At 61.8% G+C, this 55,039-nt stretch carries 53 protein-coding genes (1 of these 53 cut by a window edge); 24 read left to right on the top strand and 29 right to left on the bottom strand.

The genetic code is table 11. The features are described 5' to 3' along the window. Window positions 1-1,752, top strand: partial view of a molybdopterin oxidoreductase family protein gene (locus tag CF161_RS20795; RefSeq protein WP_020298578.1) — the 3' portion only. It extends 357 nt beyond the left edge of the window; only the last 1,752 of its 2,109 coding nucleotides appear in the window; its start codon lies beyond the left edge, outside the window; the stop codon is at window positions 1,750-1,752. A gap of 96 nt (window positions 1,753-1,848) precedes the next feature. Then, window positions 1,849-2,190: a Grx4 family monothiol glutaredoxin gene (gene grxD, locus CF161_RS20800; RefSeq protein WP_020298579.1), complete on the top strand. Its 342-nt coding sequence runs from the start codon at window positions 1,849-1,851 to the stop codon at window positions 2,188-2,190. Window positions 2,191-2,418: 228 nt separating this feature from the next. Here grxD and bfr read toward each other — a convergent pair whose 3' ends face one another. Both bfr and CF161_RS20810 read right to left on the bottom strand, forming a co-directional pair. Next, window positions 2,419-2,889 (bottom strand): bacterioferritin, encoded by a 471-nt coding sequence (gene bfr / locus CF161_RS20805; RefSeq protein WP_020298580.1) that lies wholly within the window; start codon window positions 2,887-2,889, stop codon window positions 2,419-2,421. A 200-nt stretch (window positions 2,890-3,089) separates the two neighbouring features. Then, entirely contained in the window at window positions 3,090-3,308 is a 219-nt protein-coding gene (locus CF161_RS20810; protein ID WP_020298581.1) for a bacterioferritin-associated ferredoxin, read from the bottom strand. Window positions 3,309-3,633: 325 nt separating this feature from the next. Here CF161_RS20810 and CF161_RS20815 point away from each other — a divergent pair, with 325 nt between their 5' ends. Further along, window positions 3,634-4,236, top strand: a complete 603-nt coding sequence (locus tag CF161_RS20815; RefSeq protein ID WP_020298582.1) for a peroxiredoxin — start codon at window positions 3,634-3,636, stop codon at window positions 4,234-4,236. A gap of 69 nt (window positions 4,237-4,305) precedes the next feature. Here CF161_RS20815 and rnt read toward each other — a convergent pair whose 3' ends face one another. Then, window positions 4,306-4,983, bottom strand: coding sequence for a ribonuclease T (gene rnt / locus CF161_RS20820; RefSeq protein ID WP_020298583.1), 678 nt, complete (start codon window positions 4,981-4,983; stop codon window positions 4,306-4,308). Beyond that, the gene (gene pyrC, locus CF161_RS20825) at window positions 4,980-6,026 is read right to left on the bottom strand and encodes a dihydroorotase (RefSeq protein WP_020298584.1); all 1,047 of its coding nucleotides are present in this window, start codon (window positions 6,024-6,026) and stop codon (window positions 4,980-4,982) included. Before pyrC ends, rnt begins: the two co-directional genes overlap by 4 nt. Window positions 6,027-6,181: 155 nt before the next feature. Here pyrC and CF161_RS20830 point away from each other — a divergent pair, with 155 nt between their 5' ends. The 3 genes from CF161_RS20830 (at window position 6,182) to CF161_RS20840 (ending at window position 9,416) form a co-directional block, all read left to right on the top strand. After that, window positions 6,182-7,090 carry an OmpA family protein gene (locus CF161_RS20830; protein ID WP_020298585.1) on the top strand — a complete coding sequence of 303 codons (909 nt, stop codon included), beginning with the start codon at window positions 6,182-6,184 and terminating at the stop codon, window positions 7,088-7,090. Window positions 7,091-7,219: 129 nt separating this feature from the next. Further along, window positions 7,220-8,437 carry an argininosuccinate synthase gene (locus CF161_RS20835; protein ID WP_020298586.1) on the top strand — a complete coding sequence of 406 codons (1,218 nt, stop codon included), beginning with the start codon at window positions 7,220-7,222 and terminating at the stop codon, window positions 8,435-8,437. A gap of 352 nt (window positions 8,438-8,789) precedes the next feature. Further along, window positions 8,790-9,416, top strand: coding sequence for a response regulator transcription factor (locus tag CF161_RS20840; protein ID WP_020298587.1), 627 nt, complete (start codon window positions 8,790-8,792; stop codon window positions 9,414-9,416). A 110-nt stretch (window positions 9,417-9,526) separates the two neighbouring features. Here CF161_RS20840 and CF161_RS20845 read toward each other — a convergent pair whose 3' ends face one another. From CF161_RS20845 to metG, 8 genes are all read right to left on the bottom strand, one after another. Next, a complete protein-coding gene (locus tag CF161_RS20845) occupies window positions 9,527-9,706 on the bottom strand; it encodes a PA3496 family putative envelope integrity protein (RefSeq protein WP_020298588.1) in 180 nt (59 codons plus the stop codon). Window positions 9,707-9,813: 107 nt separating this feature from the next. Next, a complete protein-coding gene (gene nth / locus CF161_RS20850; RefSeq protein WP_020298589.1) occupies window positions 9,814-10,452 on the bottom strand; it encodes an endonuclease III in 639 nt (212 codons plus the stop codon). 7 nt (window positions 10,453-10,459) lie between these two features. Then, complete coding sequence (locus tag CF161_RS20855; protein WP_043229939.1) at window positions 10,460-11,053, bottom strand: Rnf-Nqr domain containing protein; 594 nt, start codon at window positions 11,051-11,053, stop codon at window positions 10,460-10,462. Beyond that, window positions 11,046-11,657, bottom strand: a complete 612-nt coding sequence (locus tag CF161_RS20860) for an RnfABCDGE type electron transport complex subunit G (protein ID WP_020298591.1) — start codon at window positions 11,655-11,657, stop codon at window positions 11,046-11,048. Before CF161_RS20860 ends, CF161_RS20855 begins: the two co-directional genes overlap by 8 nt. After that, window positions 11,654-12,655, bottom strand: coding sequence for an RnfABCDGE type electron transport complex subunit D (locus CF161_RS20865; RefSeq protein WP_020298592.1), 1,002 nt, complete (start codon window positions 12,653-12,655; stop codon window positions 11,654-11,656). Before CF161_RS20865 ends, CF161_RS20860 begins: the two co-directional genes overlap by 4 nt. Next, on the bottom strand, window positions 12,642-13,856 hold the full coding sequence (rsxB, locus tag CF161_RS20870) for an electron transport complex subunit RsxB (RefSeq protein WP_020298593.1): 1,215 nt from the start codon (window positions 13,854-13,856) through the stop codon (window positions 12,642-12,644). Before rsxB ends, CF161_RS20865 begins: the two co-directional genes overlap by 14 nt. Then, entirely contained in the window at window positions 13,853-14,440 is a 588-nt protein-coding gene (locus tag CF161_RS20875) for an Rnf-Nqr domain containing protein (RefSeq protein ID WP_020298594.1), read from the bottom strand. Before CF161_RS20875 ends, rsxB begins: the two co-directional genes overlap by 4 nt. 132 nt (window positions 14,441-14,572) lie before the next feature. Next, window positions 14,573-16,624 carry a methionine--tRNA ligase gene (metG, locus tag CF161_RS20880; protein WP_020298595.1) on the bottom strand — a complete coding sequence of 684 codons (2,052 nt, stop codon included), beginning with the start codon at window positions 16,622-16,624 and terminating at the stop codon, window positions 14,573-14,575. Between the two features lie 291 nt (window positions 16,625-16,915). On the opposite strand from metG, the gene apbC reads away from it, so the two are divergent. Beyond that, window positions 16,916-18,010, top strand: a complete 1,095-nt coding sequence (apbC, locus tag CF161_RS20885) for an iron-sulfur cluster carrier protein ApbC (RefSeq protein ID WP_020298596.1) — start codon at window positions 16,916-16,918, stop codon at window positions 18,008-18,010. Window positions 18,011-18,067: 57 nt separating this feature from the next. Here apbC and CF161_RS20890 read toward each other — a convergent pair whose 3' ends face one another. Then, the gene (locus CF161_RS20890; protein WP_020298597.1) at window positions 18,068-18,826 is read right to left on the bottom strand and encodes an SDR family oxidoreductase; all 759 of its coding nucleotides are present in this window, start codon (window positions 18,824-18,826) and stop codon (window positions 18,068-18,070) included. 157 nt (window positions 18,827-18,983) lie between these two features. Between CF161_RS20890 and CF161_RS20895 the strand changes: the two genes are divergently transcribed. The 4 genes from CF161_RS20895 to groL all read left to right on the top strand — a co-directional run bounded on the left by CF161_RS20895 (window position 18,984) and on the right by groL (window position 22,499). Continuing rightward, entirely contained in the window at window positions 18,984-19,715 is a 732-nt protein-coding gene (locus tag CF161_RS20895) for a HugZ family protein (protein ID WP_020298598.1), read from the top strand. Between the two features lie 66 nt (window positions 19,716-19,781). Then, a complete protein-coding gene (locus tag CF161_RS20900; RefSeq protein WP_020298599.1) occupies window positions 19,782-20,258 on the top strand; it encodes an FxsA family protein in 477 nt (158 codons plus the stop codon). 254 nt (window positions 20,259-20,512) lie between these two features. Further along, window positions 20,513-20,806, top strand: a complete 294-nt coding sequence (locus CF161_RS20905; RefSeq protein WP_019827816.1) for a co-chaperone GroES — start codon at window positions 20,513-20,515, stop codon at window positions 20,804-20,806. Between the two features lie 49 nt (window positions 20,807-20,855). Next, window positions 20,856-22,499, top strand: coding sequence for a chaperonin GroEL (gene groL, locus CF161_RS20910; protein ID WP_020298600.1), 1,644 nt, complete (start codon window positions 20,856-20,858; stop codon window positions 22,497-22,499). 259 nt (window positions 22,500-22,758) lie between these two features. Here the strand turns inward: groL and CF161_RS20915 are convergent, their stop codons facing one another. Next, window positions 22,759-24,708, bottom strand: a complete 1,950-nt coding sequence (locus tag CF161_RS20915) for an LTA synthase family protein (RefSeq protein WP_020298601.1) — start codon at window positions 24,706-24,708, stop codon at window positions 22,759-22,761. 205 nt (window positions 24,709-24,913) lie between these two features. Between CF161_RS20915 and colR the strand changes: the two genes are divergently transcribed. From colR to CF161_RS20940, 5 genes are all read left to right on the top strand, one after another. Continuing rightward, window positions 24,914-25,597, top strand: a complete 684-nt coding sequence (gene colR / locus CF161_RS20920; protein WP_020298602.1) for a two-component system response regulator ColR — start codon at window positions 24,914-24,916, stop codon at window positions 25,595-25,597. After that, on the top strand, window positions 25,587-26,867 hold the full coding sequence (locus CF161_RS20925; RefSeq protein WP_020298603.1) for a HAMP domain-containing sensor histidine kinase: 1,281 nt from the start codon (window positions 25,587-25,589) through the stop codon (window positions 26,865-26,867). Before colR ends, CF161_RS20925 begins: the two co-directional genes overlap by 11 nt. A gap of 199 nt (window positions 26,868-27,066) precedes the next feature. Then, on the top strand, window positions 27,067-27,747 hold the full coding sequence (locus CF161_RS20930; protein WP_020298604.1) for a class I SAM-dependent methyltransferase: 681 nt from the start codon (window positions 27,067-27,069) through the stop codon (window positions 27,745-27,747). Window positions 27,748-27,751: 4 nt separating this feature from the next. Beyond that, on the top strand, window positions 27,752-28,465 hold the full coding sequence (locus CF161_RS20935; RefSeq protein ID WP_043229943.1) for a lipopolysaccharide kinase InaA family protein: 714 nt from the start codon (window positions 27,752-27,754) through the stop codon (window positions 28,463-28,465). Window positions 28,466-28,467: 2 nt separating this feature from the next. Further along, entirely contained in the window at window positions 28,468-28,695 is a 228-nt protein-coding gene (locus tag CF161_RS20940; protein WP_020298606.1) for a hypothetical protein, read from the top strand. 58 nt (window positions 28,696-28,753) lie between these two features. Here the strand turns inward: CF161_RS20940 and CF161_RS20945 are convergent, their stop codons facing one another. The 10 genes from CF161_RS20945 to CF161_RS20990 all read right to left on the bottom strand — a co-directional run bounded on the left by CF161_RS20945 (window position 28,754) and on the right by CF161_RS20990 (window position 42,525). After that, complete coding sequence (locus CF161_RS20945) at window positions 28,754-31,777, bottom strand: multidrug efflux RND transporter permease subunit (RefSeq protein WP_020298607.1); 3,024 nt, start codon at window positions 31,775-31,777, stop codon at window positions 28,754-28,756. Between the two features lie 13 nt (window positions 31,778-31,790). Further along, entirely contained in the window at window positions 31,791-32,942 is a 1,152-nt protein-coding gene (locus CF161_RS20950; RefSeq protein WP_020298608.1) for an efflux RND transporter periplasmic adaptor subunit, read from the bottom strand. 137 nt (window positions 32,943-33,079) lie between these two features. Continuing rightward, window positions 33,080-34,177, bottom strand: a complete 1,098-nt coding sequence (locus CF161_RS20955) for a DUF1513 domain-containing protein (protein WP_020298609.1) — start codon at window positions 34,175-34,177, stop codon at window positions 33,080-33,082. A gap of 2 nt (window positions 34,178-34,179) precedes the next feature. Then, window positions 34,180-35,244 carry an imelysin family protein gene (locus CF161_RS20960; RefSeq protein ID WP_020298610.1) on the bottom strand — a complete coding sequence of 355 codons (1,065 nt, stop codon included), beginning with the start codon at window positions 35,242-35,244 and terminating at the stop codon, window positions 34,180-34,182. 31 nt (window positions 35,245-35,275) lie between these two features. After that, on the bottom strand, window positions 35,276-36,703 hold the full coding sequence (locus CF161_RS20965) for a di-heme oxidoredictase family protein (protein WP_020298611.1): 1,428 nt from the start codon (window positions 36,701-36,703) through the stop codon (window positions 35,276-35,278). Between the two features lie 178 nt (window positions 36,704-36,881). Then, window positions 36,882-38,225, bottom strand: coding sequence for an imelysin family protein (locus tag CF161_RS20970; protein WP_020298612.1), 1,344 nt, complete (start codon window positions 38,223-38,225; stop codon window positions 36,882-36,884). Window positions 38,226-38,386: 161 nt separating this feature from the next. After that, entirely contained in the window at window positions 38,387-40,438 is a 2,052-nt protein-coding gene (locus tag CF161_RS20975; RefSeq protein ID WP_020298613.1) for a bifunctional diguanylate cyclase/phosphodiesterase, read from the bottom strand. Between the two features lie 304 nt (window positions 40,439-40,742). Next, window positions 40,743-41,339: a superoxide dismutase gene (locus CF161_RS20980; RefSeq protein WP_020298614.1), complete on the bottom strand. Its 597-nt coding sequence runs from the start codon at window positions 41,337-41,339 to the stop codon at window positions 40,743-40,745. Between the two features lie 176 nt (window positions 41,340-41,515). Continuing rightward, on the bottom strand, window positions 41,516-42,118 hold the full coding sequence (locus CF161_RS20985; RefSeq protein WP_020298615.1) for a LysE/ArgO family amino acid transporter: 603 nt from the start codon (window positions 42,116-42,118) through the stop codon (window positions 41,516-41,518). A 5-nt stretch (window positions 42,119-42,123) separates the two neighbouring features. After that, on the bottom strand, window positions 42,124-42,525 hold the full coding sequence (locus CF161_RS20990) for an ACT domain-containing protein (protein WP_020298616.1): 402 nt from the start codon (window positions 42,523-42,525) through the stop codon (window positions 42,124-42,126). Between the two features lie 96 nt (window positions 42,526-42,621). On the opposite strand from CF161_RS20990, the gene CF161_RS20995 reads away from it, so the two are divergent. The 4 genes from CF161_RS20995 to CF161_RS21010 all read left to right on the top strand — a co-directional run bounded on the left by CF161_RS20995 (window position 42,622) and on the right by CF161_RS21010 (window position 46,522). Beyond that, window positions 42,622-43,521 (top strand): LysR family transcriptional regulator ArgP, encoded by a 900-nt coding sequence (locus tag CF161_RS20995; protein ID WP_020298617.1) that lies wholly within the window; start codon window positions 42,622-42,624, stop codon window positions 43,519-43,521. Window positions 43,522-43,614: 93 nt separating this feature from the next. Then, the gene (locus CF161_RS21000) at window positions 43,615-44,607 is read left to right on the top strand and encodes an NAD(P)-dependent oxidoreductase (RefSeq protein ID WP_020298618.1); all 993 of its coding nucleotides are present in this window, start codon (window positions 43,615-43,617) and stop codon (window positions 44,605-44,607) included. Window positions 44,608-44,712: 105 nt separating this feature from the next. Then, a complete protein-coding gene (locus CF161_RS21005; RefSeq protein WP_020298619.1) occupies window positions 44,713-45,552 on the top strand; it encodes a hypothetical protein in 840 nt (279 codons plus the stop codon). A 166-nt stretch (window positions 45,553-45,718) separates the two neighbouring features. Continuing rightward, window positions 45,719-46,522: a cache domain-containing protein gene (locus CF161_RS21010; RefSeq protein WP_256206464.1), complete on the top strand. Its 804-nt coding sequence runs from the start codon at window positions 45,719-45,721 to the stop codon at window positions 46,520-46,522. 21 nt (window positions 46,523-46,543) lie between these two features. On the opposite strand, the gene CF161_RS21015 is transcribed toward CF161_RS21010, so the two are convergent. Together CF161_RS21015 and pobA are read right to left on the bottom strand one after the other, a co-directional pair. Next, entirely contained in the window at window positions 46,544-47,998 is a 1,455-nt protein-coding gene (locus CF161_RS21015; protein ID WP_371106535.1) for an MDR family MFS transporter, read from the bottom strand. A gap of 141 nt (window positions 47,999-48,139) precedes the next feature. After that, complete coding sequence (pobA, locus tag CF161_RS21020) at window positions 48,140-49,324, bottom strand: 4-hydroxybenzoate 3-monooxygenase (protein WP_371106536.1); 1,185 nt, start codon at window positions 49,322-49,324, stop codon at window positions 48,140-48,142. 189 nt (window positions 49,325-49,513) lie between these two features. Between pobA and CF161_RS21025 the strand changes: the two genes are divergently transcribed. Then, the gene (locus tag CF161_RS21025; RefSeq protein ID WP_020298623.1) at window positions 49,514-50,410 is read left to right on the top strand and encodes a helix-turn-helix domain-containing protein; all 897 of its coding nucleotides are present in this window, start codon (window positions 49,514-49,516) and stop codon (window positions 50,408-50,410) included. Window positions 50,411-50,418: 8 nt separating this feature from the next. On the opposite strand, the gene CF161_RS33195 is transcribed toward CF161_RS21025, so the two are convergent. Beyond that, window positions 50,419-50,595, bottom strand: coding sequence for a hypothetical protein (locus CF161_RS33195; protein ID WP_020298624.1), 177 nt, complete (start codon window positions 50,593-50,595; stop codon window positions 50,419-50,421). A gap of 140 nt (window positions 50,596-50,735) precedes the next feature. Further along, window positions 50,736-51,641 (bottom strand): LysR family transcriptional regulator, encoded by a 906-nt coding sequence (locus tag CF161_RS21030; RefSeq protein WP_020298625.1) that lies wholly within the window; start codon window positions 51,639-51,641, stop codon window positions 50,736-50,738. A gap of 113 nt (window positions 51,642-51,754) precedes the next feature. On the opposite strand from CF161_RS21030, the gene CF161_RS21035 reads away from it, so the two are divergent. Together CF161_RS21035 and CF161_RS21040 are read left to right on the top strand one after the other, a co-directional pair. After that, entirely contained in the window at window positions 51,755-52,639 is an 885-nt protein-coding gene (locus CF161_RS21035) for an MBL fold metallo-hydrolase (RefSeq protein WP_020298626.1), read from the top strand. A 73-nt stretch (window positions 52,640-52,712) separates the two neighbouring features. Beyond that, the gene (locus CF161_RS21040) at window positions 52,713-53,327 is read left to right on the top strand and encodes an NAD(P)-dependent oxidoreductase (RefSeq protein WP_020298627.1); all 615 of its coding nucleotides are present in this window, start codon (window positions 52,713-52,715) and stop codon (window positions 53,325-53,327) included. 63 nt (window positions 53,328-53,390) lie between these two features. On the opposite strand, the gene CF161_RS21045 is transcribed toward CF161_RS21040, so the two are convergent. Further along, on the bottom strand, window positions 53,391-54,272 hold the full coding sequence (locus tag CF161_RS21045; RefSeq protein ID WP_020298628.1) for a LysR substrate-binding domain-containing protein: 882 nt from the start codon (window positions 54,270-54,272) through the stop codon (window positions 53,391-53,393). 159 nt (window positions 54,273-54,431) lie between these two features. On the opposite strand from CF161_RS21045, the gene CF161_RS21050 reads away from it, so the two are divergent. Then, window positions 54,432-55,039 (top strand): thiamine pyrophosphate-binding protein (locus tag CF161_RS21050; protein WP_020298629.1); only part of this gene is annotated, 608 nt, incomplete at its 3' end.

Below are 55,039 nucleotides of genomic sequence, written 5' to 3' on the forward strand. Positions count from 1 at the left end.
ATGACCCACAGCAACTACTTTCTCGGCCTGCTGAAAACCCGTAACCGTTTTTCCGCGACCTCGGTCGACCAACTGCCCCATCACCTGAGCAGTTACCTGATGTATGGCCACGGCCTGTTGCTGCCGATTCCGGACATCGACCACACCGACTTCATGTTGATCCTGGGCGGCAACCCGCTGGCCTCCAACGGCAGCATCATGACCGTGCCGGATGTGGAGAAGCGCCTGAAGGCGATCCAGGCCCGAGGCGGCAAAGTGGTGGTGGTCGATCCGCGGCGCAGCGAAACTGCCGCCATCGCCGATCAGCACCTGTTCGTGCGTCCGGGAGGCGACGCCGCGCTGCTGTTCGGGATGTTGCATACCCTGTTCGATGAGGGTCTGACTCGCCCCAGCCATTTGCCGGTGGACGGCCTGGACCAGGTGCGCGAGTCCATCGCCGGCTTCAGCGCCGAGGCCATGAGCCCGCTGTGCGCCGTGCCAGCCGTGCAGATCCGCCAGTTGGCGCGGGATTTCGCGGCCGCGGACACCGCTGTGTGTTACGGGCGCATGGGGGTCTCGACCCAGGCCTTCGGCACCTTGTGCCATTGGCTGGTGCAATTGATCAACCTGGTCACCGGTAACCTCGATCGGGTTGGCGGTGCGCTGTGCACGGAGCCGGCGGTGGACCTGGTGGCATCGACCTCGGGCGGGCACTTCAATGTCTGGCAAAGCCGGGTGTCCGGACGGCCTGAATACGGTGGCGAGTTCCCGGTATCGGCACTGGCCGAGGAGATGCTGACCGAAGGCGAGGGCCAGGTCCGGGCGCTGATCACCATTGCCGGCAATCCGGTGCTGTCCACACCCAATGGCCGGCAACTGGAGCAGGCGCTGGACGGCCTGGAGTTCATGCTCAGCATCGATTTGTACATCAATGAAACCACGCGCTACGCAGACTTGATCCTGCCCTCCACATCGGCCCTGGAGAACGATCACTACGACACCACCTTCAATATGTTCGCGGTGCGCAATGTCAGCCGTTTCAACCAGGCCATTTTGCCCAAGCCCGAGGGCGCGCTGCATGACTGGGAGATCTTCGTCGGCCTGGCCCAGGCCTTTGCCGCCCATAGCGGCCAGCCGCTCAAGCCTACCGTGGCGCCGGCGCAGATGATCGATCGGGGGCTGCGAGGCGGTCGCTACGGTGATGAGTCGACGTACCGGCTTTCCCTGGCGACCCTGGCCCATCACCCCCATGGCATCGACCTGGGGGCGCTCAAGCCGAACCTGGCGCAGCGCCTGAAGACCGAGAACCGGCGGGTGCAGGCCGCCCCGGCGGCGATTCTGGCTGATCTGGAGCGCTTTGCCGCGTTGCAGGCGCCGGCGGTCGATGAATTGCTGATGATCGGGCGGCGCCACGTACGCAGCAATAACTCGTGGATGCACAACTATCATCGGCTGGTGAAGGGCAAGCCGCGCCATCAGTTGCTGATGCACCCCGATGACCTGGCCAGTCGTGGTCTCAGCGACGGGCAGCGAGTACGGGTCAGCTCGCGGGTCGGGATGATTGAAGTTGAAGTGCTGGCCAGCAGCGAGATGATGCCGGGGGTGGTCAGCCTGCCTCACGGCTGGGGGCATGCGCGGCCTGGCGTGCACATGAGCATCGCCAGCGAGCAGCCGGGCTCCAGCGCCAATGACCTGACCGATGAGCGGCAACTCGACGAATTGTCGGGGAATGCGGCGCTCAACGGCGTGCCGGTCAAGGTGCAGGCTGCTTGAGGTGTCTGTCGGGGAGACCGAGCATGGCGCTCGGCTTTCCGTTACAATGCGCCACCGTGCCGACAACAGAGTCGGAAAGTTCAGCCGAGGTGTTCCATGGATATCATCGAAACTATTAAAGAGCAGATTGCCAACAACACCATTCTGCTTTACATGAAAGGCTCGCCGAATGCCCCGCAGTGTGGCTTCTCCGCGAAAGCCGCTCAGGCCGTAATGGGCTGTGGTGAGAAGTTCGCTTACGTGGACATCCTGCAGAACCCGGAAATCCGCGCCAACCTGCCGAAATACGCCAACTGGCCAACTTTCCCGCAACTGTGGGTGGGTGGTGAGCTGGTCGGCGGCAGCGACATCATGGCTGAGATGTTCGCCAACGGTGAGCTGCAGACCCTGGTCAAGGAAGCTGCCGAAAAAGCCGCTGCGAACAAGACCGAAGCCTGATGCAGGTGCAGTAGCTTCTACGCTGCTGCAAGCTGTGAGGTCATCGGATAAAAGCCCCGCCATGCGGGGCTTTTGTTTTTGCGGCGATTGATCAGTGCGAAGTAATTGATGGGTCGCATATCGTTATCAATCGCAACTACCGGCTTATCTAAATAAGCCGCGCAATAAAAAGCCCCGCGCCTCGATTAAGAGGGCGGGGCTTTTTAATAGGGGCGAGCGCTGCGAAGGTTATTCGCCCATCTGCGATTGCAGATAGTTCTCGATACCCACTTTATCGATCAGGCCCAGTTGGGTTTCCAGCCAGTCGATGTGTTCTTCTTCGGACTCAAGGATATCTTCCAGCAGTTCACGGCTACCGAAGTCGCCGGTTACTTCGCAATGGGCGATGGCTGCCTTGAGGTCGGCGTGGCCGGTGCGCTCGATACGCAGGTCGCACTCAAGCATTTCCTTGGTGTGTTCACCGATGTGCAGCTTGCCCAGGTCCTGGACGTTCGGCAGGCCTTCGAGAAAGAGGATGCGCTTGATCAGCTTGTCCGCATGCTTCATCTCGTCGATGGACTCGTGGTACTCGTGTTTGCCCAGCTTGTTCAGGCCCCAGTCTTCATACATGCGTGCATGCAGGAAGTACTGATTGATCGCGACCAGTTCATTGGCAAGGATCTTGTTGAGATGCTGGATGACTGTAATGTCGCCTTTCATGGTGGGGTCCTGCCCTGTATCAGCTGTGTATAAGGCGGAGTCTGAGCTGCGCAATCAGGAGTGTCAAACCTAAGTTATTGAATAATATATGAAAATTAATCGGAATAAGAATGTTTGTGTTCCGCGTTATGGCGCTAAGCGATTGAATTCTAGGCATAAAAAAACCGGACACTAAGTCCGGTTCCTTGAAAAACGGTTATTTACGCGACATTAAATTCTACGGGATAAGGAATCGCTGCCTGGCTGCTTTGCACTTTGGTCAGGGTTTCCCGTACGACCTGCTTGGCCAGGCACGCACATTTGCCGCATTGGCTGGCGACGCCGGTGGCTTGGCGTACTTCGCGGTAGCTGCAGCAACCTTCAAAGATCGCATCGCGGATTTGTCCGTCGGTGACGCCAGTGCAGAGGCAGACATACATAAGGTGAGAACCGTCGCTGGTTATGGCCCAATTGCGATGGATCTTAATGTTAACGAGAATGATTGTCAAAGTGGTTTGGCGGGCTTTTCCAGTGAATCGGATAAGTCTGACGAACGGGCTTATTTCAGTCCCGCGTGGCGGGTATCGAAACTGGCGGTTTTGCAGGCAGCCACAGCAGCCGATCTAAAAACGATTAAGGACAGCTCAAACCCGCGGTGTATGATGGTCGGTCCTTGCGCAGCAAGATCGCGTCACCGGGTTGTCGTATAGCCGCGGCAGACTGGGATGATCTTGCTCTTCATTCGACCACACCAGGAGATATCCAATGAGCGTACTCGTAGGCAAACAAGCCCCTGACTTCACCGTTCCCGCTGTTCTCGGCAATGGCGAAATCGTCGACAGCTTCACCCTGTCCTCGGCCATCAAAGGCAAATACGGCCTGGTGTTTTTCTACCCGCTGGACTTCACCTTCGTTTGCCCGTCCGAGCTGATCGCTCTGGACCACCGCATGGCAGACTTCAAGGCACGTAACGTAGAAGTGATCGCGGTTTCGATCGACTCGCACTTCACCCACAACGCCTGGCGCAACACCCCGATCAATGCCGGCGGCATCGGTCAGGTTCAGTACATCATGGCTGCTGACATGAAGCACGACATCGCCAAGGCCTACGACGTTGAGTCCGAAGGCGGCGTGGCTTTCCGTGGCGCATTCCTGATCGACGACAAGGGCGTTGTCCGTTCGCAGATCATCAACGACCTGCCACTGGGCCGTAACATGGAAGAGCTGATCCGTCTGGTCGACGCTCTGCAATTCCACGAAGAGCACGGCGAAGTTTGCCCAGCCAACTGGAAAAAAGGCGACAAAGGCATGACCGCTTCGCCAGAAGGCGTTGCTGCTTACCTGAGCGAGAACGCCGGCAAGCTGTAAGCCGCGCGTCACGCATAAAAAAACCGGCCTCAGGGCCGGTTTTTTCATGGGGACGATTTGGCGACCGAGTCAGTCGTCGAAGTCTGCCCAGCCGCCCATTTCCTTCCAGCGGTTGACGATGCCGCAGAACAGATCGGCGGTCTTCTCGGTGTCGTAGCGAGCCGAGTGGGCCTCGCGTCCGTCGAAGTCGATATCGGCCGCCTGACACGCTTTGGCCAGCACGGTTTGGCCATAGGCCAGGCCGGCCAGGGTGGCGGTGTCGAAGCTGGAGAAGGGGTGGAAGGGGTTGCGCTTCATGTCCAGGCGCGCGACCGCGGCATTGAGGAAGCCCAGGTCGAAGCTGCTGTTATGACCCACCAGAATCGCGCGCTTGCAGCCATTGGCTTTCAGCGCCTTGCGCACACTGCGGAAGATGTCGGTCAGTGCTGTTTCTTCACTGACAGCCATGCGCAATGGATGGTCGAGCTTGATGCCGGTGAACTCCAGCGCAGCGGCTTCGATATTGGCGCCTTCGAAGGGTTCTACACGGAAAAACAGCGTGTGTTCGGGGAACACGAAGCCCTTTTCATCCATGCCGATGATGGTCGCGGCGATTTCCAGCAGCGCATCGGTGGCCGAGTTGAAACCACCGGTTTCAACATCGATGACGACCGGCAGGTAGCCACGAAAGCGGGCCGCCATCGGATGACGGGAACCGCCACCGCCGCCATGACCGTCCTGTTCGTCGTCGAAATGGTCTTCACTCACGAGTGTTTCTCCAGCAGGCGCCAGCGCAGTTTTTCACCGGCGCGCAGCGGGATGACAGTCAGCTCGCCGAACGGCAGGCTGGCAGGGGCGGTCCATTCTTCACGGACCAGGGTGATGCTATCGGTGTTCACGGGCAGGCCGTAGAAGCGCGGGCCGTTGAGGCTGGCGAATCCTTCGAGCTTGTCCAGCGCGTTGCGCTGTTCAAATGCCTCGGCGTACAACTCGATTGCAGCGTAAGCGGTGTAGCAGCCGGCGCAGCCGCAGGCGGCTTCCTTGGCGTGCTGCGCGTGTGGCGCGGAGTCGGTACCCAGGAAGAACTTGGCGCTGCCACCGGTGGCGGCGTCGAGCAGGGCTTCCTGGTGGGTATTGCGCTTGAGAATCGGCAGGCAATAGAAGTGCGGGCGAATCCCGCCAACCAGCATGTGGTTGCGGTTGTACAGCAGGTGATGGGCGGTGATGGTTGCGCCAACGTTGGCCGAGGCCTCGTTGACGAACTGCACGGCTTCACGGGTGGTGATGTGCTCGAAGACTACTTTCAGGGTCGGGAAGCGCTCGACGACGCGACGCATATGCTCGTCGATGAAAATCTTCTCGCGGTCGAACACGTCGACATCGCCACGGGTCACTTCGCCGTGGATCAGCAACGGCAAACCGACTTCGGCCATGGCTTCAAGCGCCGGGAGGATCTTGTCGATACTGGTGACGCCGGAGTCCGAGTTGGTGGTCGCGCCGGCCGGGTAGAGCTTGGCGGCATGCACGAAGCCACTGGCCTTGGCCGTACGAATATCTTCAGGCTGGGTCAGGTCGGTCAGGTAGAGCACCATCAGCGGCTCGAAGCGGCTGCCGGCCGGCCGCGCAGCGAGAATACGCTGGCGATAGGTGTCGGCTTGCTCGGCGTTGCGCACCGGGGGTACCAGGTTAGGCATGATGATGGCGCGACCAAAGGTGCGCGCGACATCCGCGACGGTATTGGTCAACACGGCACCATCGCGAAGATGTATATGCCAGTCGTCGGGACGCAGCAGGGTCAGGCGGTCGGACATTGGGGATTCCAGGCGGGTCAAACTCGGGGGAATGCTACCGGAAAAGACTCATCCAGGCACTCGCTATCAAGTTTTGCGTAAAGCTTCCGATATCCCGTAGGTGTGCCGTAAACGGGCATGTTGATTTTGATCTGTACAAGTCAGTGGAGCCTCCCGTGCGCCAGCATTATCTAGTCCTGCTCAGCGTGTTTGCCAGCCTGCCTGCGATGGCTCTCACTTTCCAGACCCGACTGGAGAGCATTGAGTGGACGGTCGAAGGTGACAAATTCGAGTGCCGCCTGACTCAGCCGATCACCGATTTTGGCTCTGGCGAATTCGTGCGCCGGGCGGGTGAGCAGGCGACTTTCCGCCTCAAGAGCTTCAATCCGATGCAGGGTGGCGGCTCGGCGACCTTGCTCGCCGCGGCAGCACCCTGGCAGCCGGGGCGCGGTGATATCAATCTGGGGGCGGTCAAGGCCGGCAGCGGCGGGGTGATGTTCAATAGCTCGCAGGTGCAGGCTGGCCGGTTGATCAACGGTTTGCTGGAGGGGCGCAGCCCGGTGGTGCGTCACTACTCCCGCGAAGGCGGTGTGTCCGAAGTGCGTCTGTTGCCGGTAAAATTCAGCAAGGCCTACAGCGACTATCAAAGCTGCACGGCGAAGTTGTTGCCGATGAATTACGAACAGGTGAAGCAGGCCGAGATCGGCTTCCCGGGCACCGGCACCGAGCTGGATGCCCAGGCCAAGGCCAAGCTGCAAGTGATCCTGGAGTTTCTCAAGGCCGATCCCACGGTCAATCACATCGAGCTCGACGGGCATTCCGATAACAGCGGCAACCGCCTGACCAACCGCGATCTGTCGCGGCGCAGGGCGCTGGCGGTGTTGGATTACCTGAAGGCCAATGGCATACCCGAATCACAGATCACCATGCGTTTTCACGGTGAGCGTTACCCGTTGGCCCCCAACACCAACCCGGCCAATCGGGCCAAGAACCGTCGGGTCAATGTGCACCTGGAGCGTGTCGCTCCTGTCGAAAAGCCGGCGCCTCAAGCCGCCGCCACACCCAATGCCGCGGCGACGTCCTGAAACGGCTGTAGTCGTCGCGCGCTCGACATAATCTGTCGCTTCGTCGTCATAAGCTGTCGCGCCTCTGTAAATTATCCGCGTTGATCGGTAGACTTGACGGCTTTCCGTACAACCCCGTGGAGTGATGGCATGGCGGACGTTAACAAGGTCGTTCTGGCGTATTCCGGCGGCCTGGACACTTCGGTGATCCTCAAGTGGCTGCAGGATACTTATAACTGTGAAGTGGTGACGTTCACCGCCGATCTGGGTCAGGGCGAAGAGGTCGAACCTGCACGTGCCAAGGCGCAAGCCATGGGCGTGAAAGAGATTTATATCGACGACCTGCGCGAAGAGTTTGTCCGCGATTTCGTTTTCCCGATGTTCCGCGCCAACACCGTTTACGAAGGTGAGTACCTGCTGGGTACTTCTATCGCACGTCCGTTGATCGCCAAGCGTTTGATCGAAATTGCCAACGAAACCGGCGCCGACGCCATTTCCCATGGCGCCACCGGCAAAGGCAACGACCAGGTTCGTTTCGAACTGGGCGCCTATGCCCTCAAGCCGGGCGTGAAAGTGATTGCCCCTTGGCGCGAGTGGGACCTGCTGTCCCGCGAGAAGCTGATGGACTACGCCGAGAAGCACAACATCCCGATCGAGCGTCACGGCAAGAAGAAATCCCCGTACTCGATGGATGCCAACCTGCTGCACATCTCCTATGAAGGCGGCGTGCTGGAAGACACCTGGACCGAGCACGAAGAAGACATGTGGCGTTGGACCGTCTCCCCGGAGAAGGCTCCCGACACCCCGCAGTACCTGGAACTGACCTACCGCAACGGCGACATCGTGGCACTGGACGGCGTCGAAATGACTCCGGCTACCGTGCTCGCGACCCTGAACCGTATCGGTGGCGAACACGGTATCGGCCGCCTCGACATCGTCGAGAACCGTTACGTCGGCATGAAGTCCCGTGGCTGCTACGAAACCCCGGGCGGCACCATCATGCTGCGTGCGCACCGCGCCATCGAGTCCATCACCCTGGACCGTGAAGTGGCTCACCTCAAAGACGAGCTGATGCCCAAGTACGCCAGCCTGATCTACACCGGCTACTGGTGGAGCCCTGAGCGTCTGATGCTGCAACAGATGATCGACGCTTCCCAGGCTCACGTTAACGGTGTGGTTCGCCTGAAACTGTACAAAGGCAACGTGATCGTTACCGGTCGCAAGTCCGATGAGTCGCTGTTCGACGCCAACATCGCAACCTTTGAAGAAGATGGCGGTGCCTATAACCAGGCAGACGCTGCCGGCTTCATCAAGTTGAATGCCTTGCGTATGCGCATTGCGGCCAACAAAGGTCGGACACTGTTCTGATCCTTGAACCGCTGTGAAAAAGCCCTGCCTAGTGCAGGGCTTTTTTGTGCTCGGTAACTCGGTTGCTCTAGTTGTGAGTCTTATCGCGCAATTAACCAATGCATGCACTACGAGGTGTTTTTCGAAGTGATGTGAATAGTTGATTATTAATACGAAAAGTAGCAGGTATACAGAACTATCTTAAATTAGCTAGTTGCAAGGATGTGGCTTTTTGACTGTTTTTGTAAGGCAAATCCTCATTGTTTGTAAGGATCGTCTCTGTGCTGCTGTAGCCCATGGGCACGCGGTGCCAAGGGCTGGATGGCGGGTTATTGTGTGGATTAATAATGATGCCTTGAATTCGGAAGTGCCTATGAAAAGAGTATTGATCGTGGACGATCACCCCGTCATTCGTCTGGCGGTGCGCATGCTGATGGAACGCCATGGTTTCAAGGTGATTGCCGAGGCAGACAATGGTTTGGATGCGTTGCAACTCGCACTTGAGTTGATGCCGGATATTTTGATACTGGATATCGGCATTCCAAAACTTGATGGCCTGGAAGTTATAACCCGCCTGACTTCAAAAGCGATGACTATTAAGATCCTGGTATTGACCCTGCAACTACCCGGGCCTTTTTCAATGCGTTGCATGCAGGCCGGTGCCGCCGGTTATATCTGCAAGCAACAGGACATCACTGAACTGATCAGTGCGATCAAGGCGGTGGAGGCCGGTTACAGTTACTTTCCCAACGAAGCCTTGCACACGTTGCGTTCTTGCCAGGGCTTGTCCACTGAAGAGGAGATGGTGGAACTGCTCTCGGCAAGGGAGTTGATGGTGTTGAAGCAACTCACCTCCGGTTTGAGCAACAAGGAGATCGCCGAAGGCCTGAGCTTGAGCAACAAGACGGTGAGCACCTACAAGCGGCGCCTGCTCTCCAAGCTCAATGCTCGCTCGCTGGTGGACCTGATCGAATTTGCCCAGCGCCATAAGTTGGCGTGAACAACGAGTGGATAGCGTTGGCTCCGGCGAACGGATAAAGCGCGGGCGCCAAGTCGCCGGGTAGGCCTGGCGCCGACAGGAAGGCCCGAGTGGCTGGGGCTTTCCTGGAATTACAGATCGAAGTCGTAATCGGCCAGCTGCTTTTGCAGGCGGCGTTCTTCGAGGAGGTTGTCAATGGTACGGCGCTTGTTCAGGTTGGTCTTTGCCACCTCGACCACCGGCTCAGCCTCTTCGGGTTCAACAGCAATAAAGTCGTCTTCTACGTCCAGTTGTTCTTTGCCAGTGCTCATAAGGTCAACTCCAGGCTAAGACTGCCATTGGCGCTCCTTATAGCGATATTCTCCTGGCGGGTAAAAAAGATTTTTTCAATCGACCGATCATCAAAATCAATGGTTACTCAATCGTCCGAAGTCTTTTGCTTGTATTCGCACAAGTCTTCGATCCGGCAACTGCCGCAGCGCGGCTTGCGCGCCAGGCACACATAGCGCCCATGGAGGATCAGCCAGTGATGGGCGTCGAGGAGAAACTCCTTGGGCACAAACTTCATCAGCTTGGTTTCCACTTCCACCACATTCTTGCCGGGCGCGATCCCGGTCCGGTTGCTGACCCGGAAAATATGCGTGTCGACGGCCATGGTCAGCTGACGAAACGCCGTATTGAGCACCACATTGGCGGTCTTGCGGCCGACGCCGGGCAGGGCCTCGAGCTCTTCGCGGGTTTGCGGGACTTCGCCGTTATGGCGCTCCAGCAGCAGGCGGCAGGTTTCGATGACGTTCTTTGCCTTGCTGTTGTACAGGCCGATGGTCTTGATGTACTGGGACAGGCCTTCGACCCCCAAGGCGTAAATGGCCGCCGGCGTGTTGGCCACCGGATACAGCTTGGCCGTCGCCTTGTTGACCCCGACGTCGGTGGACTGGGCCGATAAAATCACCGAAATCAGCAGTTCAAATGGCGACGAGTAGGCCAATTCGGTTTTTGGTTCGGGATTGTCTTCGTGCAGCCGTCGGAATATTTCCAGGCGTTTAGCGGCATTCATGGGTGATTCAGTTCCTTGAAAACGGTCGGTGTGAGGTTGAGGCCCAGGCCTGTCTGGCGGCTAGCAGCAAGCCCAGCAGTATAAAACCGCCGGGTACGAGGCTCAGCAGGCGCAGATGGCCGTGTGGGCTGACGATCCAGGCCAGCCAGTCGACCCCGTAGCGGCCGGCCAGCCAGCCGAGATGGTTGCCCAGGGAGCCGCTGCCCAGCACTTCACGCAAGGCGCCCAGGGTGATCAGCAACAGGCAGAACGTGCCGATCTGGCGCACTTGCCCTTGGCCATTGAAGAAACCGCCGTGTTCCAGCAGCACGCATTGCAGCGCGATCAGGCCCAGGTAAATCCCCAGTTGCTGATGCAGTTCGAAGGCCCAGGCTTGCATCGCCAGGGCCGCGCAACTGCTCAGCGTGGCGCTGAGCACCAGGCCGGCCAGCCATTGCAGGTCACTGCTGATCAGCCGCCGCAGGCCTTTCATGCCCAGGCCGTACAGGCTGATGACCAGCACTGATGCCAGAGACAGGCCCACTGCCTTGACCAGGGAGTCGCTGGCACCGATCAACGCCATCAGCGTCAGTGAAGAGTGCAGTGCAGAGGGCCTATTCATGGGCCGCACCTGTCAGCAGTTGTTCCCGGTGTTCGTCGAAATAGCGCAGCGCATCATGCAGGGCGTTGATCACCGCCCGCGAGGTGATGGTGGCGCCGGCCATCTGGTCGAACTGCCCCTGGTCTTTCTTCAGGGCCCAGGCGTTGTCGGCAGGATCGTTGCGCGATTTGCCGGCAAAGCCTTGCAGCCAGCCATTGGGGTGTTCGGCGATACGCCCACCCAGGCCCGGGGTTTCTCCTTGCTTGAGGCTTTTGCTGCCCAGCAGTCGGCCATTGGCATCGATGGCGATCAACAGCTCGATGGGGCCGGCGTAACCGCTGACCTGGCTGCGCAGCAACACCGCGCTGGGCTGGCCGGCGCGGCTGGCGCGGTAGCCGCCGAGCAGGGTGCTGTTGCTCAGTAGCAGATGCTGGATGGGCAACGGCTGGTCCAGGGGTTGATTGTCGTAGCTGCCCGCAGGCAGCAGATCGAGCAGTTCGCGGGCTTGGCTCGCCCGTTGTTCGGCAGCGATTCGCGGGCTGGCGGCCTGTTGGGCGAAATAGCTCACAGCGATGCCGGCGCCGGCCAGCAGCACCAGCAGCACCACACTCAGGCGCCGGCTCATGCTTGCGCCTGCGCGGCGGGTGCGACCAGCCGCTCCAGGGCGGGAACGGCCAGGTTCATCAGCAGCACGGCAAAGGCCACGCCATCCGGGTAACCGCCCCAGGTGCGGATCAGGTACGTCAGCAGGCCCACGCCGACGCCGAACAGCAGCCGCGCCTTGGCGGCTTTCGGGCCGGAGATGGGCTCGGTGACGATAAAAAACGCACCGAGCATGCTCGCACCGGTGAGCAGGTGGAAGAACGGCGAACCATGGGAGTCCGAGCCTGAGCCGTTCCAGCACAGCAGGCTGATGATAAACAGGCTGCCGAGCATGCCGACTGGGGCATGCCAGCTGATGATCCGTTGTTGCAGCAAAAAGCAGCCGCCGGCGAGAAAGGCCAGGTTGACCCACTCGCTGCCGCGGCCGCCGAAATGGCCGAAGGCCGCATTGCCGGCGAACAGCTCGTCGATGGTCAGGCTTTTATTGATCCGCAGGCTGTCCAGCGCGGTGGCCTGGGCCCAGGCGTCCGGCGCTTCCGATCCGAAATCGATGCCGAAGATCTGCTGCAGGCCGCCGAGCAGGTCCATGCCGTGTGGCGTCGGCCAATGAGTCATCTGTTGCGGGAAGCACACCAGCATCAGGGCATAGCCGAGCATCGCCGGGTTGAACGGGTTTTTACCCAGGCCTCCATACAGGTGCTTGCCCAGCAGCAGGGCGCTGGCACTGGCGCTGACGGTCAGCCACCAGGGGCAATAGGGCGGCAAGGCCAGGGCGAGCAAGGTGGCGCTGACCAGGGCGCTGCCGTCGCCGAGGGAAGGCTTTAACGGCCAGCCACGTAGCCGCAGCACCGCGGCTTCTACCGCCAGTGCCGTGGCGCCGGCCAGTAGCCCATTGATCAGCACTCCCCAGCCGTAAAACCACACCAGCACCAGCACCCCGGGCAAGGTGGCCAGCAGCACCCGCTGCATGGCCTGCTGCAGGCGTGGTTCCGGCTGGGCCAGGCGTTCAGTTGGGGGCATGGGCCTGCACCTGGCGCTCGGCTTCGGCCAATCGTTCGCGGGCCTTGGCCAGCAGTGCTGGCGAAGTGTCGGCGTGGCGCTCGAGCTTGCTCACCTCGGCCCGGGCGTAAGCCAGTTCGGTTTTCAGTTGGCGCAGTTGAGTGTCGATCGGGCGTTTCTCGACCCGGGTCAGGTTCGGCGCCGGTTTTGCGCTTGCCGCCTCGGCAGCATGCAGGGCCTGCTCGGCCTCGGCCAGGGCGGCGCTCAAGGCGGCCAGCTGCGCCTCGGGAGCGGCATTGCTCTGGGCTTTTTTCAGCTCGGCGCGGCGCATGGCCAGCTGGATCTTGGCTTTCTTGAGGTCCGGGTCTTTGGCCGCGGGCGCTGCCGTGGGAGCTGGGGCGGTGGATTCAAGTTCGGCCAGGGCCTGCTCGGCCGCCTCGAATTGGCGTTGCAGGAGGATCAACTGTGCCTGCTGCTCAAAGGTCGGTGGGTGACCGAAGGCTTTCAGGGATTTGTTCAACTGCGCGCGGCTCATCGCCAGATCGATCTTGGCTTTTTTCAGCGCCGCATCGGCTGCCGCCGCTTTTTGCGCGCGAACCCGTTCGACGGTCGCCTGCACCGGGTTCAGGCTGCTGGTGCTGGTGCTGGCCTGGGCGGCGCGCTGCGCCCGGGCTTGGCGTTCGGCCTGTTTTTGCTGTTCTTCACGTTGCAGGCGGGCGTTGCGCTGCTCGAAGCGGCGCCGGGCGTGGTCGCGCTTGGCATTGCGGGCGCGTTGCTGTTCGGGATCGGGCGCGAGGCCGCCGATGATCGGCAGCACGCTGGCCAATGGCAACGGCTGCATCTCGATGCAATCCACCGGGCACGGCGCCACGCACAGGTCACAACCGGTGCACTCGTCGATGATCACGGTGTGCATCAGCTTCGCCGCGCCGACGATGGCATCCACCGGGCAGGCTTGTATGCACTTGGTGCAGCCGATGCACTCGGCCTCGCGGATAAAGGCGATCTGCGCCGGGGCCGCGCCGCGACTGGTGTCCAGTTCCAGTACCGGAACCTGCAGCAAGCGGGCGAGGCCGGCAATGGTTTCGCTGCCTCCCGGTGGGCACTTGTTGATCGCCTCGCCGGCGGCAATGCCCTGGGCGTAGGGTTTGCATCCGGGATGGCCGCATTTGCCGCATTGGGTCTGCGGCAGCAGGGCATCGATGCGTTGAATCAGACTCATGTCTTGATCAGTCCGTTGAAGCCGAGAAAGGCCACTGCCATCAGCCCGGCGCTGATCAGGTCGATCGGCAGGCCGCGAAAGGGCAGGGGCACATCGTTATCGAGAATGCGCTGGCGCAGGTCGTTGAACAGGCTCAATACCAGCCAGAAACCCAGGCCCGAGCCCAGGCTGATTGCGGCCGCATGCAGCACGCCCTGAGTGCCCTGGGCATCCAGGAGCAGCAGGCCCAGCACGCCAGCATTGCCCAGCAACAGTGGCCAGAGGTGGTCGAAGGGCAGTTGCGGCAGGGCACGGGCCAGCAGCTTCAGCAGGGGGCTGATCAGCAGCGCGCAGAGCGGCACAAACACCAGGAGCTTGAGTGAAGTCAGCTGCAACGGAACCAGCAGCGCCTGATACAGCACATGCCCGGTCACCCCGCACAGCAGCATCAGGCACGTGGTGGCCAGCCCGAGGGCATGCACCTGACGGCGAGTCGTCGGCGTCGGACGTTGGCTGCGCAACAGCGGATCGACGCCCAGTGGCCAGTGCAACACCAGGTTATTGATCAGGGCAGCGCTGATAAGCGTGAGCAGTAGGTCGGTCATGGACGTGGCCGGTGAGGGCAGGCGTGTAGCCTAGAGGTTAGGCATTATCCGGCAGCGCGCAGGGTCGGGCCAGATATGAAAATCCCCCCGTCACGCAATGGCGTGGCGGGGGGATCGTGCCTGCGCGGGGGCTTACTTGATGCGCTGGCCAGGCTTGGCGCCGCTGTCCGGGCTCAGCAGGTAGATCTCTTCGCCGCCAGGGCCGGCGGCCATCACCATGCCTTCGGAGATGCCGAAACGCATTTTCCGCGGCTTGAGGTTGGCGATCATCATGGTCAGGCGGCCTTCGAGCTTGGACGGCTCCGGGTAGGCGCTCTTGATCCCGGAGAACACGTTGCGCTGCTCATCACCGATATCCAGGGTCAGGCGCAGCAGCTTGTCGGCACCTTCCACGGCCTCGGCCTTGAGAATCAAGGCAACACGCAGGTCGACCGCGGCAAAGGCGTCGAACTCGATCTCCGGCGACAGTGGGTCCTTGGCCAGCTCGCCGTTGCCGGCAGGTGCCGCTTCACCGGTGTCGGTGGCGCTGGCGGTCAGGTCTTCTTTGGAAGCGTCGGTCATGGCTTGCACTTTTACCGGGTCGATGCGGGTCATCAACGGTTTGAACTCGTTCAGTTGATGGTTGCTGAGCAGAGTGGCGTGGTCATTCCAGGTCAGCGGCGCGACATTGAGGAAGGCCTCGGCATCGGCGGCCAGCAGCGGCAGCACCGGCTTGAGGAAGATCACCAGTTGGCGGAACAGGTTGATGCCCAGGGCACAGATGGCCTGGACTTCGTCTTGCTTGCCTTCCTGTTTGTTCAGCGACCAGGGGGCCTTGTCGGCGATCCAGGCGTTGGCGCGGTCGGCCAGGCCCATGATTTCGCGCATGGCTCGGGCAAAGTCGCGGGCCTCGTAGGCCTCGGCGATGCTCGGCGCGGCAGCCAGGAAAGCGTCGGTCAGTTCCGGCGCGGCATTGCCCGCCACCAGCACCCCGGCGTTGCCCTTGTGGATGAACCCGGCGCAACGGCTGGCGATGTTGACGACTTTGCCCACCAGGTCGGAGTTGACCTTCTGCACGAAGTCTTCAAGGTTCAGGTCCAGGTCATCGACCCCACGGCTCAGCTTGGCCGCGTAGTAGTAACGCAGGTATTCCGGCGACAGGTGGTCGAGGTAGGTCCGGGCCTTGACGAAGGTGCCACGGGACTTGGACATCTTCTGACCGTTGACGGTCAGGTAGCCGTGCACGTTGATGCCGGTAGGCTTGCGGAACCCGGCGCCTTCGAGCATGGCGGGCCAGAACAGGGCGTGGAAGTTGACGATGTCCTTGCCGATGAAGTGATACAGCTCGGCGCTGGAATCCTTGGCCCAGAACGCATCGAAGTCCAGTTCCGGACGGCGGGCGCAAAGGTTCTTGAAGCTGGCCATGTAGCCGATCGGCGCGTCCAGCCAGACATAGAAGTACTTGCCGGGCTCGTCCGGGATCTCGAAGCCGAAATACGGCGCATCGCGGGAGATGTCCCACTGTTGCAGGCCGGCGTCCAGCCATTCGGCGATCTTGTTGGCGACGGCGTCCTGCAGGGTGCCGCTGCGGGTCCAGGTTTGCAGCATGGCCTGGAAGTCCGGCAGCTTGAAGAAGAAGTGCTGGGAATCCTTGAGCACCGGGGTGGCGCCGGAGATCGCCGACTTCGGATCCTTCAGGTCGGTGGGGGCGTAGGTCGCACCGCATTTTTCGCAGTTGTCGCCGTACTGGTCCTCGGTGCCGCATTTCGGGCAGGTGCCCTTGATGAAGCGGTCGGCCAGGAACATTTTCTTTTCCGGGTCGAAATACTGGGTGATGGAGCGTTGGGCGATGTGCCCGGCATCCCGCAGTTTCAGGTAGATCTGGCTCGACAGCTCACGGTTTTCTTCGGCGTGAGTGGAGTGGAAGTTATCGAAGTCCACCAGGAAGTCGGCAAAGTCGGCGCTGTGTTCAGCCTGGACGTTGGCGATCAGTTGTTCCGGGGTGATGCCTTCTTTTTCCGCGCGCAGCATGATCGCCGAACCGTGGGCGTCGTCGGCGCAGACATAAATGCATTGGTTGCCGCGGTGCTTCTGGAAGCGCACCCACATGTCGGTCTGGATGTATTCCAGCATGTGGCCAAGATGGATCGAACCATTGGCATAGGGCAGGGCGCTGGTGACGAGGATCTTGCGTGGCTCGGACATGGGGCTCGGCTACTTGATGAAACGGAGGTCGGCCACTATAAAGCGCCGGCGCGGATTTTTCACCCCGTGAGCCTGTATCCAAGTGCGGCGCTCACAAAAACCGTAGCCGGGTCGCTGGCTTGTGCTGGGGGCGAAGTCGCCCCGAGCCGGTTGATGGGGCGCCGCCGGATTGACCGAATCGGTTCGGTTGCAACGACTTTGCCGCCCAGGAGGCGCAAGCTCCCTCGCCACGAATCTATGTCCGGCGTAGGATAGCCGCCTGTTTTTCCAGTCTTGTTATCGGAGTTGCCCATGAGCGCCGTCAATCGCGCAGCGGTGGAAGCCGTACTTCGCCAGTACACCGACCCTTACTTGAATCAGGACCCCGTCAGCGCTGGTTGCGTGCGGGCTATCGAGGTGCAGGGCGACCGCGTGTCGGTCCAGCTCGAACTGGGTTATGCCGCCGATCTGTTCAAGAGCGGCTGGGCGCAGATGCTGCAACTGGCCATTGAAGGCCTGGACGGCGTGGCGAGCGCCAAGGTCGAGATCAGCACCGTGATCGCCGCGCACAAGGCCCAGGCGCAGATTCCGGGCCTGGCCAACGTCAAGAACGTGGTTGCAGTGGCGTCCGGCAAGGGCGGCGTGGGCAAGTCCACCACCGCCGCCAACCTGGCCCTGGCCCTGGCCCGCGAAGGCGCCAAGGTCGGCATTCTCGATGCTGATATCTACGGCCCGAGCCAGGGCATCATGTTCGGCATCGCCGAAGGCACTCGGCCGAAGATCAAGGACCAGAAGTGGTTTGTGCCGATCGAGTCCCATGGGGTCGAAGTCATGTCCATGGCCTTCCTCACCGACGACAACACGCCGATGGTCTGGCGCGGGCCGATGGTTTCCGGGGCCTTGTTGCAACTGGTGACCCAGACTGACTGGGGCAACCTCGACTACCTGGTGATCGACATGCCGCCAGGCACCGGCGATATCCAGCTGACCCTGGCGCAGAAGGTGCCGGTGGCCGGTGCGGTGATCGTCACCACGCCACAGGACCTGGCCCTGCTCGACGCACGCAAGGGCGTGGAGATGTTCCGCAAGGTCAATATTCCGGTGCTGGGCGTCGTCGAAAACATGGCGGTGCACATCTGCTCCAACTGCGGTCACGCCGAGCACCTGTTCGGTGAAGGCGGCGGCGAGAAGCTGGCCAGCCAATACGATGTCGAGCTGCTGGCCTCGTTGCCGTTGTCGATGCTGATTCGCGAGCAGGCCGACGGCGGCAAGCCGACGGTGATCGCCGAGCCCGACAGCCAGATCGCCATGGTCTACCAGGAGCTGGCGCGCCACGTCGGTGCGCGGATCGTGTTGCAGGAAGCCGCCGCACCGGCGATGCCGAATATCACCATCAGCGACGATTGACGGACCCCTCTCCAGCGCAGGCTCCCGGTGGATAAGGAGCCTGCCTGGCAGGGGCACTCAGATCCGCAAGCCGCCATCCATTTCCAGGATGCGCCCGGTGTAATAGTCGTTTTCGAAGATGTAAGCCGCCGAATGGGCGATTTCTTCGGGTTTGCCCATGCGCTTGAGCGGAATGCCCGAGGTCATTTTCTCCAGGGCTTCGGGTTTCATGCCCAGGGTCATTTCGGTCTCGATAAAGCCGGGTGCGATGCCCGCCACGCGGATGCCGTAGCGCGCCAGTTCCTTGGCCCAGGTCACGGTAGCCGCGGCGACCCCGGCCTTGGCGGCCGAGTAGTTGGTCTGGCCAACGTTGCCAGCACGGGAGATCGAGGAAATATTAACGATGGCGCCGCTGTTTTTCAGCTCGACCATTTTTGCCGCGACTTCCCGAGTGCACAGGAACACCCCGGTCAGGTTGACGTCGATCACCGCCTGCCATTGGGCCAGACTCATTTTGGTCATTTCACCGTCCTTGACCTTGAGCAGCAGGCCGTCGCGCAGAATGCCCGCATTGTTGATCAGGCCGTGAATGGCTCCGAAGTCTTCGGCGACCTGGGCCACCATGTGCGTCACCTGTTCTTCATTGGCCACGTTGCACAGGTAGCTGCGAGCCTCGACACCGGCCGCGCGACAAGCGGCGACCGCCTGATCGAGCTTTTCCTGGTTGAGGTCGACCAGCGCCAGCCGGGCGCCCTTGGCCGCGAAATACTCGGCCATGGAGCGGCCCAGACCCTGGCAACCGCCGGTGATAATGATTACTTTGTCAGTGAGTTGCATTCGCATGTCCCGCTAGCAGGTCAGAGTGGTTTTCCTTTGGGAAATTCCCGCGCCGGACATGGCCTGGCTGCAGATGAGAATTGCCCCGATGGCGTAACTGGAACACTGCTCCAGGCGCCCGTCCGTTTTCGACGGATTAGTTAAAAGGAGTCATAAAGTGAGCGTTGAAGCTGCCAAGAATGCACGAGAATTACTGCTCAAGGAATACCGCGGCGTATTGTCGACCCACTCCAAGGCCATGCCCGGTTTTCCCTTTGGCTCAGTGGTGCCCTATTGCCTTGACGAGCAGGGCCGGCCGCTGATCCTGATCAGTCGCATCGCCCAGCACACCCATAACCTGCAGAAAGACCCCAAGTGCTCGTTGCTGGTGGGCGAGCGCGAGGCTGAAGATGTGCAGGCCGTGGGGCGCCTGACCTACCTCGCCGAAGCCGAAAAGCTTGAAGACAGCGCCGCCATCGACGCCGCTGCCGAGCGTTACTACCGCTACTTCCCCGAATCGCAGAATTACCATCAGGCCCACGATTTTGATTTCTGGGTCCTGAAGCCGGTTCGCCATCGCTACATCGGTGGTTTCGGCGCGATCCACTGGGTCGATCAGGTGACTTTGGCCAACCCGTTTGCCGGGAAGGGTGAAATCAGCATGGTCGAGCACATGAACAGCGACCATGGCAAAGCCATCGCCCATTATGTGGACCTGGCCGGGTTGCCCAAGACCGCCCCCGCGCACATGGTCGGAATCGACACCGAGGGCATGCACCTGCGTATCGGTCAGGCGTTGTATTGGTTGCCCTTTCCAAGCCCGTGTAATACGCCGACACAAGTGCGCGAGGCCCTGGTTTTCCTGGCTCACGCTGAACAATGGCCGAAAAATACGACCGCCGACGCTTGAATTCACGAATTGGCGACGTCATCTAGGGTCTATTGGAAGGCATTCTTCCGTAGAGGAAACCACTTGATGCGCCCTTTTCTGTTGCTCTTTCTGCTGTTCCCGGTGCTAGAGCTGTTCGTATTCGTCAAAGTCAGTGCTGCCATCGGGTTTTTCCCGGCGTTGCTGCTGATTATCCTCGGCTCGATGTTGGGGGTTCTGGTGCTGCGTGTCGCAGGCCTGGCCACGGCGTTGAAGGCCCGTGAAAGCCTGAACCGTGGCGAGTTGCCGGCACAGACCATGCTCGAGGGCCTGATGATGGCCCTGGCTGGCGGCCTGCTGATCCTGCCGGGTTTCGTCAGCGACGTGCTTGGCCTGATCATGCTGCTGCCCCTGACTCGCCGCTTGCTGGCCAATAAAATGCGCCAGCGGGCCGAGGAACAGGCGATTCGTCAGCGAGCCTTTGCCGACGATATGCACGCCGCTCGCGGCGGTCCGGCGCCACAGCGTCCGGTCGGGCGTGAGCCGAATGTGATCGAAGGCGAGTTCGAGCACCGCGATTCGTGATTCAACCGCACATCGACACGGCACCTTGAAGGTGCCGTGTTGGTTTTCGGCGCCAGGAAAGTAAAAAAATTTCACTGTGCCGCCCTTGTAATAACCTTATGCGCCCTTATGTAACGGTCACCGCAAGGTTTCTGGTGGTTACGCCAGACAGACTTCCGCGGCTCGCTTGTCGAGTCGCAACCGGCAACGCCGGATTTGCTAACCCGCCGGCATCCACACCGGCCGCTTAAAACCACAATTAGGAGAGATCGACAATGAAGCTTCGTCCTCTGCATGACCGCGTCGTCATCCGTCGCAGCGAAGAAGAAAAGAAAACCGCTGGCGGGATCGTTCTGCCAGGTTCGGCTGCCGAAAAAGCCAACAGCGGTGAAATCCTTGCTGTCGGTACCGGCCGCGTGCTGGACAACGGTGAAGTACGTGCGCTGGCCGTGAAAGTGGGTGACAAGGTTGTGTTCGGCCCTTACTCCGGCAGCAACACTGTGAAAGTAGACGGCGAAGACCTGCTGGTAATGGCTGAGAACGAGATTCTCGCTGTTATCGAAGGCTGATTTCCCGCTCATTTTCCCGTTACTACAAAGTATTTAAGGAATATCGATCATGGCTGCTAAAGAAGTTAAATTCGGCGATTCCGCCCGTAAGAAAATGCTCGCCGGTGTCAACGTCCTGGCTGACGCAGTAAAAGCGACCCTGGGCCCGAAAGGCCGTAACGTGATCATCGAGAAGAGCTTCGGCGCTCCGACCATCACCAAGGACGGCGTTTCCGTCGCCAAAGAAATCGAGCTGAAAGATCGCTTCGAAAACATGGGCGCGCAGCTGGTCAAAGACGTTGCCTCCCGTGCCAACGATGACGCAGGCGACGGCACCACCACCGCTACCGTTCTGGCTCAGTCGATCGTCAACGAAGGCCTGAAAGCCGTCGCTGCCGGCATGAACCCAATGGACCTCAAGCGCGGTATCGACAAAGCGACCATCGCTATCGTCAAAGAGCTCAAAGCCCTGTCCAAGCCTTGCGCTGACACCAAGGCCATCGCTCAGGTCGGTACCATCTCGGCCAACTCCGACAGCTCCATCGGCGACATCATTGCCGAAGCCATGGAAAAAGTCGGTAAAGAAGGCGTGATCACCGTTGAAGAAGGCTCGGGCCTGGAAAACGAACTGTCGGTTGTTGAAGGCATGCAGTTCGACCGTGGCTACCTGTCCCCGTACTTCGTCAACAAGCCAGAGACCATGACTGCCGAGCTGGACGGTCCGCTGATCCTGCTGGTTGACAAGAAAATCTCCAACATCCGCGAAATGTTGCCAGTACTGGAAGCCGTTGCCAAAGCCGGCCGTCCACTGCTGATCGTGGCCGAAGACGTTGAAGGCGAAGCCCTGGCGACTCTGGTTGTGAACAACATGCGTGGCATCGTCAAAGTCGCTGCCGTCAAGGCACCGGGCTTCGGCGACCGTCGCAAGGCAATGCTGCAGGACATCGCTGTTCTGACTGGCGGTACCGTTATCTCCGAAGAGATCGGCCTGAGCCTGGAAAGCACTACCCTGGAACACCTGGGTAATGCCAAGCGCGTGATCCTGTCCAAAGAAAACACCACCGTGATCGACGGCGCTGGCGTTGAGACTGACATCCAGGCTCGCGTTCTGCAGATCCGTCAGCAAGTGGCTGACACTTCGTCCGACTACGACCGTGAAAAACTGCAAGAGCGTCTGGCCAAGCTGTCCGGCGGCGTTGCAGTGATCAAGGTTGGCGCTGGTTCCGAAGTTGAAATGAAAGAGAAGAAAGCCCGCGTTGAAGACGCCCTGCACGCTACCCGTGCAGCCGTTGAAGAAGGCGTGGTACCCGGCGGTGGCGTGGCACTGGTTCGCGCTCTGCAAGCCATCAGCGAACTGAAAGGCGACAACGCCGATCAGGACGTTGGTATCCAACTGCTGCGTCGCGCTGTTGAAGCGCCACTGCGTCAGATCGTTGCCAACTCCGGCGACGAGCCAAGCGTTGTGGTCGACAAGGTCAAGCAGGGTTCGGGTAACTACGGTTACAACGCTGCTACCGGCGAATACGGCGACATGATCGAGATGGGCATCCTTGACCCAGCTAAAGTGACTCGTTCGGCTCTGCAGGCAGCGGCTTCCATCGCCAGCCTGATGATCACCACCGAAGCGATGATCGCCGAGATCAAAGAAGACGCTCCAGCTGGCGGCGGCATGCCAGACATGGGCGGTATGGGCGGCATGGGCGGCATGATGTAAGCCAGCCTCACCCGCTGTACTGAAAAGCCCCGCCTGCGTTTAGCAGGCGGGGCTTTTTTATGCCTGCTCGTTGGCAGGCTCGACTCACAGCAGGGGGAGATTGCGACCTGGCTCATTGGCGTTGTGGCGTGTATTGCGCGACGTGACTCCCCAGCACCTCCAGGCAGTGAGCTGGGCGCGGGGAGCAGGAGGAGGGAGTAGGCAGGATGCATCGACAATGCTTGAAAGGCCCCGGGGCGATGGCTCCGGGGCCTTTTGTTTAACGCTCGCTGATCTCGACCGAGGCTTTTGGCGCGGGTTTCCAACCCAGCAGCTGTTGCTTGAAGCCATAGCTGGCGGCTTGGTAGTAGGTGATGGCTCGGGTAATCAGCGGGTCGCTGGCCTCGGCCTGGGATTCACGGCTGTCGCCCAACGCCTGGTCATGCCGGCGCAGCCCCTGGCGTGGGCTGAGGATGGCCAGGTCCTGGCCATCGAACAGCCCCAGGTGCTGATAATTACCGACCACCACGCGAGGCGGCAGCGGGTTGTCCTGCAGCAAATTGCGGCCGAAGAAGGTCGATTGATAGTCCAGGTTGAGCAGGCCGAGCAGGGTTGGGGCCAGGTCGATCTGGCTGGCCAGCTGCGCGGTTTCCCGGGCTTCGATCAGTTTGGGTCCATAGATGAACAGCGGGATCTGGTAGTTGCTGATCGGCAAGTCTTCCTTGCCGGCGCTGCCCGCCGTGTGGTCGGCGACGAACACGAAAATGGTGTTGTCGAACCAGGGCTTTTGCCGCGCGGCCTCGAGGAACTGGCCGATGGCGTAGTCCGTGTATTTCACCGCGCCGTCGCGGCCCTTGCCGGATTTGATGTCGATCCGACCATCGGGGTAGGTGTAGGGGCGGTGGTTGGACGTGGTCATCAACTGCAATAGAAACGGCTGTTGCTTCTCATAGTCGGCGTCCGCCAGCTTGAGCGTTTGCTGGTAGAGGTCTTCGTCGGCCATGCCCCAGGCATTTTTGAAGTGGATTTGCGACTCTTCGACGCTGCTCTGATCGACCACGCGATAGCCGTTGCCGCCGAAGAACGCGTTCATGTTGTCGAAGTAACCACGGCCGCCGTAGACGAACACACTGTCGTAGCCGATGGCGCTGAGTTGCTGGCCCAGGCTGGCGAATCCGCTTTCACGGCCGACGCGCTTGACGATCGAACGCCCCGGGGTGGGGGGAATGGCCAGGGTGATGGCTTCCAGGCCCCGGTCGGTACGGGTCCCGGTGGCGTAGAAGTTGTTGAAGTACAGGCTCTGCTTGCGCAGGGCGTCGAGGTTCGGTGTCAGGTTGCGCTCGTCGCCGTTGCTGCCCATGTACTTGGCGCTGAAGCTTTCAATGGTCACCAGGATGATATTGGCTTTGCGCAGCGTGCCCGGGTTATCGATGACCCGGCGGATATCCAAAGGGTCGTTGCCGATAAAGCGCGCATTGGGTTCGCTGAGTTCGGCGCGCAGTTGGCGGGCCACGGTGTGCGTCGGCAGGCTGCGGTAGAACTGCGGATAGTCGAGCTCGTTATTGCGAAATGCCGCAAAGAATTGATAAGGCCCGTTACTCGCCAGCTCATTCTGATAGGCATTGCCACCCTGGGCGCGGGGGCTGTCCTGGCTGAGCAGTTGCAGGCTGGCCCCGGCGAGCAGCGCCAGGCCCAGTGCGCTGACCAGGCGTCCACGCAGCGCTGGTAACGGTGCATCGAGCGCCGCGTTGAACGGTTTGCGCAGGGCCAGGCTCAGCGCAATCGCCAGGACCGCGAGGATGCTCAACAAGGTGCCGATCGGGTACGACTCCAGGAGGTTGTTCAGCACCTCGTCGGAGTACACCAAGTAATCCACGGCAATAAAGTTGAAGCGAACCCCGAACTCATCCCAGAACAACCATTCCGCGACGGCGGTGAACAGCATCGCGAACAGGCTGACGCACAGCAGGCCCTGGAGGAACCAGCGATGGCCTTTGCGGCGCCACAGGCTCGGTGGGCACAGCAGCAGATACAGGCCCAGGGGCAGCGCGGCGTAGGCCAGGAAACCCAGGTCATAGAGCACGCCGATCCCGAACAGCGGCAGGAAATGACTTGCGGCCTCGTCCAGGTGGGTGATCAGCAACACGCTGCGGGTCAGGAGGAAAATCACCAGCCAGGCGCTGGTCAGAAGCAGCAGAAAACGCAACGGCGCTGACTTGAGCAGGTCCATTGTTAACATTCCATATTATTTAATGGCGGGAGTGTGGAGGCCCCCCTGTAGAGAGGTTGTGAACCGATAGTGAAAAACTTGTTAAGCGCCGGGCACCGTCGGCACCGCGATCGCAGCGCTGTTCGCGCAGTTCTGGCTCTGAGCTGCGCTTGGCCGTAAGCTGCGCGAGCCAAGACGGCCGTAACAGCGTGTGGAGAAAGTGCCGATGCGAATTTTACTGGTTGAAGACAACCGCGATATTTTGGCCAACCTGGCCGATTACCTGGGGCTCAAGGGCTACACCGTCGACTGTGCGCAGGACGGTTTGTCAGGTTTGCATCTGGCCGCCACCGAGCATTACGACCTGATCGTGCTCGACATCATGCTGCCCGGCATCGATGGCTACACCCTGTGCAAGCGCCTGCGCGAAGACGCCCGGCGCGACACCCCGGTGATCATGCTCACTGCCCGTGATCAATTGGATGACCGACTGCTGGGCTTCAAGTCCGGGGCCGACGACTACCTGGTCAAACCTTTTGCCCTGTCCGAGCTGGCCGCGCGCATCGAAGCCGTGATGCGCCGGGCCCAGGGCGGCGGGCGCCGGGCGTTGCAGGTCGGTGACCTGAGCTATGACCTGGACACCCTGGAGGTCACCCGCGAGGGGCGTTTGCTCAAGCTCAACCCGGTGGGGCTGAAGCTGCTGGCAGTCCTGATGCAGAAAAGCCCCCATGTGCTGCGGCGCGAGATTCTCGAGGAAGCGCTGTGGGGCGATGACTGCCCTGACAGCGACAGCCTGCGCAGCCATGTGCACCAGTTGCGGCAGGTGATCGACAAGCCGTTTGCCAAACCGCTGCTGCACACTGTGCACGGCGTCGGTTATCGCCTAGCCGAGGGGCGAGATGGAGTTTAAGCAGAGCCTTGCCCAGCGGATCATCATTGCCTTTGCCCTGATGAGTGCGCTGGTGGCGGGCGCCTTCGCCATGGGCATCGTCGCCACTGTGCACCTGGTCGAAGAAAAGCTGATTTCCGCAGGGCTGGGGGGCGATCTGCAGCGCCTACTGCTGATGGACAACGTCAGTGACTGGAGCCATCGCCCGGAGCCGGACCAGCTGTTTTACTACAGCGGCGGGCGTGGCGATTTCGAATTGCCCAAGGATCTGCGCCATCTGGATCCCGGGTTCCATGAGGTGTTTCGCGAGCAGCTGTCGTACCACGCCATGGTCGAGGTCGTCGACGGGCGGCGTTATGTCCTGCTGCAGGACCAGAGCGATTTCGAAGAGCGTGAGCGGGTGCTGTTCGCCGTGGTGCTGGTGGGGTTTGTCCTCAGCCTGGCGCTGGCGGTGTTTCTTGGCTGGATCCTGGCGCGACGTGTCATGGCCCCGGTGGTGCGTCTGGCGCGCCAGGTCCGCCATCGCGATCAGCTGTTGGGCCTGGCCCCGCCGCTGGCGCCCGACTACGCGGCGGATGAAGTCGGCGAGCTGGCAGTGGCATTCGACGCCACACTGGGCCGCTTGCGCCAGGCCCTGAGTCGCGAACGGCTGTTTACCAGCGATGTCAGCCACGAGCTGCGCACGCCGCTGATGGTGCTGGCCAGCTCCTGCGAGTTGTTGCTGGAAAACCCCTGCATCGATCAGCGCGGTCGGGCCCAGGTCGAGCGCATCGCCCGCGCCTGCGAGGAAATGCGCGAGCTGGTGCAGACCTTCCTGATGCTGGCGCGGGCCCAGCGTGAAGATGCGAGCATGTCGCCGCAGTTGACGCTGAGCCAGGTAGCCGATGATTTGATCGGACTCTGGAGCGGGCCGATCCGCGACAAGGGCATCGAGTTCATCTTCGAACCTGGGGAACCCCTGGACACCCGCTATAACGCGACTTTCCTGCACGCGGTGATGGGTAATCTGCTGCGCAACGCGTTGCACTACACCGAGCAGGGCTACATCCGCCTCACCTTGCATCCTCAGGGGTTTGTGGTCGAAGACAGCGGTGTCGGGATCCCGGAGGAGAAGCGCGAAGCGATGTTCGAGCCCTTTGTCCGCGGCGATGAAAAGCGCGGCGAAGGCCTGGGCCTGGGCTTGTCGCTGGTGCAACGGATCTGCGAAAACCAGGGCTGGACCGTGACCTTGAGCACCATGACCCCGAACGGTTGCCGCTTTCAGGTGGATTTGAACCAGGCCAAAGCCTGACCCCTCCCAATGCCCCGGTTCTTCGGGGCATTGCGCTTAGCCGTTTATCTGTCGCCATGTGGCCCCATGCCACCTCGGATAAGCTGTAAAAATCTGTAATATTTTCGCCGTGGACGGGACAAAGTTTTCACAAAGGCATGACCTGACGCTGACAGTCCGCTACCTAAAGTGGCGCCATCAGTTGCAGGAGACTTTGAAGATGGCGACCCCGATCAAGCTGGAATTTTCCGAAAAGTACGACGATCAGCATGCCCAGGACTATTTGCTCAAGCACCAGAACGGTCTTGCGCGCCAATTGTCCCATCGGCGTGATGAGCAGTTGGCCCGTGCCGCCCTGGCCCTGGCCGGTGAGCCGGGCCTGGTGCTCGACTTGCCGTGTGGCGCCGGGCGCTTCTGGCCATTGCTGGCGGAAAAAGCCAACCGCGTGATCATTGGTGCTGATAATTCCGCATCCATGTTGAAGATAGCCACCGTGGCCCAACCAGGTGAGGTGGTAAAACGGGTACAACCCTTGCAGACCTCTGCATTTGCCATCGATCTGCCGGATAACGCAGTCGACAGTATTTTCTCCATGCGGCTGCTCCACCACATTGGTGAGTCGGCGCACAGGGTCGCCTTGTTGCAGGAGTTTCAGCGGGTTACCCGCGATAGCGTCATTGTTTCACTCTGGGTTGACGGTAATTTCAAGGCCTGGAAACGCAAGCGCATGGAGCGTCAGCGGCTCGAGGAAAACGGGGAGCAGGGTTACCAGAACCGGTTTGTGTTACCTGCGGCCACGGTAGAACAAGAATTTGAACAGGCAGGTTTTCGCGTCCAGGATCGTCTGGATTTTTTCCCGCTCTACGCTATGTGGCGGGTTTACGTACTACGTAAGAGGTAACAGGATGGCTGTTGAATGTGCATCGGAAATGGACGTCGCGCACGCAGATCGCTTCGATTATTTTTGGAATCAACACGGCGAATGGGTTGAAGAGCCCAATCGACGTCGAGGCGGGGAAAGCGGTGTGCAGCGGGTTTCGGGCATCAACGGCCGTTTGCTCTATGTAAAGCGTCAGACCGGGCATATTTATCGCAGTTGGCTGCACCCCTTTGGGCGCCCCACTGTGCTGCGTGAGGAGGCGGCCCTCAAGGGCTTGCGTCTGCTGGACGTGCGGGTGCCGGAGTTGGTGTTCTGTGGTGCGCAACGTGACCCCGAGCACCAGTGGCGGGCGCTGTTGGTCACCGCGGCGCTCGAGGGGTTTGTGGAAGTGGAAAACTGGTATGCCGCCGGCGAGCGTGAGCGCCACGATGAAGCGCTGCATGACCGGTTGCTCAAGGAGTTGGCCCAAACCCTGGCGCGCATGCATCAGGGGCGTTGGCAGCACGGTTGCCTGTATGCCAAGCACGTGTTCGTCAAGGTCACCGGGAGCGGGGAGTCGGCCGAGGTCGAGGTGGCGCTGCTGGATTTCGAGAAGTGTCGGCAACGCCTGTCCCGTCAACGAGCGGCGGCCCATGACATGAAACAACTGCGTCGCCATTCGTCGTGGAATGCCACGGACTGGGACAAACTCTACTACTTTTACAAAACGGCGTTTGGCAGCGCTATCAAAGGTTTATAGCGATGAAGCTAGAAGTTGCACGAGGTTTGTTTCTGGTAGGCGCCCTGGTGGTCGCCTCACTGGCCGTGGCTGCCTGGGAGCAGCCGCGTACGCAAGTGCTCAGTGCAATGCACAGCGATGCGCATTGCCCTCTGCCACGAGTGGCCAAAGCCTCTGCGGTGGTCAAGCCCGACCATGATCTGTTGTTGTTCATGTTCGGCATGACACAGGGAATGAGGCCGCAAAGTTGAAGAGCAGCAAGCCCACCTAAAAGGCCTCGCATTGCGAGGCCTTTTACTGTGCTGGCGTTTATCTGTCCGGCTTGGCCAGCAAGGTGTAGATGCACGGCAATACGAAGAGGGTGAACAGGGTGCCGATCGACATGCCGGTGGCGATCACGGTGCCGATGTCAAAACGGCTGACGGCCCCCGCGCCGGTGGCCAGGATCAAGGGCACCATGCCGAAGACCATGGCCGCGGTGGTCATCAGCACCGGACGCAAGCGTATGGCGGCGGCTTCTTCAACGGCCTCCCGTGGGGTCAGGCCCTTGTCCTTGCGCAGTTGGTTGGCGAATTCAACGATCAGGATCCCGTGCTTGGTGATCAGCCCGATCAGGGTCACCAGCCCGACCTGGGTATAGATGTTCATGCTCGACCAGCCGAGAAACAGCGGGATCAACGCCCCGCAGATCGACAGCGGCACGGTCACCAGAATCACCAGCGGATCGCGAAAGCTCTCGAACTGCGCGGCCAGCACCAGGAAAATAATCGCCAGCGCCAGGCCAAAGGTGACCCAGAGCGCGCTGCCTTCCTGCACGAACTGACGGGAGGCACCGGCATAGTCGAAGGCGTAACCCGCCGGTGCTTCCTCCCGGGCAATCTGACGCACGGTCTCGATCGCCTCGCCCATGCTGACGATGGGCACGCCGGACATCGTGGCCGCGTTGAGTTGCTGGAACTGATTCAACTGCCGGGGACGTGCGCGGTCGGTGACGGTGATCAGGGTCGACAGCGGCAACGCCTGGCCCTGGGTGTTCTTCACGTAGTAGTTGTTCAACCATTCGGGGTTGTCGCGGTAGGCCCGCTCGACCTGGGCGATCACCTTGTAGCTGCGGCCGTCGATGGTGAAGCGGTTGATTTCCGCCTCCCCCAGCAAGGTGGCCAGGGTGCTGCCCAGATCCTGCATTGAAACCCCCATCTGCGCCGCCTTGGCGCGGTCGATATCGACCACCACTTCCGGTTTGTCGAAGGCCAGGTCGAGGTCGACGAACGCGAACTTGCCGGACTCCATGGTGCGTTTCTTGATGCGCTCGGCCACTTGCAGCAACGACTCGTAGTCATTCGGGGTGTTGATGATGAACGCGAAGGGCAGGCCTTCCCCGGTGCCCGGCAGGGACGGCAGGTTGAAGCCGAACACCTGCAGCCCGGCGATGGCGCTCAACTTGCCCTGCACCTCTGGCAGGATCTGCATCTGGGTCCGGCTGCGCTCGCTCCAGGGCTTGAGCAGGAAGCCGCCGATCCCAGACTGCACGCCGTTGAAGCCGTTGATCTGGAACGATGAGTAGTACTCGGGGAACTCCTTGAAGATCGTGATGAACTCATCGGTGTAGGCGTTGAGGTAGTCCAGGTTGGCCGGTTGTGGGGCCGAGGCCATCATGAAAATGATCCCCTGGTCCTCATCCGGGGCCAGCTCCGACTTGGTGAACTTGAGCAGCAGCGGAATCAGGCACAGCACGATCAATGCGAACACCAGCACCACCGGCCGGGTGTTGAGGGTGCCGTGAAGCATGCGCTGGTAGCGGCGCTTGAGACCCTCGAATATCTGGTCGAGACGGTGGGACAGGCCACTGGGGTTTGCATCGTGGCGCAGCAACAGCGCGCACATCATCGGCGACAGGGTCAGGGCCACCACCCCGGAAATCACCACCGCCCCGGCCAGGGTCAGGGCGAACTCCTTGAACAGCGCTCCGGTCAGCCCCGTCAGGAACCCGATCGGCGCATACACCGCGGCCAGGGTGATGGTCATCGACACCACCGGCAAGGCGATTTCCCGGGCGCCCTCGATGGCTGCGTCCAGCGGCGTCTTGCCTTCCTCGATATGCCGGTGGATGTTCTCCACCACCACAATCGCATCGTCCACCACCAGGCCGATGGCCAATACCATGGCCAAGAGGGTCAAGAGGTTGATCGAGTAGCCCATCAACTGCATGAAAAACATCACGCCGATCATCGACAGCGGGATGGTGACCACCGGGATCACCACCGAGCGCAGGGCGCCGAGGAACAGGAACACCACCACAATCACGATCAGCACGGCTTCGAACAGGGTCTTGAGCACCTCGTTGATCGAGGCCTGGATAAACAGCGTGGCGTCGTAGGCAATTTCGACCTTGAGGTTGGGCGGCAGTTGGGACTCCAGCTCGGGCATCAGCTTGCGCACTTCCCTGATCACATCCAGCGGGTTGGCGCCAGGAGTCGCCTTGATGCCGATGTAGACCGAGGGCGTGCCGGCGAAGGAACTGATGGCGTTGTAGTTCTCCGCGCCCATTTCCACCCGTGCCACGTCGCTGAGCAGCACCCGGCTGTCGCCATCGACTTTCAGCGGAATCGCGGCGAAGGCTTCGGCGGATTTGAGCTCGGTGTTGGCGTTGATGCTGGTCACCACGTACTCGCCCTTGACCTCGCCGGCCGCCGACAGGAAGTTGTAGCGGCGCACGGCATCGGTCACGTCACTGGCGCTCAGGCCGTAGCCGGCCAGCTTGACCGGGTCCAGCCACAGGCGCATGGCGAACACCTGGTTGCCAAGGATCTCGGCCTCGGCCATGCCCGGCAGGGTCGCCAGCTTCGGTTGGATGACCCGCGACAGATAGTCGGTGATCTGCGGGTTATTCAACTCCTTGCTGAAGAAACTGATGTACATCAGCGCCGAGGCGTCGGCGGCTTCCCGGCTCAGGACCGGGTCTTCGGCGTCTTGCGGCAGCTGGTTCTTGACCTCATTGGCCTTGGCCAACAGCTCGGTGAACAAGCGGTCGCTGTTGGAGCCGATGCGCGCGTAGATCGAAATCACCGAGAAGTTCTGGCGGCTGACCGAGGTCATGTAGTCGATGCCTTCGGCACTGGCCAGGCTCTGTTGCAGCGGCTGGGTGATGTAGCCCTGGATGGTCTCGGCGTTGGCGCCGGGGTAAGCGGTGGTCACCGTGATCAGGGCGTTTTCCATCTGCGGGTATTGGCGCAGGGGCAGCTTGCTCCAGGCCTGGAAGCCCAGCAGCACAATCAGCAGGCTGACCACGGTGGCGAGCACCGGGCGACGAATGAACGGGTCGGTAAAAGCCATGGTGATTCCTTGATCAGTCAGTACGTGGCTGGCTGTTCTGATGATCGGGCAGCAGCTTGTCCGGGCTGATGGCAATGTGCGCGCCGTTGTCCAGCTTGATCTGCCCGGCGCTGACCACTTGCTCGCCCTTGGCCACGCCTTTGTTGATCAGCACCAGGCCATCCCGGCGTTCGCCGGTTTCGACGTAGCGCCGCTCGGCGATCAGGATCGGTTGACCCTGAGGGTCTTTTTCCTCGCTGCCGTCCGCCGCTTTCCTGTGGGCCACCACATACAGCGAATTGCCGTAGAGGGTGTAGGCGATGGCGCTTTCCGGGACCACGATTTTTGCCTGGGGATCGGGCAGCAGCACCTGCAGGTTGGCGAACATCCCCGGCAGCAGCTTGCCGCCCGGGTTGGCCAGGGTGGCGCGGACCAGCACGTTGCGCGTGCTGTTCTCGACCTTGGGGTTGATGGCGCTGATTTTGCCTTCGACCTGTTCCCCGGGGTAGGCCGCGACGCTGATTTGCACCGGCTGGCCCAGGGCGACTTTGGGCACCGACTGTTCCGGAATGTAGAAGTCGACGTAGAGGCTGCTCAGGTCCTGCAAGGTCGCGATCACCGTGCCGCTGGCCAGGTAGTCGCCAATGTCCACCTGGCGGATGCCGATGGTGCCGCTGAAGGGCGCGAGCATGCGTTTCTTGGCCAGCGCAGCTTTCAACTGATTGACCGTGGCTTTGTTCTTTTGCAACTGCGCCGAGAGCCGGTCGAATTCGCCTTTGGAAATGGCCTGGCTGCCGACCAGTTGGCTGCCGCGACCGAAATCCAGCTGGGCCAGCCCGAGGTCGGCCTGGGCGGTGTCCAGCAGGGCGCTTTCCACTGCGCTGTCGAGTTGCAGCAGCGCTTGCCCGGCCTTGACCTGTTGCCCTGACTCGAACTGCAGATCTTTGACGGTGCCGGCGATTTCCAGGCTCAGGTTGACGCCCTGCAAGGCCTTGAGGGTGCCGACAGTGGGCAGGCGGTTTTGCCAGGGGCGTTCGCTGGCGGTGGCCACGGCGACGCTGATCGGCGGCGGTGGGGCCGAGAACACCTGAATCTGCCGGTAGATGGAGAAGGCTTTATAGCCCGCCAGCAGCAGCACGATTAACAGGACGATACCCAACATGATCAGCATGCGGCGGCGCAGCATATTCCATTTCCTTGGACAAAAAGCCGGGAATAAAAAGCGTGGATAGCCGGGCACATTACTCCGACTTTTCGGGGGCTTCCAGATGACAATCCATTCAACTGGAGCCCCTTCGCCAGGGGCGGCGAAGGGGGGGACGGCTAGATCAGATGCAAATGGTTATCCCAGAGGCCTGCGGGCAGCTCCAGAGGTTTTGCCACAAGTTGTTTCTGGCGGCAGTCGTAGAAGCGGCAACGACCCTGGCCCGAAGTCACGACAAAGCCGTCGGCGACCGCACCGACTCCGGCGCAGTCCGGCAGGGGCGCATCCAGGCGCAGTTCGCCGCTGTCCAGGTCCCAGATAAAAAAGCGGTTGCCCCGGGGCGCGGTTAGGGCCACCAGGCGCAAGTCACTGTGTACCGCGACGCTGGCGGTGTAGTGCCCCATGGCTTGCAGTTGTTCCTCGGCCACCGGGAAGGCGACGAAGGGCTGCCCGGGACGCTTGATCGCCAGCAGTTCGGAGGACTCGTGGGCGGCGCCCATGAACTGCTGGCCGGCGACGATGGTGCCGTCGCTGGCGATGCCCAGGTGGCGCACGCTGTTCATCTGCTGGGCCAGGGTTTCCTTGCTCAGCAGGGTGCCGTCACGGCGCATCAGCACCAGGCTCGGCTCCATGGCGTTGAGGTTCATTTCAACCCGGCTCTCGGCCTCGGTGCGGATACCGCCGTTGGCCACCACCAGGGTTTCGCCATCGGGCATCCACGACACCTGGTGCGGACCGATGCCGTGGGTTGAAATCTCGCCACTGTGCACCAGTCGTTCACCCTCGAATCGGTACAGACCCAGCAGGCCGCGACCGGGATCGGTGGTGTCGTTTTCGGTGGCGTACAGCCAGTCGCCGCTGTGATGGATCACCGCATGGCCGTAGAAGTGCCGGTTCGGCTGCGAGCTCAGGGTCTGCAGCAGACTGCCGTCACGCAGGTCGATCAGGTAACTCTCGGTGCCCGGGCGCCGGGCCACGAACAGCGCAATCGGCAACGTCGGGTGGTTGATGATGTCGTGGCAGCGCTGGCCGACCCGGGTGGCGAACACTTGCTGGCCATCCAGGCGGTAGCCGACCGCATAATGTTGCCCGTCGCCATCATCCCTGGCCGACAGCAGCAAAGGGCTTTGATTCTGTTGCTTGAACAGCTTCCAGCCGCCCAGGGTGACCGCGCTCAGCAGCAGGCTGCCGAGCGCCACGGCCTGACGTCGCAGCATGATCAGTCACCGTCGTTGGCGTTGAAGCCCAGTTGGATGCCCAGCGCCTTGGCCAGTTCGCCTTCGTGCAGGCGGTGGACCACGTTGAGGCTGTCGTAGATGTCGTTGAGTTGCTGGCGGCCGGCATCGTCGCTGAGCATTTCGCTGAGGGAGCGCTGGCTGCTGGCGAACAGTTTCAGGGACGCGGCGTAGGCGGCATCGATCTTGTCGGCCAGCGGTTTCTGTTCAGCCGGCAGCAGGCCACGCAGGCCCTTGTTGTCGACCCCGGCCCAGACAGTCTGCGCCGCGCTCAGGCTGGCTTCCAGGCTCTGCAGGGACGACTGGCTGCGCCAGGCATCCGCCTGGAACGGCTGAGGGATGCCCTTGCTCTGGCGGCCCATCGGCGTGCCGAGTTTTTTCTTCAGGGTGTCCAGGGCCGTGACCTGGACCCGCAGCAGATCGGCGATCGCTTCATGGGAGTCGGCATAGCGCTGGTTGGGGAACTTGCTCATCTGCGCCAGCATGCCGTCGTTGCTGTTCCAGCTCGACAGGATCTCTTCGGCCAGGGTTTTCTGACGTTCGCCGATGGCGGTCAGCAATGGGCAGTAGCGGGCTTTCTGCTCGCTGTTGGCCATGTCGATCTTGCTGTCGAACAGGATGTACTCATAGGCCGACAGGCCTTGTACCACCACGCTGGACTTGGCCAGCGCCGCCGCATCGATCTGCGGGTTGGCGGTGACCAGTTGCTCGACCTGGCGCCCCACCAGGTTTTTCTTGTCTGGCCAGAACTGCACCTGCCACGAGCGATTGCCCTCGGCCAGCGGCCCGATCAGCAGCGGTTGCAGCTCGGCCCAGGCTTTTTGCGCATGGAGGAAGTCGGCGCGGGCGGTGTCGAGGTTTTCCTTGCCTTCGCAGAACGCCAGGGCGCTGACCGCCAGTTGACGATCGGCTTCGACCCAACGGCTGTAGGTCGGCAGGATCACCTGCTTGGCAATGGCTGCGGAGGTCACGGCCTGCGGGTCCTGCGGCGAGCAGGCGCCGAGGGCGAGGGCGGCAAGGCTGGTAAACAGCAATTTGGGACGAAACATGGTCGGGCTCCCTTTTTTAATGGAGAAAAGCTTATAGAGAATTCAGGAATGCCAGCAACGCTGCACGCTGTTGGGCATTGAAAGATAAAACCTGTTGCTGCGCCGCTTGAGCTTCGCCGCCATGCCAGAGCACGGCTTCGAGCAGGTTGCGGGCGCGGCCGTCATGCAGGAACTGGGTGTGACCGCTGACTGTCTGCGTCAGGCCGACGCCCCACAGTGGCGGGGTCCGCCAGTCCCGGCCGCCGGCCAGGAACTCGCTACGGTGGTCGGCCAGGCCTTCGCCCATGTCATGCAGCAGCAAGTCGCTGTAGGGGCGGATCACCTGGTTGGCCAACTCGGGCTCTGCGGCATTGGCCGCCGTGGTGTAGCTAGGGGTGTGACAGGACTGGCAACCGGCCTGGAAGAACAGATTCTTGCCGGCCAGGACCTGCGGCGAGCCGACATCGCGGCGCGCCGGAACGGCCAGGTTGCGGCTGTAGAACAGCACCAGGCGCAGGATGTTGTCGCTGACTTCCGGCTCACCGTCGGGGCCGTTGCCAGAGGGGGCTTGTTTGCAGGCAGTCTGGGTGTCGGTGCAATCATCGAACGGTCTCAGGCTGGTGGTCAGGCCCATATCACCAGAAAACGCGTGAACATTTTGTTGATTGAGGTTGGGTTGCCCGGCTTTCCAGCCAAAACGCCCGAGCACGGTTTTGTGCAGGGCATCGTCCCAGACCTGATTGGGCCGGCCGGCGATGCCGTTTTTGGCGCTGGCCTGGGCTTGGGCATTGGCCAGGATCGCCGCTTCGGGGATGGCTTCCAGCAGGCCGAGGCCGATCATCGGTGGTGCCACCCGGGCCGAGAACCGGGTGTCCGGGTGCATCGGTCCATAGCCCAGTTGAGTCAGCAGCAACCTGGGCTTGCGCAACTCGACCTCGGTGCCGTCCTTGAACCGCATACTGACCGGGTCGTACTCCACGCGCACTTTGCCTTCCGGGGCCACGCCGGGGATGGCCATGTCCTGGAACTGCCCGCCATACACCGGCTCCGGCACGATACCGACCTGTTCGATGAGCGTGGCGTAGGCCGGGTCGTTGGGGAGCGACAGGCGCACCAGCATCGACACCGCGTTGGCGGCATCTGGCGTCGGCGGATGGCCGCGGCCGTCCTTGATGTGGCAGTTCTGGCAGGCGTTGGTGTTGAACAGCGGGCCAAGACCATCACGGGCCGTGGTGGTGGACGGGGCGATCACCCAGGGGCTGCGGAAAAAGCTGTTGCCGACGCTGAAGTCCAGGCGCCGCGTGGGCGACAAATTGGCCGAGGGCAGGGAGAAGGCGTTCTGATCGGTCTTGCGAACGGTGGCCGCGCCGCCTGAGCGGGCTTCGCCAGGTTCGGCCTTGGTGAAACGCGGGGCGTCATCGCAGGCACTCAGGCTCAGGGCCATGAATAGCGCAGACCAGCGAAGCAGCGACAAGGGCATCGGACATCCTGCAAGACGAGCAAAACAAGGGCGCAAAGTCTAACAGGGCGACGAAATTTGAATAAGAGGAATTATCGTTTGGTTTGACCCAGGACAAGCTGGGCGGGGTCTGCCAGCCCCGGCGTGGGGCAGGCAATAAAAAGGCGACCCGAAGGTCGCCTTTTTTATACCGCGCGGATCAGAACTCGTGATCGGCGTTGTCCGGGTTCAAGTCGCTGATCCCCAGTTTGCCGGCGGCCTGTTCGATCGAACCGGTCTGCTTGACCAGAGCGGCGATGGCGTCGCGCACAATCTTGTTGCCCGCGTCGTTGCCGGCCGCGATCAGTTGGTCGTAGTGCTCGCCTTTGTTGGCGTGATCGACCATCAGCTGGATCTTGGCTTCGGTGTCGGCCAGGTCGGCCTTGAGCGCGGTGTCGGCGGCCGGGTCGGCTTTTGCCACCAGGGAAGACAGGCTGGCGCCGGTCAGCTTGGTGCCGTCGGTGCGGGTATATTCGCCCAGGTAGACGTTGCGGATGCCCTTGGCGTTGTAGAAGTGCGAGTTGTGGGTGTTGTCGCTGAAGCAGTCCTGCTCGTCTTCAGGGGAGTTGGCTTCCAGGGAAACCTTCATGCGCTCGCCCGCCAGTTCGCCGAGGGACAGGCTGCCCATGCCGAAGAGCATTTTGCGCAGGCCGGTTTCAGCCGGTTCTGCTTCCAGGGTGGCGCGGTAGTTGTCGGCCACGTTCGGCTTCCAGTTGCCGACCATTTCTTCGAGGTCGCTGACCAGCAGGTCGGTTACGGCCTTGAGGTAGGCACGACGACGATCGTTGTGGCCACCGGTGGCGCCAGCGCCTTCCAGGTAGTCCGAGGCTGGGCGATTGCCGGCGCCTGGACCGGTGCCGTTGAGGTCCTGGCCCCAGAGCAGGAATTCGATGGCGTGGTAGCCGGTGGCGACGTTGGCTTCGGAACCGCCCAGCTCATTGAGGCTGGCGAGTTTTTCCGGAGTGATGTCTTTTACGTCGACCTTGTCTTCGCCGACCTGGACTTGCGTGTTGGCGATGATGTTGGCGGTGGCGCCCGGGTTGCCCAGCGCGTGCTCATAGCTCTTGTCGACGTAGTCGATCAGGCCTTCGTCCAGGGGCCAGGCGTTCACCTGACCTTCCCAGTCGTCGATGATGGTGTTGCCGAAACGGAACACTTCGCTCTGGGTGTAAGGCACGCGGGCGGCGATCCAGGCAGTCTTGGCGGCGGCCAGGGTGTCGGCGTTCGGCTTGGCGAGGAAGGCGTCGACTGCGGTTTGCAGGTTCTTCGCGGTGGATTCGGCGTCGCTGAACACGGCGAAGACCAGGTCGGCGTAGTGCGCGACAACGGCCTTGGCTGCGGCTTCATCGACCTTGCCGGCGCTGGCGTCTGCCGCAGGAGTGGCAGTGCTGGTGGCTGGGGTCGGCGCTTGAGGCGCGGCGGCCTTGTCTTTGCCTTCGCCACAACCGGCGAGGGAAATAGCGATGGCCAACAGACTGGCGGTAGCCAGAGGCATACGAATCATGGCGAACATCCTGCTTCGAGAGGGGGTGGACAGGCGCGGGGGCGCGCAAAACTGCCACATAATGCGAAAGATTTGCATTATGTGTAAAGGGTTGCTCTTGGAAATATTTCTTATTCGCGGGACGGTTGCGCTGGATCAAGCCCCGTTGCGCGGTCGCCCGCTCAGAGGATGGCCGCGTTGCTGCGCTGGGCTTGTTTCAGGTAGGCGCTCAACTCCCGTGCCGGCAGGGGTTTGCTGTAGTGATAGCCCTGACCTTCATGGCAGCCTTCGGAGATGATGTAGGCCTCTTGCTCGGCGGTTTCCACCCCCTCGGCAATCACCTGCATGCCCAGGCTTTTACCCAATTGGATGATCGCCCGCACGATGGTTGCATCGTCGTCGTCATCCAGCAGGTCCTGGACGAAGCTCTTGTCGATCTTGATCTTGTCCAGGGGCAGGCTCTTGAGGTAGCTCAATGAGGAGTAGCCGGTGCCGAAGTCGTCGATGGCGATCAGCGCGCCGGAGCGGCGCAGGCTCAGCAGATGCTGGGCGGCGGTGCTGATGTCTTCCATCAGGCCGGTCTCGGTGACTTCCAGCTCCAGGCTGCGCGGTGGCAGGCGATAGATCTGCAGCAGGTTGTTGACCACCCGCGGCAGCTCGGCGTGGTGCAGCTGCACCGTGGACAGATTGACCGCCATGCGCAGGTCGCTGAACCCCATGTCGTGCCACTCGCGCAGTTGCCGGCAGGCCTGATCCAGCACCCATTCGCCGATGGCGATGATGGTGCCGTTCTGTTCGGCCAGGGGGATGAACAGGTCCGGCGGCACCAGGCCGTGCTCCGGGTGCTGCCAGCGAATCAGTGCTTCGACCCCGACCACGCGATGATCGCGGTAGCTGATCTGCGGCTGATAGACCAGATAGAACTGCTCGCGCACCAGGGCTTCGCGCAGGTCTTTTTCCAGTTCGCGACGGCGGCGCATCTCGCTGTCGACGCTGGCGATATAGAACTGATAGCGGTTGCGCGACCGGGTCTTGGCCAGGGTCATGGTCTGCTCGGCTTTTTGCAGCAGCTTCTCGGTGCTGTCGCCGTCTTCGGGAAACAGGGTGATGCCGATGGTGGCGCGCAGGCGTATTTCCTGGTGATCGAGGGCGAACGCCGCTTCCAGATCGTCGAGGATGCTCTGGGCCAGTTCCGCGGCTTCATAGGGTTGTTCGATATCGGCCTGGACCAGGGCGAACTGGTCGCCGCCCAGGCGCGCGAGGGCGCCGAGGCGGCCGCTGTGGCCACGCAGGCGGTCGGCCAGGGCCAGCAGCAACTGGTCGCCGGTCTGGTAGCTGAACTGTTCGTTGATGCCTTTGAAGTCATCCAGCCCGACACACAGCACCGCGACCCGGCGTTGCAGGCGCCCGGCGTCCACCAGGATCTTGTCCAGTTGCTGCTGCAACTGCTGGCGGTTGGGCAGGCCGGTGAGGAAGTCGTACTGAGCCATGCGCAGCAGGCTGTTTTCCGCTTCGTGGCGCAGGTGGGTATTGCGTTCGATGGAGGCCAGCAACTGGTTGGCGGTGTTGATCCAGATCCCCAGTTCGTTTTTCTCGTGGCCCTTGAGCAGTGGAATCTGGTGTTCGCTGGGACGGTCCGGGTTGATGGTGGTCAGGTGCTCGATGATGCGCGACAGCGGCTTGGTCAGCAGCCAGTGATAGACCAGGTACAGCACCAGGCCCATGGCCAGGGCACGCAGGACGCCGGAAATGAAAATGATCACCGAGCTGACAATGAAGCCCTTGCCGTAGGTGGCGGTGTCGAGGGTGATGCTCAGGTCGCCGTAATATTCGCTGTAGGGGCCGCGACCCACCAACTGCGTGGTAAAGGTGCGCTCCTGGCCGAGGATCAGGTCGGTCAGCCAGCGACTGGGGGATTGCTGCAGCTCACGGCTTTTTTCCGCGAGCATGGTTTCGTTGGGATGGCCGATGGAGGCCATGCGCACGGCATCGTCCTGAAACAGCCCTTCAATGACCTGCATTCCCATTTCCCGGTCCAGGCTGTAGACCGCCTGGGTCGATGGGTCGCGAAACATGTCGAGAATGCGCTGGGCATCGTTGGCCACCGCCTGCCGAGTCTTGTAGGCGTCGAAGACGATTTGCGCGCAGCTCAAGACTACGCCCACGATCAGTGCCGACAGCAGCACAACCCGGAGCAACTTCACCGACAAGCTGTTTTTGAGTTCCAGCTTCAAAGGGCTATTCCTTGTTCCGTGCGCGTAGCGTCAAGTTGCCATGAGTATTGGCAATCCCGTGTTGGCAGTCAAAGAGACAATCGTGCTCAGGATATTTCGCCGGTAGGCTTGGCCGGAATGCACTAATTAGGAGCATTTTGGCCCATTGATAATGTGTCGGTAGCGAGGCCCTGCAACTTGAGGGGCAGGTCATATTTTTTACTGAGTAGATGTTAGCGTGCCATCGCTTTGGGGCAAGACATATCCCAAGCTACGGACGAAAAAAGCCCGGCAATGCCGGGCTTTTTTTTACTGCGAAACGCGCTTAGGCAACGAATTTCTTGCCTTCGAATTGCTCAGCGACGAATTTCCAGTTGACCAGGTTCCAGAACGCTTCGACGTACTTCGGACGCACGTTGCGGTAGTCGATGTAGTAAGCGTGTTCCCAGACGTCGCAGGTCAGCAGCGGGGTGTCGCCGCTGGTCAGCGGGTTGCCGGCGCCGATGGTGCTGGCCAGGGCCAGGGAACCGTCAGCCTTTTTCACCAGCCAGCCCCAACCGGAACCGAAGGTGCCGACGGAAGTCTTGGTGAATTCTTCTTTGAACTTGTCGAACGAACCGAAAGCCGCGTTGATGGCTTCAGCCAGGGCGCCGGTAGGTTGGCCGCCAGCGTTTGGCGCCAGGCAGTTCCAGTAGAAAGTGTGGTTCCAGACCTGAGCGGCGTTGTTGAAGATGCCGCCCGAGGAAGTCTTGACGATTTCTTCCAGGGTCTTGCCTTCGAACTCGGTGCCTGGCACCAGGTTGTTCAGGTTCACGACGTAGGTGTTGTGGTGCTTGTCGTGGTGGAATTCCAAGGTTTCCTTGGAGATGTGCGGCTGCAGGGCATCGTGTGCGTAGGGCAGCGGCGGCAATTCGAAAGCCATGATGATTCTCCTAATCAGGTCAGTTGCGGTGAGCGCAAGGCCGATCACGGGCGGCCAAACAAGCGCCGGGGAGTTTGTACTCTTTGCGGCGCAGGGGCTGGATCATAGCACCGGGGGTGCGGCAAAACCACGCAACAACTGTGTGGGATAGAGGTTCCAGAGCCTTTTGGAATAAGTCAGCCGGCGCTGATCAATTGCCACGCGACGCTGAACATCATCACCGCCACCAGCAGGTCGAGAATCCGCCAGGTGCTGGGCCGGGCGAGCCACGGAGCGAGCCAGGCCGCGCCCAGGGCCAGGGTGAAAAACCACAGCAGCGAGGCACTGGCGGCACCGACCACATAGGCCCCAGGCTCGGTCTGTTGCGCCCCCAGGGAACCGATCAGCAGCACCGTGTCGAGGTAGACATGGGGGTTGAGCAGGGTCACCGCCAGGGCACTGAGCAGCACCGCGCGCAAGGAGCGTACGGCCTGGTTTTCGCCCTGTTGCAGGCTCTGTTTCGAGCAGGCGCGGCGCAGGGCCTGGCTGCCGTACCAGATCAGGAACACCGCGCCGCCCCAGCGCGCCACGGCCAGCAGGGTCGGGTTCTGGGCCAGCACGGTGGCCAGGCCGAAGACGCCGGCTGCAACCAGCAGCGCATCGCAGGTCACGCACAGCGCCGCCACCGGCAGGTGATGCTCGCGCCGCAGGCTCTGCGCCAGGACAAAGGCGTTCTGGGTGCCGATCGCCATGATCAGCCCCGCCGCGACCAGCAGGCCGTTGATATAGCTTTGCCACATAATCCTTACTCCTGGCCCGCGGTCAGTTGCTGCAATACATCCATGGCCCGCCCGGCATCTTCCAGGCCGACAAACAGGTGGTCGTGGTAATAGCCGGCCATCACGTTGCAGCTGATGCCGGCCTGGCCCAGGGCGCTGGAGAAGGCGGCGGTCAGGCCGACCGCCTGCAATGCCGAATGCACGTTGAGGGTGATCCAGGCAGCGACATAGTCGAAGCCCAGGCCCAGACGTTCAGCCTGGGCGCGTTCGAGGATGACGGTCAGGCCTTCCTGTTCGCGAAAGCTGCCCACCGCTTCACAGCCCTGAAGCTGGCTGGCGTCGGCGACGCAGCAGAAGACGTATTCGCCGGTATTGAGCTGCGGGCTCATGCTGCGCAGCAATGTGGCGAGGGTGGTTTCACCGGCCATGAAAGAAGTCCTTGATCGAAGAGGCATGCTGGCTATTCTCCGGTTCAGGGCTGTATAAGAAAAACCAATATTACTGATCGCTCATTAGGAAAACTGATGTTCGACTACAAATTGCTCTCGGCCCTGGCCGCCGTGGTCGAGCAGGCGGGGTTCGAACGCGCGGCCCAGGTGCTGGGGCTGTCGCAATCGGCCATCTCCCAGCGCATCAAATTGCTGGAGGCCCGGGTCGGGCAGCCGGTGCTGGTGCGGGCCACGCCGCCGGCGCCGACTGAGATCGGCCGGCGCCTGCTCAACCATGTGCAGCAGGTGCGTCTGCTTGAGCGGGATCTGCAGAGCCTGGTGCCGGCGCTGGACGAAGAAGGCCTGCCGGAACGCCTGCGCATCGCCCTCAATGCCGACAGTCTGGCAACCTGGTGGGCCGAGGCGGTGGGGGATTTTTGCGCTGAACAGCACCTGCTGCTGGACCTGGTGGTCGAGGATCAGACCGTCGGCCTCAAGCGCATGCGCGCCGGAGAGGTGGCGGCTTGTGTCTGTGCCAGCGAGCGGCCGGTGGCCGGTGCGCGCAGCCTGCTGTTGGGCGCCATGCGTTATCGCGCCCTGGCCAGCCCGGCTTTTATCCAGCGCCATTTCCCCCAGGGCGTGCGCGCCGAGCAACTGGCTCGCACCCCGGCCTTGGTGTTCGGCCCGGATGATTTTCTGCAGCATCGCTACCTGGCGTCGCTCGGGGTCAATGGCGGGTTCGAGCACCATTTGTGCCCGTCTTCGGAGGGCTTTATCCGCCTCACGGAGGCTGGCCTGGGCTGGGGCCTGGTGCCGGAACTGCAAGTGCGCGAACAGATGGCACGCGGCCAATTGCTGGAGCTGCTGCCAGATAAGCCGATCGATGTGCCGCTGTACTGGCATCATTGGCGCAATGGCGGGCAATTGCTGGGGTTGCTGACCGAGCATCTGGCGCGTTCCTCTGCGCAATGGTTGGTGCCCTGGGTGCAGCCGTAAGCGTCAAGCTGCAAGCGACAAGCGATGTGCTTGCGTGAAGATTTAACGTGCAGCCCGTGGCTTGAAGCGCGCACTGCATTTCTAGGAGAAGTCATGAAAATTCTGGTCACCGGCGCAAGCGGCTTCATTGGCGGGCGCTTTGCGCGGTTCGCCCTTGAGCAAGGCCTGGATGTACGGGTCAACGGGCGCCGGGCCGAAGCGGTCGAGCATTTGCTGCGCCGCGGGGCCGAGTTCATCCAGGGCGACTTGAGCGATGCCGGCCTGGTACGCAACCTGTGCCGTGATGTCGACGCGGTGGTCCACTGCGCCGGCGCGGTGGGTTTGTGGGGGCGTTATCAGGACTTCCACCAGGGCAACGTGCTGGTCACCGAGAACGTGGTCGAGGCCTGCCTCAAGCAAAATGTTCGGCGCCTGGTGCACCTGTCGTCGCCGTCGATCTACTTCGACGGCCGCGACCACCTGGGCCTGACCGAAGAGCAAGTGCCCAAGCGCTTCAAGCATCCCTATGCCGCGACCAAGTACCTGGCCGAGCAGAAAGTCTTCGGCGCCCAGGAGTTCGGGCTGGAAGTCCTGGCACTGCGCCCGCGCTTCGTCACCGGCGCCGGGGACATGAGCATTTTTCCGCGGCTGTTGAAGATGCAGCGCAAGGGACGGCTGGCGATTGTCGGCAATGGCCTGAACAAGGTCGACTTCACCAGCGTGCAGAACCTCAATGAAGCCCTGCTCAGCAGCTTGCTGGCTGCCGGCTCGGCCCTGGGCAAGGCCTACAACATCAGTAACGGCGCCCCGGTGCCGGTGTGGGATGTCATCAACTACGTGATGCGCCAGATGGAAGTGCCGCAGGTCACGCGCTACCGCTCCTACGGCCTGGCCTACAGCGTAGCGGCGCTCAATGAGGGGGCGTGCAAGCTGTGGCCCGGCCGCCCAGAGCCGACCCTGTCGCGCCTGGGGACGCAGGTGATGAACAAGAACTTCACCCTCGACATCAGCCGGGCCCGGCATTATCTGGACTACGAGCCCAAGGTCAGCCTGTGGACCGCCCTCGACGAGTTCTGCGGTTGGTGGAAGGCCCAGGACATACGCTGAAAACAAACACTGAACCGAGTTTGCACTTCGGGGTCGATCAGTGCGGCGAATTAGCGGTTTATACTCGCTCACCCAGCCATTACTGCGGTTCACAAAGGTTGACCCATGCGTAACGATGCCAACGACGACTTCGATGATGTTCCCAGCCTGCGCGCCGACCCTCTCGATGACGATGATTTTCCGACCACCACCTCTGCCCGCGAGCGCACCGCCGTGCACTCGCGCAGCACGCCGGTGGTCAAGGTCAAGGGGCCGAGCACCGGGCCACTGTGGGCGCTGGTCGGGGCATTGTTCTTTGCCTTTATCGGCCTGGCCTGGTGGAGCTTCCAGCAGATCTCGCTGATGGAGCAGCAACTGGTGGCAACCCAGGAAAGCTTTGCCCGCATCAGTGAGGAGGCGGCGGGGCGTTTGCAGGATATTTCCGGCAAGGTGGTGGCCAGCCAGTCCAACGTCAACAGCGACAGCGAGGCGTTGAAGCTGCAGATCAAGCAGCTCGAAAGCAAGTTGCTGGATCAAGGCAAGCAGCAGCAAGGCGTTGCCGGACAAGCCACCGACCTCGACAAGCGCCTGGCCCAGATGAGCGCCCAGACCACCGAACAGCAGGCCGCCAACACCCAGTTGCAGGCTCAGGTCAAAGCCTTGAGCGCCGAGTTGGCGACCCTCAAGGGTGGCCAGGGCGATGCCGGCAAGCTTGATGCCCAGCTCAAGAGCCTGGCGGCTGACGTCGCTGCGCTGAAAAAGCAGGGCAACCCGAGCGCCGCCGTGGAGCGCCTGGAGCAGGACATGATCGTGCTCAAGAGCCAGCAGGATAACCATCCGGCCCCGGCACAAGGGGCGACCAATACCGCCGAGTTCGACGCCTTCCGGGGGCAGGTCACGCGCAATATCAACACCCTGCAAAGCCAGATCCAGAACCTGCAACAGCAGATCAGCGCCCGTCCCTGATCGAACCCCCGCCTTCCTGCGCCAGGCGTGGGAAGGCTCCTTCTGCCCCCCGTTGACTGAATACTCGACCATAGCCCGTTGCCGTCTACGCTCTTGAAACACCAACAAGAACGAGGAATGAGCAATGAAGGCTTGGCTGAACGGTTCCTGGCTGTACGGTTTGTTGATGCTCTTTGGCAGCGTCGCCCTGGCGGCCGTACCGGACGCCGATGAAGGTGCAGCGGCCAGGGCCTTGCTGGAAAAAGCCGTGGCTTATTATCAGCAACAGGGTGACAAGGCATTTGCCGCCTTCAGCCGTCAGGGCGATTTTGTCGACAAGGACCGCTATGTGTTCGTGGTCGACACCCACGGCGTGATGCTCGCCAGCGGAGGCCCATCGGCGGCGCTGATCGGTCGTGATGTGTCGGAGGTGCTTGGACCGGACCTGAAAAAAGCCTTCAAGGATATGCTCAAGACCCCGAGCGAGGGCGTCCAGGAAGCCGAGTACCGCTGGCAGAACTGGGCCGATGGCAAGGTCGAGCGCAAGCGGGTGTTTTTCCAGCGGGTCGGCGAGCGCATTCTGGCGGTCGGCTACTACCTGCCCCGGGCGTCGGCCGATCAGGCCCGGGCGTTGCTGGACAAGGCAGCCAGCGCGCTTGGCAGCGATCAGAAACAGACCCTCAACGCCATCAACTCACTCAAGGGCGGTTTTCTGCAGGACGATTTGTATGTCTTTGTCGTCGACCTCAAGACTCATCGCTACGTGGCCCACGGCACCAACCTGCGCTTGATCAATACCGACTTTGGCAAGATCCGCGACCCCGAGGGCAAGCCGGTAGGCGAGCCGATCCTGGCCCTGATGGCCAAGCAGGATCAGGGGGAATATGAGTACCGCTGGAAAAACCCGGTAACCGGCAAGGTCGAAGACAAACACGCGTACCTGCGCAAGGTCGGCGACCTGCTGGTGGCGGTCGGTTATTACAGTCCGTGAGGCCCTGAACCCTGGCGCGGCCTAGCGCACAGCGTCTTCGCGGCCGCGCAGGAGCATATTGGGCATGGCCAGGGCCGCTGCCAGCCCAAGCAGGGACACCGCCGCGCTGACCATCAGCAGATGGCGGAAGGTCAGCAGCAACTCGCCGCGCAGGGCGTCCTGCGCGGGGCCGGGCGCGGCATTCAGACTCTCGAGCAAGGCGTTGCCCGAGCTGCCTTCGACCAGCAGCGCCGCGCCCGACAGATGAGCCAGGCCGGAGTGCTGCAGCAAGGTCAGCAGCAGCGCCGACATCAGTGCTACCCCGACGGCCCCGCCCAGGGAACGGAACAGGTTGGTGGTGCTGGTGGCCACGCCGATGTCCCGTTGCTCCACCGCATTCTGCGTACCCACCAGCGAGGTGGGGAACTGCATGCCACCGGCAATCCCGCACAACAGCATGAACAGGCTGCTCAGCAGCACCGCCTGGGGCGGGCTGAAGGCCATGCCGAGGATGGCGATCGGCATCAATAGCGCGCCGCCAAGGATCATCGGTTTGTAGCGCCCGGTCACCGAGGTTCGGCGCCCGGCGCAATACGCCCCCATCGGCAAGCCCATGGCCAGTGGCAGCAGGTGCAGCGCGGCGCTGTCGGCCCCGGCGCCGGTGACACTCTGGAACCGCAGCGGCATCAGCACAATCAGGGAAATGGCCTGGAAGTTGTTGAAGAAAATCGTGCACCAGCACAGCACGGCGTTGCGGTTGGCGAACAGGTGCATCGGCAGCAATGGCTCGCGGGCCCTGCGCTCGTGCCAGACAAACAGCGCCAGAGCGACCACGGCGATACCGAGCAGGCCAAGGACCTGGTTGCTGCGCCAGGCGTGGCCCTGGCCGATCTCGGTGATGCCCAGCAGCAGGGCGGTCAGGCCGATGATCATCAACAGCGTGCCGAGGTAATCGATGATCGGCTTGCGTTGCGGCAGGGGCAGCCCGACCAGGGTGCGATGGGCCACCAGCCACGCACCCAGGCCCAGGGGCAGGTTGATCAGAAACACCCAGCGCCAGGACAGGTACTCGGTCATATAGCCGCCGAGCACCGGTCCGGCGACGCTGGCCACCGCATACATGCCGCTGAAATAACCCTGGTAGCGCCCGCGCTCACGGGGGGGAACGATATCGCCGATGATCGCCTGGCTCACCGAAATCATCCCGCCGGCGCCGATGCCCTGGAAAATCCGCGCCAGCACCAGTTGTTCCATGCTTTGCGCCATGCCGCAGAACAGCGAGGCCAGGGTAAACAGGCCCATGCCGAACAGCATCAGCTTGCGCCGGCCATAGAGGTCGCCGAGCTTGCCGTAGATCGGCACGGCCACGGTCATGGCCACCATGTAGCCGGAAATGACCCACGCCAGCAGGCTGACATCCTTGAACTGCGCGGAAATGGCCGGCATGGAAACGGCGACGATGGTCTGGTCCAGTGCGCCAAGGAAAATCGCCAGCATCAGGGCGATCAGCACACTGCGTATGGCCGGGGTAGCCTGGCCGGGCGGGGGAAGCTGGGTCACGAAAAAAACCTGCGGGCAGTAATGGACCCGCAGGGTGCAAGGCTAGCGGGAATGGGCGCTAGTGTACTCGATAGCCTCCTACTCGATAGCCTCGTAAGGAAGGCCGACGTAATTTTCTGCAATGGTTTTTCGTCCCGCTTCGGAGCTGACGAAATAATCCAGCTCTGCTTCGGTAATGCGCTGGCTGAACGCGTCGGCATCGGGAAACTGGTGCAGCATCGAGGTCATCCACCAGGAGAAACGCTCGGCTTTCCACACCCGACGCAGGCAGATTTCCGAGTATTTTTCCAAGAGGTCGGTGCGTTGCTCGCGGTAGACCTTGAGCAGGATATTGAACAGCGTGCTGACGTCGCTGGCCGCCAGGTTCAGGCCCTTGGCGCCCGTTGGCGGCACGATGTGCGCGGCATCGCCCACCAGGAACATGTGCCCGTACTGCATCGGTTCGACCACGAAGCTGCGCAGCGGCGCGATGCTTTTCTCGATCGACGGGCCGGTCACCAGGCGCTCGGCCAGGGCGGTGGGCAGGCGGTTCTTGAGTTCGTCCCAGAAGCGTTGGTCGGACCAGTTCTCGACCTGTTCATCGGCCGGCACTTGCAGGTAATAACGGGTGCGGGTGGTCGAGCGCATGCTGCACAGGGCGAAGCCGCGAGCGTGCCGGGCGTACACCAGCTCTTCGTGGACCGGCGGGGTGTCGGCCAGGATGCCCAGCCAGCCGAAGGGATAGATCCGTTCGAAAATGTTCAGGGATTCGGCGGGAATCGATTGCCGGGCCACACCGTGGAAACCATCGCAGCCGGCGATGTAGTCGCACTCCAGGCGCACCGCTTGGCCGTCGTGTTCGAAGGTCAGGTAGGGTTGCTCGCTCTTCATGCCGTGGGGCTGCACGTCGCGGGCTTGATAAAGGGTCACCGCGCCGGCGGCTTCGCGGGCCTGCATCAGGTCGCGGGTGACCTCGGTCTGGCCGTAGATCATCACGTTCTTGCCGCCGGTCAGGGCGTGCAGGTCGATGGCCACCTGGCGCCCGTCGAACGCCAGCTCGAAGCCGCCATGCACCAGACCCTCGGCGTCCATGCGCTGGCTGACGCCGGCCTGGCGCAGCAGATCGACCATGCCTTGTTCCAGGACGCCTGCACGAATGCGGCCCAGGACATAGTCCGGGTCTTGGCGTTCAACGATCACTGTGTCGATGCCGGCGTTGTGCAACAGTTGGCCGAGCAGCAGACCGGAAGGGCCGGCGCCGATGATGGCGACTTGGGTTTTCAGGATTTTCATTGTTTTTATGACTCGCAAGCTTCAGCCGAACAAGGTCCGGTGAATGGTTTTTTTATGTTTCGAGTGCTTGCATTTTTCACCGGTGAACCTGTCAATTGAAGGTTAAAACTAAGCCGATACCTGTTCATTTCACCAATCGGTGCGATTATCGCCCGTCACTCTGAGGCCTGGATTGCAGTTATGAACAAGCCTGCCCTTCCTTCCATCCCGGTGTTCAAACTCTATGGCGAGAGCCTGGGCTGGCCGACCCCGGACTTGTTGCACTGCGAAACCATCAGCAAACGCAGCCGCGAACACCATTGGGAAATCAAGCCGCACCGGCACGCCGATCTCGGTCAATTACTGTTCGTCCACCGTGGGCAGGCGGAACTCGAGATAGAAGGGCAGCGCACCTTACTGGGGGAGTCGGCGCTGCAGGTGCTGCCGCCGTTGTCGGTGCATGGCTTTCGTTTTTCCGAGGACATTGAAGGCTATGTGCTGACGCTGGCCGCGCCGCTGGTGGCGCACCTGCAGGCGCAACTGGGGCAGTCGGTGAATGCCCTGGCGCTGGCCGAGAGCTATCCGGCGCGCGCCGACGGTTCATACCTCAACGGCCTTTTCGCCGCCTTGCAGCAGGAATATCAAGGGCATGAGCCGGCCCGCGAAATGCTCATGCACGCGTTGGTCAGCACCATCGTGGTCTGGGTCAGCCGCCAGGCGATCCAGCGCCGCAGCGCCAATCAGCGGCCGCAGCGTGCCCGGGAGTACTTCAATGGTTTTGTGCAACTGGTGGAGGCGCACTATCGCGAGCACGTGAAGGTCGAGGACCTGGCGCACAAACTGGGGATTTCGGTTTCACACCTCAACGGCACTTGCCGCGAACTGGCCGGGCAGCCCGCGTTGCAGATCATGCATGAACGCCAGTTGCTCGAAGCCAAGCGCCTGCTGACGTACACCGGGATGACCATCTACGAGATTTCCGACAGCCTGGGCTTTTCCGACCCGACCAACTTCACGCGCATGTTCCGGCGCCGCATTGGTATTTCGCCCAAGGCCTTCCGCGACCGGTTGAAGGTCGAGCTGGCCAACGAGGATTGAGCCGCGCCTTAGCGCAAGGCGTTCAACGTGGCCGAGTGCGGGATGCAGTGCTCAAGGCTGCAACTGGCGTAGACCCGGGGCAATTGCCGGGCCTGTTCGACGCGGTAGGCCGCGGTGCCGTACAGCGCCAGGGTTGCGCCGCAGGTCAGGAAGATCGCCAGATACCTTCTTGTTTTGATGTTCATGGCTAGCACCTCTGAACGAGTAGCCCCATTGATTGAAGGGCTACTTAATCAGCATAGGCCAGCGCTGCCGAGTTGCCAGACCGCAGGTCTGCATGGTTGAACGGGTATTCAGCCGGTTGATCGGCTGCGGTCGGCGGCGGCTACAACCCTTGGTCCCACTGCGGTTCTTCGGGAAATCTCAGCACCAGGAAGTCCAGCATGCTGCGCAACGCGGCAGGCATGTGCTTGCGCGAGGCGTACACCGCATACATGTTCATCTGCCGTGGCTCGGCATCGGGCAGCAGACGCACCAGCTCGCCGCTGTGGATATGCACGCCGGCCTGGTAGGTGGGCAGCATGGCGATCCCGGCACCCGCCATGGCGGCACGCAGCAAGGTGCTGGCTTCATTGGCGCTGATGTTGCCCTGTACCGGAACTGACAGCTGTTCACCCGCCTGCTCGAAATGCCACAGGCTTTTGCCAAAGTAGGAATGGGTCAGGCAGTTGTGTTCGCTCAACTGCTCCACCCGCTGCGGTGTAGGGTGCTCGCGCAGGTAGGCCGGGGAGGCGCAGATCACCGAGCGGCAGACGGTCAGGCGGCGGGCGATCAGATTTGGGTCCAGGTCGTTGCTGGTTCGGATCGCCAGGTCGATGCGTTCGTCCACCAGGTTCACCGTGCGGTCGAGCATCTGCAAATCGATGCTGACCCCGGGGTAACGCTTGACGTAGGCGGCCATGGCGTCAGCCAGTTGGGCCTGGCCGAACGAGGTGCTGACACTGATGCGCAAAAGCCCGCGCGGGGCGTCGTCCGGTTCACTGACCGCCGCCTGCATGTCGTTCGACAGCTCCAGCATCTGCCGACACCGCGGCAGGATCTCGCTGCCCGCCGCCGTCAGGCTGAGCTTGCGGGTGGTGCGGTGCATTAGCCGCGCGCCGACCCAATCCTCCAACTCCGCCAGATAACGCGAAACCACCGGGCGCGACAGGTCCAGGTGATCGGCGGCCGCTGACTGGCTGCCGAGGTCGACCACACTGACAAACACGCGCATTGCTTGAAGACGATCCATGATTTGCCCGCTTTCAGAAACAAACTATGTTCCAGCATCGCATTTTTTGTACCGACTGACGCAACTAAGCTCCCCCCATCGAAAGCCAAGCCCACAGACTCTGGAGTTGCCCCATGATCGGATTCACCTCACTCAAACACCTGCTGCTGGCCAGCGCTATCGTGGGTTTTGCCGCCCATGCCGCAGCGGCCGAGCCCGGGTTGACCCTGGATGTCTACAACCCGGGCGCGGCGGCAATCTTTCCGGTGAGCTCGGTGCTGGTCAGCGGCAAGAAGGACGCCATTCTGGTGGATGCCCAGTTCGGCAAGTCCCAGGCCGAGCAACTGGTTGAGAAAATTCGCGCCAGCGGCAAACAGTTGACCACCATCTACATCAGCCATGGCGATCCGGACTATTACTTCGGCCTTGAGACCGTCACCGCGGCGTTTCCCAAGGCCAAGGTCGTGGCTTCGCAGCCAACGGTCGAGCACATCAAGGCCACGGTCGAGGGCAAGCTGGCTTTCTGGGGGCCGAAAATGGGCGCCGACGTGCCGGGAAAAACCATCGTTCCCGCCGTGCTCAAGGGCCACAGCCTGACCCTGGAAGGGCAGAAGCTCGAGATCATCGGCCTGGACGGCAAGCAGCCTGATCGGACCTTTGTCTGGATCCCGTCGATCAAGGCCGTGGTGGGTGGCGTGGTGGTCGCGGAAAACATTCACGTGTGGATGGCCGACACCCAGAGCGCGCAATCGCACCAGGACTGGTTGAGCACCTTGCAGACCCTCCAGGGCCTGCAGCCCAAGACCGTAATTGCGGGGCACTTCCTGGGTGACAGTGCCCGGTCCCTGGCGCCGGTGCAGTTCACTGCCGAATACATCAAGGCCTTCGACGAAGAAACCGCCAAGGCCGGCAATGCTGCCGAGCTGATCGCGGCCATGAAAAAACGCTACCCGAACCTTGGCGAAGAAAGCTCCCTGGAACTCAGCGCCAAAGTCGCCAAGGGCGAGATGAAGTGGTGAGCGAATCGGTTTGATTCACTCCCGCGCCTGGCGCGGGAGGCCCTGTAGCACTTATCGCAACTGGAGAACTGTCATGAGCAAGATCGCAATCATTGGTGCCACCGGTCGTGCCGGTAGCCAATTGCTGGAAGAAGCCCTGCGTCGTGGTCACAGCGTGACCGCTATTGCCCGCAACACGGCAAAGATCGGCCAGCGTGCCGGTGTGGTGACCCGTGAGGTCGACGTTGCCGACAGCGCAGCGTTGCAAGCGGCGCTGGCCGGTCACGATGCAGTGATCAGTGCCGCGCATTTCTCCACCATCGCCGCCAGCGCCATCATCGAGCCGGTGAAAAAGGCTGGGGTCAAGCGCCTGCTGGTGGTCGGCGGTGCCGGTTCGCTGCTGCTGCCCGATGGCGGCAAGGTCATCGACAGCCCGGGCTTCCCGCCGGAGTACAAGGCCGAAGCCAGCGCCGGCGGCGTCTACCTCGACACCCTGCGCCAGGAACAGGATCTGGACTGGACCTTCCTCTCGCCCTCGGCGGAGTTCGTCGAAGGTGAGCGCACCGGGCATTTCCGCCTTGGCCGGGATCATCTGCTGGTCAATGCCGAAGGACGTAGCTGGATCAGCTTTGCCGACTACGCCATTGCCTTGATCGATGAAGTGGAAAAACCGGCCCACAGCCGTCAGCGGTTTACCGTCGGTTATTGAGTCGGGGGCCGGTTACCACGGCGTCTATCCGGCCCAGCGCAGCCTGCGGCAGCGGCCACAGGTTCAGCGCTGTTGTGCCTGGGTCACCAGCCAATCCAGTAACTCCTGCAAGGCCGCCGAGGGCCCAGGGCGTTCCGGGTAGACCAGGTAGTAGGCCTGGCCCGTCGGCACCTTCAAATCAAAGGGCATGACCAGCCGCCCGGCACTCAGGTCGTCGCCAATCAATGCCCAGTCGCCCATCGCCACGCCAGAACCTTGGGAGGCCACGGACATCGCCAGGTCCAGGGTCTCGAAATGCTGGCCCTTGCCCAGGGTCTTCAATGGCGTGCCGGCGGCTTTCAGCCAGCTTTGCCAGTCGCGCTGGTCATGGGACGGGTGCAGCAGCAGGTGCTGCTGCAAGTCCGCCGGGGTCTTGAGTGGCACCGAACCCTCCAGCAGCGGTCGGGAGCAGACCGGTGTCAGCTGTTCGTTGAACAGGTGCAGCGAGCCCAGGGTCGGGGTGGGCGGGGCGCCATACATCACCGCCGCATCGAACGGCTCGCGGCTGAAATCCACGCCATGCTGCACGGTGGTGGTCAGTTGCACCGGCACTTCCGGGCGCTCCTTCTGCCATTGCAGCAGGCGTGGCAGCAGCCAGCGCATCACGCAGGTCGGGGCCTTGAGGCGCAGGTTGGGGTTCTGCGCGCCGATTTCATCCACCGCGCCATTGATCAATTCGAACACCTGCTGCACCCGGGGCAGCCATTCCAGCCCTTCAGCGGTCAGGCTCAAGCCCCGCGCCTGGCGCTGGAACAAGGGGTAACCCAGGTGGCTTTCCAGCCCGGCGATCTGCCGGCTCACCGCGCCCTGGGTGATGTGCAGTTGCTCGGCGGCGCGGGTGAAATTGCAGCACTGGGCGGTGATCAGGAAGGTGTGCAGCGCGGGCAGGGGCGGGAGGCGTTTCATGGGGGGCCAAGGCATGACGTGGGGACATGGCTAGTATGACTTTTTATCCATTGTCCCGGCTACGGGCCCGCCGTTCCAATACCCCTTCTGCGGGCGTTTGATGGCGAGTTCAAGCAGGCCGCCGACGCCCGCTGTCCATCCAATAACAAGGGCGATGAAATGGCGACGTGCGGCGAAGTACTGGTCAAGTTACTTGAGGGTTATGGGGTCGAGCAGGTATTCGGCATTCCCGGGGTGCATACCGTCGAGCTGTACCGTGGGCTGGCCGGGTCGAGCATCAACCACGTCACCCCGCGTCACGAGCAGGGTGCCGGTTTCATGGCCGACGGCTACGCACGCACCAGCGGCAAGCCGGGGGTGTGCTTCATCATCACCGGCCCGGGGATGACCAACATCACCACGGCCATGGGCCAGGCCTACGCCGATTCGATCCCGATGCTGGTGATTTCCAGCGTGCAATCGCGCAGCCAGTTGGGCGGTGGACGCGGCAAGCTGCACGAACTGCCGAACCAGGCGGCGCTGGTGGGCGGCGTGGCGGCGTTTTCCCACACCCTGATGTCCGCGGCCGAGTTGCCGGTGGTCTTGGCCCGGGCCTTCGCCTTGTTCCAGGCCGGGCGTCCGCGTCCGGTGCATATTGAAATCCCCCTCGATGTGCTGGTTGAAGAGGCTGATGAACTGCTCGCCAGCACCCCGGTCAGCATCGCCCGCGCCGGCGCCGCACCTGCTGCCATTGCGCAGATGAGCCAGCGCCTGGCCGGCGCCCGGCG

It is taken from the genome of Pseudomonas sp. CF161 (assembly GCF_000416215.1).
Taxonomy (GTDB): domain Bacteria; phylum Pseudomonadota; class Gammaproteobacteria; order Pseudomonadales; family Pseudomonadaceae; genus Aquipseudomonas.

Coding starts and splice junctions, on each gene's coding strand:
- CF161_RS21025 (WP_020298623.1), top strand. CDS start 49,514: ATGAACAAGCCTGCCCTTCCTTCCATCCCGGTGTTCAAACTCTATGGC.
- CF161_RS20875 (WP_020298594.1), bottom strand. CDS start 14,440: ATGACCGACCTACTGCTCACGCTTATCAGCGCTGCCCTGATCAATAAC.
- CF161_RS21040 (WP_020298627.1), top strand. CDS start 52,713: ATGAGCAAGATCGCAATCATTGGTGCCACCGGTCGTGCCGGTAGCCAA.
- CF161_RS33195 (WP_020298624.1), bottom strand. CDS start 50,595: ATGAACATCAAAACAAGAAGGTATCTGGCGATCTTCCTGACCTGCGGC.
- CF161_RS20935 (WP_043229943.1), top strand. CDS start 27,752: ATGGCTGTTGAATGTGCATCGGAAATGGACGTCGCGCACGCAGATCGC.
- CF161_RS21015 (WP_371106535.1), bottom strand. CDS start 47,998: ATGCTGGCGATTTTCCTTGGCGCACTGGACCAGACCATCGTCGCCGTT.
- CF161_RS21000 (WP_020298618.1), top strand. CDS start 43,615: ATGAAAATTCTGGTCACCGGCGCAAGCGGCTTCATTGGCGGGCGCTTT.
- apbC (WP_020298596.1), top strand. CDS start 16,916: ATGAGCGCCGTCAATCGCGCAGCGGTGGAAGCCGTACTTCGCCAGTAC.
- CF161_RS21005 (WP_020298619.1), top strand. CDS start 44,713: ATGCGTAACGATGCCAACGACGACTTCGATGATGTTCCCAGCCTGCGC.
- colR (WP_020298602.1), top strand. CDS start 24,914: ATGCGAATTTTACTGGTTGAAGACAACCGCGATATTTTGGCCAACCTG.
- CF161_RS20840 (WP_020298587.1), top strand. CDS start 8,790: ATGAAAAGAGTATTGATCGTGGACGATCACCCCGTCATTCGTCTGGCG.
- CF161_RS20855 (WP_043229939.1), bottom strand. CDS start 11,053: ATGAATAGGCCCTCTGCACTGCACTCTTCACTGACGCTGATGGCGTTG.
- CF161_RS20845 (WP_020298588.1), bottom strand. CDS start 9,706: ATGAGCACTGGCAAAGAACAACTGGACGTAGAAGACGACTTTATTGCT.
- CF161_RS21035 (WP_020298626.1), top strand. CDS start 51,755: ATGATCGGATTCACCTCACTCAAACACCTGCTGCTGGCCAGCGCTATC.
- CF161_RS20950 (WP_020298608.1), bottom strand. CDS start 32,942: ATGCTGCGCCGCCGCATGCTGATCATGTTGGGTATCGTCCTGTTAATC.
- CF161_RS20960 (WP_020298610.1), bottom strand. CDS start 35,244: ATGTTTCGTCCCAAATTGCTGTTTACCAGCCTTGCCGCCCTCGCCCTC.
- CF161_RS20995 (WP_020298617.1), top strand. CDS start 42,622: ATGTTCGACTACAAATTGCTCTCGGCCCTGGCCGCCGTGGTCGAGCAG.
- CF161_RS20865 (WP_020298592.1), bottom strand. CDS start 12,655: ATGCCCCCAACTGAACGCCTGGCCCAGCCGGAACCACGCCTGCAGCAG.
- CF161_RS20945 (WP_020298607.1), bottom strand. CDS start 31,777: ATGGCTTTTACCGACCCGTTCATTCGTCGCCCGGTGCTCGCCACCGTG.
- CF161_RS20980 (WP_020298614.1), bottom strand. CDS start 41,339: ATGGCTTTCGAATTGCCGCCGCTGCCCTACGCACACGATGCCCTGCAG.
- CF161_RS20985 (WP_020298615.1), bottom strand. CDS start 42,118: ATGTGGCAAAGCTATATCAACGGCCTGCTGGTCGCGGCGGGGCTGATC.
- CF161_RS20860 (WP_020298591.1), bottom strand. CDS start 11,657: ATGAGCCGGCGCCTGAGTGTGGTGCTGCTGGTGCTGCTGGCCGGCGCC.
- CF161_RS20990 (WP_020298616.1), bottom strand. CDS start 42,525: ATGGCCGGTGAAACCACCCTCGCCACATTGCTGCGCAGCATGAGCCCG.
- CF161_RS20815 (WP_020298582.1), top strand. CDS start 3,634: ATGAGCGTACTCGTAGGCAAACAAGCCCCTGACTTCACCGTTCCCGCT.
- CF161_RS20905 (WP_019827816.1), top strand. CDS start 20,513: ATGAAGCTTCGTCCTCTGCATGACCGCGTCGTCATCCGTCGCAGCGAA.
- CF161_RS20810 (WP_020298581.1), bottom strand. CDS start 3,308: ATGTATGTCTGCCTCTGCACTGGCGTCACCGACGGACAAATCCGCGAT.
- nth (WP_020298589.1), bottom strand. CDS start 10,452: ATGAATGCCGCTAAACGCCTGGAAATATTCCGACGGCTGCACGAAGAC.
- CF161_RS20925 (WP_020298603.1), top strand. CDS start 25,587: ATGGAGTTTAAGCAGAGCCTTGCCCAGCGGATCATCATTGCCTTTGCC.
- CF161_RS20890 (WP_020298597.1), bottom strand. CDS start 18,826: ATGCAACTCACTGACAAAGTAATCATTATCACCGGCGGTTGCCAGGGT.
- CF161_RS20915 (WP_020298601.1), bottom strand. CDS start 24,708: ATGGACCTGCTCAAGTCAGCGCCGTTGCGTTTTCTGCTGCTTCTGACC.
- CF161_RS20955 (WP_020298609.1), bottom strand. CDS start 34,177: ATGCTGCGACGTCAGGCCGTGGCGCTCGGCAGCCTGCTGCTGAGCGCG.
- metG (WP_020298595.1), bottom strand. CDS start 16,624: ATGTCCGAGCCACGCAAGATCCTCGTCACCAGCGCCCTGCCCTATGCC.
- pyrC (WP_020298584.1), bottom strand. CDS start 6,026: ATGTCCGACCGCCTGACCCTGCTGCGTCCCGACGACTGGCATATACAT.
- CF161_RS21045 (WP_020298628.1), bottom strand. CDS start 54,272: ATGAAACGCCTCCCGCCCCTGCCCGCGCTGCACACCTTCCTGATCACC.
- CF161_RS20900 (WP_020298599.1), top strand. CDS start 19,782: ATGCGCCCTTTTCTGTTGCTCTTTCTGCTGTTCCCGGTGCTAGAGCTG.
- CF161_RS20970 (WP_020298612.1), bottom strand. CDS start 38,225: ATGATTCGTATGCCTCTGGCTACCGCCAGTCTGTTGGCCATCGCTATT.
- CF161_RS20965 (WP_020298611.1), bottom strand. CDS start 36,703: ATGCCCTTGTCGCTGCTTCGCTGGTCTGCGCTATTCATGGCCCTGAGC.
- CF161_RS20940 (WP_020298606.1), top strand. CDS start 28,468: ATGAAGCTAGAAGTTGCACGAGGTTTGTTTCTGGTAGGCGCCCTGGTG.
- CF161_RS20930 (WP_020298604.1), top strand. CDS start 27,067: ATGGCGACCCCGATCAAGCTGGAATTTTCCGAAAAGTACGACGATCAG.
- grxD (WP_020298579.1), top strand. CDS start 1,849: ATGGATATCATCGAAACTATTAAAGAGCAGATTGCCAACAACACCATT.
- CF161_RS21030 (WP_020298625.1), bottom strand. CDS start 51,641: ATGGATCGTCTTCAAGCAATGCGCGTGTTTGTCAGTGTGGTCGACCTC.
- CF161_RS21010 (WP_256206464.1), top strand. CDS start 45,719: ATGCTCTTTGGCAGCGTCGCCCTGGCGGCCGTACCGGACGCCGATGAA.
- bfr (WP_020298580.1), bottom strand. CDS start 2,889: ATGAAAGGCGACATTACAGTCATCCAGCATCTCAACAAGATCCTTGCC.
- rsxB (WP_020298593.1), bottom strand. CDS start 13,856: ATGAGTCTGATTCAACGCATCGATGCCCTGCTGCCGCAGACCCAATGC.
- CF161_RS20835 (WP_020298586.1), top strand. CDS start 7,220: ATGGCGGACGTTAACAAGGTCGTTCTGGCGTATTCCGGCGGCCTGGAC.
- groL (WP_020298600.1), top strand. CDS start 20,856: ATGGCTGCTAAAGAAGTTAAATTCGGCGATTCCGCCCGTAAGAAAATG.